Consider the following 57090-nt stretch of genomic DNA (forward strand, 5'->3'; position numbering starts at 1 on the left):
GCGAGGAATCGACGAAGACCAGCGGGATGTCCCAGCGTTCGAGCAGCCGCGCGTTGTCTGCCGTCAAGGTCAATGTCGAAATCACGCCGGCGGTCCGCGACTCGATGAGGCGGCGTATCATCCGATCCTCGAGGCGGGCGTCATAGGCGCCGTTGACCGCGACGTCGCCGACGACCACGGTCCAGGCGGACGGCTCGAGCGCTTGCTGTATGCCCGCCATCAGGTCGAGATAGTAGGAGTTGGAGGTGCTTGCGGTGATGACGGCAACTGAATCGCGGCTGGCGCGGCGCAATTCCTGAGCGGCGCGGTTGAGCACATAGCCGAGATCGCTGGCGGCTTTCAGCACCTGCTCGCGGCTGGCCTCGGACACGCCATCCGCTCCGCTGAGTGCGCGCGATACGGTGAACAAAGACAGGCCTGTGGCGCGGCTGATGTCGCGCATTGTCGATCTTGCCAAGGGTCGAAACCTCCCTCGTCGAGGTCAGCCGAAGCCTTTACCTAAACGTTTAGGGTTGTTTGTAGTCGGTGTTCCAGGCGTTGTCAATCCGGCCTCTCAATCCATCAAGGTGAGGATGCTTCTAGCGCGCGACCGGACCGCCGCGAATCGGCTATGCATCGCCCCATGCAGGAAACTTCCCTCTACGAGCCGGTGAAGCGGTTCCTTGAGAGCATGGATTTCGCCGTCAAGGGCGAGATCGGCGGCTGCGACGTGGTCGGCGTGCGCACCGGTGAGCCGGATGTCGTCGTCATCTGCGAGCTCAAGCTGCAATTCAACCTCGAGCTCGTCCTGCAGGCCGTCGACCGCGCGGCGGCCTGTGACGAGGTATGGCTGGCTGCTTTGATGTCGGCGCGCGGCAAGGGCCGGGAGCACGACCGCCGCTTCCGCGCGCTCTGCCGTCGTCTAGGCTTCGGCCTGTTGGGCGTCGGCAAGAAGGGCGAGGTGGAATTGCTGCTCAGTCCCGCCGCCTTGCCGCCGCGCCGCGACCCCGGGCGGCGCTCGCGCCTGGTCGAGGAGCATCACCGCCGCAAGGGCGATCCGTCCATCGGCGGCAGCACGCGCAAGAAGCCGATCATGACCGCTTACCGCCAGGAGGCGCTGGCCTGCGCCGCCGCCATGGCCGACGGTCCGAAGCGGCCGCGCGACCTCAAGACCCTTTCGCCGCGCGCCGCCAGCATTCTTTTGCATAACTACTACGGCTGGTTCGCCAGGGCCGAGCGCGGTGTCTACGCGCTGACCGAAGCCGGTCTCGCCGCCATCGGACCTTTGCCGGCGACGTTATAGGCAATCGAGTGCGAAATAATTTGCCGGCTTACCACTCGGCGAACGAGCCGTCCTTGTGGCGCCAGACCGGGTTGCGCCAGCGATGCCCTTCCTTGGCACGCTCCTTCACATAGTCTTCGTCAATCTCGACTCCCAGGCCCGGACCGTCGGGAATGGCAACATAGCCGTCCTCATAGCGGAACACGTCCTTGTTGGCGGCGTAGTCGAGCAGGTCGTTGCCGGCATTGTAATGGATGCCCAGGCTCTGCTCCTGGATGAAGCAGTTGTAGCTCACGGCGTCGAGCTGCAGGCATGCGGCAAGCGCGATGGGTCCCAGCGGACAATGCGGCGCCACCGCCACGTCATAGGCTTCCGCCATCGCCGCGATCTTGCGGCATTCGGTGATGCCGCCGGCATGCGACAGATCGGGCTGGATGATGTCGACGACCGCCTCCTCGAACACAGATTTGAAGTCCCAGCGGCTATAGAGCCGTTCGCCGAGCGCGATCGGCGTCGAGCCGAGCGCGGCGATCTCCTTCAGCGCCTCGCGGTTCTCGCTCAGCACCGGCTCCTCGATGAACATCAGCCGGTATGGCTCCAGTTCCTTGACCAGCATACGCGCCATCGGCCGGTGCACGCGGCCGTGGAAATCGACGGCGATGCCGATATTGGGGCCCACCGCCTCGCGCACCATGGCAACCCGCTCGACCGCGGCATCGATCCTGTCATGGCTGTCGACGATCTGCAGTTCCTCGGTGCCGTTCATCTTGAGCGCCTGGAAGCCGCGCGCCACCACATCTCTGGCGCCGGCCGCCACTTCCGCCGGCCGGTCGCCGCCGATCCAGGAATAGACCTTGATCGTCTCGCGCAGCTTGCCGCCAAGCAGTTCATGCACCGGCACGCCGAGCGCCTTGCCCTTGATGTCCCACAGCGCCTGGTCGATGCCGGCGATCGCGCTCATAAGGATCGGCCCGCCGCGATAGAAGCCGCCGCGATGCATCACCGTCCAGTGATCCTCGATCAGGCGCGGATCCTTGCCGATCAGATAGTCGGCCAGTTCCTTGACCGCCGCCTCGACCGTCAGCGCCTTGCCTTCGACCACCGGCTCGCCCCAGCCGCTGATGCCGGCATCGGTCTCGATCTTGAGGAACAGCCAGCGCGGCGGAACGATGTAGGTGGTCAAGGCGGTGATTTTCATGCGGGCAAGCTTGTCTCAGTTGTTCTTGAGTTTCTTGGCGCTGACGAGGTCGCGCGCCGCCAGGTGGAGAATTCTGTTTGCCGCGTCGCGCGCCGCTTCGGCGTCGCGCATGCGCAGCGCCTCCACCACTTCGCGGTGCGCCGCCACCGCTTCCATGCGCCGGTCGAGCGAAATGGTCGCCGTCGCTTCCAGCGAGAATTTCAGCCCGGTGTCGATCAGGTTGCCGATCTGCCGGAAGATCGGGTTGTGGCTGGCGGCATAGAGGATCTGGTGGAAGGCGATGTCGCTGCGCGAGAAGGCGACGGGGTCCTCGCCGGCGCCGGCCATGCCGCGCCAGGCCGCCTCCAGGTCGGCGATCTCCTGCAGCGTCGCGCGCGCGGCGGCGAGCTCGGCGACCAGCGGCTCGATGGCGCGGCGGGTTTCGAGGATCGCGTCGAACAGCTTGTCGTCCAGGGCGTGCGGCGCATGCCAGGCAAGCACTTGCGGATCGATGATGTTCCAGTTGTCCTGGTCGCAGACCACCGTGCCGATGCGCGGCCTGGAAAGCACGAGGCCCTTGGCCGCCAGCACTTTCAGCGCTTCGCGGATCACGGTGCGGCTGACGCCATATTCGACGCCGAGGTCGTTCTCGGTCGGCAGTGACGAACCGGCCGGATAGCGGCCCGAGAAGATGTCGGAGGCGAGCGCCCTTGTCACATCCGGCATGACGCGCGGGCGACGTGCCGTCTCGCGCGCATTGGTCGCCTCGTCAGCCTTCTTCGGTGTCTCGTTCACCTCAGCCCCTCCTCCAAGGCAGCGAACCCTGGTTGCGCGCGCCCGGCCCGGCCTTAGCGGATACCGGTGATTTGCGCCAGCGCTACTGATCTGACTATTTAAATCATTTATCATACCAGATCAATTGACGTGTATGATGAAATTGATTAGAGACGGGAAACCCGGGCTCGACGTCCGGCCGTTCACTGGGAGGTAAACATGCGACTTTTGAAAACCGCGCTCGTCGCGGGCGCTCTCGCCGTCTTGTCGGTCACGACAATCGCGTCTGCCTATGCGCAGGACACCAAGATCGGCTTCATCGTCAAACAGCCCGAGGAACCCTGGTTCCAGGACGAATGGAAATTCGCGGACCAGGCTGCCAAGGAAAAGGGCTTCACCCTCGTCAAGATCGGCGCCGAGGACGGCGAGAAGCTGATGTCGGCGATCGACAATCTCGGCGCCCAGGGCGCGCAAGGTTTCGTCGTCTGCACCCCGGATGTGAAGCTCGGCCCGGGCATCGTCGCCAAGGCGGCCGCCAACAATCTGAAGCTGATGACGGTGGACGACCGCCTCGTCGGCGCCGACGGCAAGCCGCTGGAAGACGTGCCGCATATGGGCATCTCCGCCACCAAGATCGGCGAGGCCGTTGGTCAGGCCATCATCGACCAGATGAAGGCTCGCGGCTGGAAGATGGACGAGGTCGGCGCGATCCGCGTCTCCTACGACCAGCTGCCGACCGCCGTCGACCGCGTCGAAGGCGCGATTTCGGTGCTGAAGGCCGCCGGCTTCAAGGCCGAGAACATCTTCGACGCGCCGCAGGCCAAGACCGACACCGAAGCCGCGCTCAACGCTGCGACCGTGGTGCTCAATGCCCATGCCGACATCAAGAAGTGGATCGCCTTCGGCCTCAATGACGAGGCGGTGCTCGGCGCCGTCCGCGCGTCCGAAAGCGTCGGCATTCCGGCCGACGGCATGATCGGCGTCGGCATCGGCGGCGCGGAATCGGCGATCAACGAGTTCAAGAAGCCCACCGCCACCGGTTTCGTCGGCACGGTGATCATCTCGCCCAAGCGCCACGGCTACGAGACGGCGCTGAACATGTATGACTGGATCGCCAACAACAAGGAGCCGGCGAAGCTGACGCTGACCGCCGGTGCGCTCGCCAAGCGCGACGACTACCAGAAGGTGCGCAAGGACCTCGGCATCGAATAGTCCTCCCTGTACAAACAGGCGGCGGCCCGCGTCGCCGCCTGTTTGGTCTGACCCGGCAAGGGTAGCGCACAAGGATCTGAGCGGTGTCCTTTCTCGAATTCTCCGACATCACCAAGACCTATCCTGGCGTCAGGGCTCTGTCCGACGTGTCGTTCGGCGTCGAAAAGGGCGCCGTGCATGGATTGATGGGCGAGAACGGCGCCGGCAAGTCCACCCTCATCAAGATCCTGTCCGGCGACCAGCATGCCGATGCCGGCGCAATAAGCATCGACGGCAAGGTTCAGGCCTATGCCTCGACCAGGAACGCCTTCGACAACGGCGTCATCGTCATCCATCAGGAATTGCAGTTGGTGCCCGAGCTGACCGTCGCCGAAAATCTCAGCCTTGGCCGGTTTCCGGCGAGCGTAGGCGTCATCGCCCGCCGCCGCATGCTCGACGATGTCGGCGCCAAGCTGAAATCGGCCGGCATCGACATCGACATGCGCCGCAAGGTCAAGACGCTCTCGATCGGCGAACGCCAGATGGTCGAGATCGCCAAGGCGGTGATGCTGGACGCCCGCGTCATCGCGCTCGACGAGCCGACCTCGTCGCTGTCCTCGCGCGAAAGCGAGATCCTGTTCGCCCTGATCGACCGGCTGCGCGGCGAGGGCAAGGTCATCATCTATGTCTCGCACCGGCTCGACGAGGTGTTCCGGCTCTGCGACAGCCTGACGGTGCTGCGCGACGGCAAGCTCGCCGCGCACCACGCATCGCTCGAAGGTGTGACGCGCGATCAGGTCGTTGCCGAAATGGTCGGCCGCGAGATTTCCGACATCTGGGGTTTCCGCCCGCGCAAGGCTGGAGAGGTCCGCCTTAAGGTCGACAATCTGAGCGGCGCCAGGTTACAGGCGCCGGCGAGCTTCGAAGCCCGCGCCGGAGAGATCGTCGGCTTCTTCGGCCTGATCGGCGCCGGGCGCTCGGAGCTGATGCGGCTGGTCTTCGGCGCCGATCCGCGCTCGGGCGGCGCGATCGCCGTCGACGGCAAGGCGATTGCGGCAGCCAGCCCGCACGACGCGATCAGGGCGGGCATCGTGCTCTGCTCCGAGGACCGCAAGCATGACGGCATCATCCAGGGCCGCTCGATCGAGGAGAACATCAACATCTCGTCCAGGCGCCATCACACGCGCTTTGGCGTGCTGAGCCGCGCCAGCGAGATCGCGACGGCCGAGACCTTCATCAAGAAGCTCAAGGTGCGCACGCCGTCCCGCAGGCAGGACATCGTCAACCTGTCAGGCGGCAACCAGCAGAAAGTGATCCTCGGCCGCTGGCTGTCCGAGCAGGGCATAGGTGTTTTGATCGTCGACGAGCCGACGCGCGGCATCGATGTCGGCGCCAAGTCGGAGATCTACGAGCTGCTTTACCAGCTCGCCGAGGACGGCATGGCGATCGTCGTCGTCTCCTCGGAGCTGCCGGAAGTGATGGGCATTTGCGACCGCATCCTGGTGATGTGCGGCGGACGCATCGCCGCCGAACTTACGCGCGACCAGTTCGCCGAAAAGGCAATCCTGGCCGCGGCCCTTCCCGACAAGAAAACCCCCGACGCGATCGCATCCTGAGGACACCCGCCATGACCGACCGGTTGAAGAAGATACTGCTCGGCGAGCAGGGCCTCGTCGTCATCTTCATCGTCGCCTTCGCGCTGGTGTCGCTGCTTGTGCCGAACTTCCTCACCGACCGCAACATGCTGGGCCTGCTGCAATCGGTGGTCACCGTCGGCATCGTTGCCTGCACGATGATGTTCTGCCTCGCCGCGCGCGACTTCGACCTGTCGGTCGGCTCCATCGTCGCCTTTGCCGGCATGGTCGCGGTGATGGCCTCGAACTACACCGGCTCGATCCTGCTCGGCCTCATCGCGGCCATCGCCTGCGGCGCCGTCGTCGGCTGGGTCAATGGCGTCGTCATCGCCAAATTCCGTATCAACGCCCTCATCACCACCCTGGCCACCATGCAGATCGTGCGCGGCTTCGCGCTGATCTCGTCGGACGGCCGCGCCGTCGGCATCAACAGCCCTGACTTCTATCAGTTGGCCCTGTCGAAGCTACTCGGCATACCGACGCCGATCTGGGTGCTTGCGGTGCTCTTCGCCATTTTCGGCTTCGTGCTCAACAGCACCGTCTTCGGCAAGAACACGCTGGCCATCGGCGGCAATCCGGAAGCCTCGCGCCTCGCCGGCGTCAATGTCGACAGGACGCGCATCTGGATCTTCACGCTGCAGGGCGTGGTCTGTGGCATCGCCGGCATCCTGCTCGCTTCGCGCATCACCTCTGGCCAGCCCAACGCCGCGGTCGGCCTCGAGCTGTCGGTGATCTCGGCCTGCGTGCTCGGCGGCGTCTCGCTGGCTGGCGGCCGCGCCACGATGTCGGGCGTCATCGTCGGCGTTTTGATCATGGGCATCGCCGAGAACGCGATGAACCTGCTCAACATCCCGGCCTTCTACCAATATATCGTCAGGGGTGTGATCCTGCTTCTGGCGGTCCTGCTCGACAATCTGCGGTCGTCGGCATTGGGCCGGCGCTGAGCCGGCATGTCGATGTCGGGCCGATGCGGCTGAAGGATCGCAATGGCCGTCTTCGACTGGAGTGACGACGATGACTGAGCGCCTTGCAGGCAAACGCATCTTTCTGACCGGCGCCGCCCAGGGCATCGGGCTCGCCATCGCCGAAGCCTGCCTGGCCGAGGGGGCGAGCCTGTTCATGATCGATCGCGACGGCGAGCTCCTGGACAGGGCCGCCTCCGGCCTGTCGGCGCCGCGCGGTCGTCTCGGGCACTGCCGGGCCGATATAACCGATGCCGCGGCGATCGCGTCGGCCGTCGGCCGCGCGGGCGAGGAAATCGGGCCGGTCAACGCGCTGATCAACAACGCGGGGATGAATGTCTTCTCGACGCCGCTCGAGGCGAGCGAAGAGGAGTGGAACCGCAATTTCGACGTCAACGTCAAAGGCGCCTGGAATTGCAGCAAGGCGGTGCTACCGGGCATGCTGGCAAGCGGCCGCGGGGCGATCCTGAACATCGCCTCGACGCACAGCTTCACCATCATTCCGCATACCTTCCCCTATCCCGTCGCCAAGCACGCGCTGCTCGGCCTGACCAGATCGCTGGCGCTCGAATATGCAGGCCAGGGCGTGCGCGTGAACGCGCTGGCGCCGGGTTATGTCGAGACGCAGAAGGCCCTCGACTACTGGAACAGCTTTCCGGACCCTGTCGCCGCGCGCGCCAACACCATGGCGCTGCACCCCGGCGGCCGCATCGCCACTGCGCGCGAGATCGCGCTCGCCGCGGTGTTCATGATTTCCGACGAGTGCCCGTTCATGAACGCGGCCTGCCTCGTCGTCGATGGCGGGCTGAGCCAGCTCCAGCATCCGGCCTGAACATCGCCGAGGACCGACCATGACCAAGAGACGATCGCAGCACTGGTTCGGCGGGCTCGGCAAGGACGCCTTCATCCATCGCAGCTGGATGAAGAACAACGGCCTGCCGGACGATGCTTTCGACGGCCGGCCGGTGATCGGCATCTGCAACACCTTCTCCGAATTCACGCCCTGCCACGTGCATTTCCGCGGCCTGGTCGAGCACATCAAGGCCGGCGTGCTGGAAGCCGGCGGCCTGCCGCTGGAGTTTCCGGTGTTCTCCTGCGGCGAATCCAATCTGCGGCCGACGGCCATGCTGTTCCGCAATCTTGCCTCGATGGATGTCGAGGAGGCGATTCGCGGCAATCCGATGGACGGCGTCGTGCTGATGGCGGGCTGCGACAAGACCACACCGTCTCTGGTGATGGGCGCGGCCTCCTGCGACCTGCCCGCCATCGTGATTTCCGGCGGGCCGATGCTCAACGGACGGTTCCAGGGCCGTGAGATCGGCTCCGGCACCGACGTGTGGAAATTTTCAGAGGATGTGCGGGCCGGGGTGATGAGCGCGCAGGATTTCGCCAGCGCCGAGAGCGCCATGTCGCGCTCGCCCGGCCATTGCATGACCATGGGCACGGCCTCGACCATGGCCTCGATGGTCGAGGCGCTTGGCCTGGCACTGCCCGGCAACGCTGCCTATCCGGCGGTCGACGCGCGCCGCAGCCGCATCGCCCGCATGACCGGGCGGCGCATTGTCGAGATGGTCAACGAGGATTTGCGGCCGTCGGCGATCCTCAACAAGCAGGCCTTCGCCAATGCCATACGCGTCAATGGCGCGATTGGCGGCTCGACCAACGCCGTCGTGCATCTGCTCGCCATCGCCGGCCGGGTTGGCGCCGAGCTCAGCCTCGACGATTGGGACAGATACGGCCGCGATGTGCCGACCATCCTCGACCTGATGCCGTCGGGCCGCTTCCTCATGGAGGATTTCTGCTATGCCGGCGGCATCCCGGCTGTGATGAAGGAGATCGCCGACCTGCTCGACCTCGACGCGCTGACGGTCACCGGCAAAAGCGTGCGGAACAACATCGCCGATGCCCGGAATTACAATCCGGAAGTGATCCGCCCGCGCGACAAGGCGCTCACGCCGCATGGCGGCATCGCGGTGCTGCGCGGCAATTTGGCGCCGGCGGGCGCCATCATCAAACCGTCGGCCGCATCGCCCGCCTTGATGAGGCATCGCGGCCGCGCCGTCGTTTTCGAAGACATCGACGACTACCGGGCGCGCATCGACGACCCAGGGCTCGATATCGACGAGACGTCGGTCATGGTGCTGAAGAATTGCGGCCCCAAGGGCTATCCCGGCATGGCCGAGGTCGGCAACATGGCGCTGCCGCGGAAGCTCTTGCAAAAGGGCGTGCGCGACATGGTCCGCATTTCCGACGCCCGCATGTCCGGCACCGCTTTCGGCACGGTGGTGCTGCATGCGGCCCCCGAGGCCGCCGTCGGTGGCCCGCTGGCACTGGTCAGAAGCGGTGACATCGTCGAGCTCGATGTCGAGGCAAGAAGGCTGCATCTCGAGGTTTCGGAAGAAGAATTGGCTCGACGTCGGCAATCCTGGCGGCCGCCCGAACCGGCGATGCGCGGCGGCTATCAGGGCCTCTATGTCGATCATGTCCTGCAGGCGGACCGTGGCGCCGACCTCGATTTCCTCGTCGGCAGCCGCGGTCACGCCGTTCCGCGCGAAAGCCATTGAGGGCGAGCGCGATGGCCCAATTCGCGCCGGATCAGATCCATGGCATTCTCTACGCGCTGTTCGACAGCCAGGTCTTCGTCATGCAGGGCATCGAGAACCTGATCTGCTACGGCAAGCGCCTTGTTCGGCGCCCGTGCCGGCGTCCCGATATTTGACCGCGCGCCGGCGATGCGGCCGTGCGCGGCCGGCCTGGCGATGGTGGAGCGCTTCGCGTCCCGTCTGGGCAGTTATCCGCCCTGACGCCAATACCCTGGCGCATGAATCCAAACGATCACATGCCGGGCGGCACAGGATCGCCCGATCCGCGACCTGTCGGTGGATCAGAAACGCTCCCGATAGTCGCGCGGGTTGGTGCCGAGGACGCGTAGAAAGCCGCGCCGCATCGTTTCCTCGGAGCCGAAACCGCAGCGCCGCGCCGTTTGGCTGACCGTTTGCCCCCGCTCCAGCATCCGCCGCGCCGCCTCAATCCGGATTTCTTCGATCGCGCGGGCGGGTGTGCGCCCCGTTGCCTCCTGATAGTGCCGCGAGAAACTGCGCCGGCTCATATTCGCGCGTTCGGCCAGCTGCTCCAGCGACAGGTCGCCGCTCAGATTGTCGAGGATCCAGCCATGCAGCCGGTCGAAGGGCCCGTCCCCCTCTTGCAGCTTGAGGGTCTGGCTGAACTGCGCCTGACCGCCGGGTCGTTTTAGGAAAACGACCAGCTCGCGTGCCACGGCGAGTGCCATGCGCCGGCCGAGGTCGGCCTCGACGAAGGACAGCGCGAGATCGATGCCGGCCGTCACCCCGGCCGAGGTCCAGACATTGCCGTCGCGAATGAAGATCGGGTCGGGTTCGAGCCGGACCGCCGGAAAGCGCTTGGCGAACTCCGCGCAGCGGCCCCAATGGGTAACCGCGCGGCGGCCGTCGAGCAGGCCTGCCTGAGCCAAAAGCATCGCGCCGCTGCAGACCGAAGCCGTCCGCACAGCATCGCGCGAGCGGCCGACGATCCACTCCACCAGCTGAGGATCCTCGCAGGCCGCGTTGACGCCCCAGCCGCCAGGCACGATCAGCGTGTCGACCGCGAGCCCCTGCGCCGGCAGCGCCGCCGCCTCAAGCGCCAGACCGGACGATGTCCTGATCCGCGGCGAGGCGGCGACGACGACGGGCTCATAGGCGGCCGGCTCGCCGGCCTGCGTCCTGAAGTCGTTGGCGCTGGCAAAAACCTGAAGCGGTCCGCTGACATCGAGGAGCTGGATGTCGGGATAGGCGAGGATTTCGATGCGGCGCATGGGAATGGCCTGAAACGAGGGGTAAATGGCAATCGTGCCAAAGCATGATGCCGTAGGTTGCCCGAAGTCAATCCACGGAGATTCCCATGTCCCTTCGTTTCGGCATCCTCGTATTTCCCAATGTCCAGCAGCTCGACCTCACCGGGCCTTATGAGGTTATGGCAACGGTCAAGGGCGCTGAGGTGGAACTGATCTGGAAGGATCGCAATCCGGTGATGTCGTCGACGCGTCTGTCGCTCACGCCGACGGCGACCTTCGACGACTGCCCGCCTCTTGACGTGCTGTGCATTCCGGGCGGCGGCGGCGTCAACGCGCTGCTCGAGGACAAGGCGGTTCTCGACTTCGTCTGGGAGCGCGCGGCGCAGGCGCGCTACATCACCTCGGTGTGCAGCGGCGCGCTGGTGCTCGGAGCGGCCGGATTGCTCAAGGGCAAACGGGCCACAACGCACTGGTATGCGCATGATTTCCTTGAAGAGTTCGGCGCGATCCCCGTCGATGCGCGGATCGTCGAGGACGGCAAGCTGATCACCGCCGGCGGTGTCACGTCCGGTATCGATTTCGGCCTGGCGCTGGTCGCAAGGCTGCTTGGACAGGCGGAAGCGGAAATCGTGCAGCTCTCGCTCGAATACGCGCCGGCGCCTCCCTTCCGCTCCGGCACGCCCGCCGAGGCTTCGCCCTCTGTCCTGGCGGAAGCAAAGGAGCGGCTCTCGGGTTCGCGGCGGGTCCGCGAGGAAATGTTCGCGCGCTGGCGCGAAGAGCGCGCGGAGGCCACGCCGGCGCGCATCCGCGCCTGAAACAACAAGGCCGAATGGCGCACGATCCGCGCCTTTCGGCCAGCCTCATTTCGGCTGTTGACTCCCCTTTCTGTCTGTGCAGAAATTGGTTGGACCATTGAACCACTTTAGGCTCAGCCGGCGTGACCGATTTCCTGCCCCCCATCCAGACCACGGCCCGCGATGACGCGGTGCTGAAGGCGTTGGCGGGGTTCGTGCGCCAGGAGGCTCTTGGCCCGGGCGAGAAACTGCCGACGGAGCGCATCCTGGCGGAACGGCTCAAGGTCAGTCGCAACACGGTGCGCGAGGCCCTGACCCGCTGGGAGGGGCTAGGCCTCGTCGAACGGCGGCAGGGCTCGGGCACCTATCTCAAGGCCGCCGTCTCGCCTGACATGCTGCACATGCCGCTGACATTGGCCGGCGGCAATGATTTCGCCGGCCTGATGGCGACGCTGGAAATCCGTCGCGCGCTGGAGGCGGAGGCGGCGGCACTTTGCGCCGTTCGCGCGGGCAAGGCCGAGCTTGCCGAGATCGAGCGCAAGCTCGACCTCATGGAGGAGGCCTTCCGCACCCGCGCCGGCATGTCCTCGGACGAGGACTGGGAATTCCACCAGGCGGTCTTCCGCGCCTCCGGCAACCCGCTGTTCGAGCAGATCATCGCCGCCATGTACGAGATGTTCCACCGCTTCTGGGAACATCCGCTCGGTGTGCGCGACTTCGGCCATGCCAGCTTCCCCTATCACCGCACCATCTTCGTCCGCATCGCCGCGCATGATCCCGACGGCGCCCGCGCCGAGGCGCTGAAGCTCATCGCCACCGTCGAGGACGATCTGAAACGCGGTGCCGCCAACCTCAAACTTTCGGACCGCAGATGAACGAGCAGCCCAACACCTTCGATCCGGCCTTGATGGCCAGCGATTATCTCGGCGAGGCGGCGACGCTTCTGGCGCATGACGATCCGTTTCCCGGCGGCGCGGTGGTGCCGCCGATCTACCAGACGTCGCTGTTTACCTTCGCCAATTACGCCGACATGGCCGACACCTTTGCTGGTCGAAGAAAGCAGCCGATCTACTCGCGCGGCGACAACCCGACCGTGATGGAGTTCGAGGCGCGGGTCGCGGCGCTCGAAGGCGCCGAGGCCGCGCGCGGCTTCTCGAGCGGCATGGCGGCCATCAGCGCCACGGTGCTCGCCTTCGTCGGCGCCGGCGAGCGCATGGTCGCCGTACGCAACTGCTATGGCGACGCCTACCGGCTGTTCGAGCGGCTGTTCCCGCGCTTGCATATCAAGGTCGACTATGTCGACGGCGCCGATCCCGATGCGGTCGCCGCAGCCCTTCCCGGCGCCAAGCTGCTCTATCTCGAAAGCCCGACCTCGATGATGTTCGAGCTGCAGGACCTGGAGCACCTGACGCGGCTGGCGAAGGAGCAGGGCATCGTCACCACCATCGACAATTCCTGGGCGACGCCCGTCTTCCAGAAGCCGATCTCGCATGGCGTCGACCTGGTGCTGCACTCGGCCTCCAAATATCTGAGCGGCCACAGCGATACCGTCGCCGGCGTGGTGGCGGGTTCTGCCGCCCACATCAAGCACATCAACGAGCAGACCTATTCCCAGCTTGGCGGCAAGCTGTCGCCCTTCGAAGGCTGGCTCTTGTTGCGCGGGCTGCGCACCTTGCCGCTGCGCCTGCCACATCACATGAAGAGCGGGCTCACCATTGCCGAGCGGCTCAAGGCGCATGGCAAGGTCGAGCGGGTCAATCACCCCGCTTATTCCAACCAGCCCGGCAAGAAGACGCTTGCCGGCTATGCCGGCCTGTTCTCCTTCGAGGTCACCGAGGATGTCGATATCCCGGCCTTCGTCGATGCGCTGAAATTCTTCCGCATCGGCGTCAGCTGGGGTGGCCATGAAAGCCTGGTCGTGCCGGCAAAGGCCTCGCTCGAGCAGACGCCGGGCATCAATTCGATGGCGCGCTTCGGCGTCAGCCCCCGAACCATCCGCTTCAATGTCGGATTGGAAAATGTCGAGGATCTCTGGGCGGACATCGTCCAGGCCTTCGACAAGTCAAAAAAATAAACGGATCGAAAATGGGAGTCCTGAAGATGAAAAGACTGACCTTCATGCTTGCCGCAGCGGCCGGCCTGGCGATTTCCGCCAGCGGCGCGATGGCCGACACCACCATCAAGCTGGTCGAGGTCATCACCAGCCCGCCGCGCACCGAATTCCTGAAGAAGCAGATCGCCGAATTCGAAAGCGCCAATCCAGGCATCAAGGTGGAGGTGGTCTCGCTGCCTTGGGGCCAGGCTTTCGAAAAGTTCCTCACCATGGTGCAGGCCGGCGACACGCCTGATGTCGTCGAGATGCCGGAACGCTGGATGGGCCTCTACGCCAACAACGCTCAGCTCGAGGATCTCGGCCCCTATATGGCCAAATGGGACGACGCCAAGACGCTCGGCGACCGCGCCAAGCAGTTCGGCTCGACCGTCAACAACACCCAGTTCATGATCCCCTACGGCTATTATGTGAATGCGCTGTTCTGGAACAAGAAGCTGTTCAAGGAAGCCGGCCTCGACGGCCCGCCGGCGACGCTCGACGATTTCGTCGCGGATTCCAAGAAGATCTCGGCCATCCCCGGCAAATACGGCTACTGCCTGCGCGGCGGACCGGGCGCCTTCAACGGCATGCACATGTTCATGAACATCGCCGACGGCAAGGGCGGCTACTTCAACGAGGACGGCACCTCGACCATCAACGATGAAGGTTCGGTCAAGGGCCTGCAGATGCTGGCCGACATGTACAAGAACGGCCTGGCGCCGAAGGACGCCGTGAGCTGGGGCTTCAACGAAACGGTGACGGGCTTCTATTCCGGCACCTGCGCCATGCTGAACCAGGATCCGGACGCCTTGCTCGGCATCGCCGACAAGATGAGCGCCGACGACTTCGCCGTGGCTCCGCTTCCCGTCGGCCCGAGCGGCAAGTCCTATCCGACGCTGGGCTATGCCGGTTGGGCGATGTTCGCCAATTCCCAGCACAAGGATGAGGCCTGGAAGCTGATGGCCACACTTCTGTCGCCCAAGGACAATCTGGAATGGGCCAAGGAGGTGGGCGTCGTGCCGATCCACAACGGCGCCGACCAGGACGCTCATTTCAAGACCGAGCAGTTCAAGGGCTGGTTCACCGAGCTCAGCGACAGCTCCAAGTACGAAATGGTGACGCCGCCGACCCATCTGGAGAACCTTGGCAACTTCGTCGACCAGGTGGCGATCAAGAATTTTCAGGAAGTGCTGCTCGGCCAGAAGCCGGCCAAGCAGGTGGCCGACGAATGGGCCGCGTTCCTGACCAAGGAGCAGCAGGCCTGGCTGGCCAAGAACAAGAAGTGACGCCCTTCTTCCTTCTCCCCGTTTTACGGGGAGAAGGTGTCACCCGATGCATGTCGCCCAAAAGTGCTTAGCGGTTTTGGGACAACGACATGCACAGATAAGTGACGGATGAGGGGCCGCGCTGACTTCTGAAAGGTTCGCGCCGCCCCTCATCTGCCTGCCGGCATCTTCTCCCCGTTGAACGGGGAGAAGGACGCTGTCGCCATCGCCAGAATTCAACCTCCACCGTAGAGCCACGTAATGACCTACGCAGTGTCCGAAATCCGATCCGCTGCCCCGCCGCGAAAGCAACGGCTGAGCAAGGCCGCGATCGAGCCATGGCTCTATCTTTCGCCGGCTATTGTCCTCTTGGTCGTGGTGCTGCTGGTCCCGCTGATCATCGGCATCAGCTATTCCTTCCGCAAATTCTCGGCCTTCAAGTCCGAATATGTCGGCCTCGGCCAGTACCAGGCGATGCTCTCCGACCAGGTGCTCGGCCAGGCGCTGATCAACACACTGTGGTGGACGGTCGCCAGCCTGTTCTTCCAGTTTTTTCTTGGCCTCGGCCTGGCGTTGCTTCTCGACAAGCCCTTCTACGGCCGCAAGGTCGTGCAGGCGGTGGTGTTCCTGCCCTGGGCCGTACCCTCCTTCCTCTCGGGCCTCACCTGGGCGTGGCTGTTCAACCCGATCATCGGGCCGCTGCCGCACTGGCTCTTCGCGCTTGGCCTGAAGGCCGAGCCGACCAACGTGTTGTCCGATCCCGCCACCGCCATGTGGGGGCCGATCGTCGCCAACATCTGGTTCGGCATTCCCTTCTTCGCCATCACGCTGCTGGCCGCGCTGAAGTCGATCCCGTCCGAATTGCATGAGGCGGCGGCCATCGACGGCGCCTCGCCCTGGCAGCGCTTCACCAAGGTGACGCTGCCCTTCCTGGCGCCGACCATCGTCATCACCGTCATGCTGCGCACCATCTGGATCGCCACCTTCGCCGACCTGATCTTTGTCATGACCGAGGGCGGCCCGGCCGGCTCGACCAGCACGGTGCCGGTCTACATCTATGTCAGCGCCTTCAAGTCGCTCGACAAGGGCTACGCTTCGGCGGTCGCGGTGCTGCTTCTGGTGCTGCTCATTGCCTATGCGATCGGGCTGATCGCCATCCGCCGCACGCTGGTGAGGCACGTCTGATGATCGCCGGTCGCTCCACATCATCGCGCATCGTCGGCGGCATCGGGCTTTACCTGGCCATTGCGGCATTTGTGATCTTCGCGCTGTTCCCGATCTTCTGGACGCTGAAGATCTCGGTGACGCCCGAGCGCCTGCTCTATTCGGAAGGCATCACCTTCTGGCCGTCGCAGACGACTTTTCAGAATTTCGTCACCGTGCTCGAGGCCTCCGACTTTCCGCGCTATTTTCTGAACAGCGTCATCGTCTCGGTGTCGACGGCGGCATTTGTCACCGTCATCGCCACGCTTGCCGGCTACGCCATGTCGCGCTTCACCTTCCGCGGCAAGGCGACGCTGGCGATCCTGTTGCTTCTCACCCAGACCTTCCCTCTGGTCATGGTCATCCCGCCGATCTACCGCATCATGGGCGATATCGGCCTGACCAACAGCCTGATCGGACTGATCATCATCTACACCGCCTTCAACACCGCCTTCGCCACCTTCCTGATGCAGTCCTTCTTCGATGGCATCCCGAGGGATCTCGAGGAGGCGGCGATGATCGATGGCTGCACCCGCGCCCAGGCGATGCGCCGGGTGATCGTGCCGCTGACCTTGCCCGGCATGGGCGCCACGCTCGGCTTCGTCTTCACCGCCGCCTGGAGCGAATTGCTGTTCGCGCTGATGTTGATCTCCAGCGACGAGCAGAAGACTTTTGCGGTTGGGCTGCTCACCTTCATCGGCAAGTTCGCCGTCGACTGGGGGCAGATGATGGCGGCCTCGATCCTGGCGCTGATCCCGGTCTGCGTCTTCTTCGCCTTCCTGCAACGCTATCTCGTCACCGGCCTCACCGCCGGCGCGGTCAAAGGATAAAAGATGGCCTCCGTCACGCTGCAAAACGTCGAGAAGGATTATGGCTCGCTGCGCATCCTGCACGGCGTCGATCTCGAGATCGCCGATGGCGAGTTCGTCGTCCTGGTAGGTCCGTCCGGCTGCGGCAAGTCCACGCTGTTGCGCATGATCGCCGGCCTCGAAGAGGTCACCGGCGGCGAGATCCATATCGGCGAGCGCCTCGTCAACGACGTCGCGCCCAAGGACCGCGACATCGCCATGGTGTTCCAGTCCTACGCGCTCTACCCTCATATGGACGTCTCTTCCAACATGGGCTTCAGCCTGATGCTGAAGAAGGCCGAGAAGACGACGATCGACGGCCGCGTGGGTGCCGCCGCCAAGCGGCTTGGCCTCGACAGCTATCTCGGCCGTTTGCCGCGCCAGCTTTCCGGTGGCCAGCGCCAGCGCGTCGCCATGGGGCGCGCCATCGTGCGCGACCCGAAAGTCTTCCTGTTCGACGAACCGCTGTCGAACCTCGATGCCAAGCTGCGCGTCCACATGCGCGCCGAGATCAAGGCGCTGCACCAGCAGCTCAAGACGACGTCGGTCTATGTCACCCACGACCAGGTTGAGGCGATGACCATGGCCGACCGCATCGTCGTCATGCATGACGGCTACGTGCAACAGGTCGGCCATCCGCTCGAGCTTTACGACCGGCCGGCCAACACCTTCGTCGCCGGGTTCATCGGCTCGCCGGGCATGAACTTTTTGCCGGCGAAATTCGCCAAGGGCGGCAAGGCCGATGCCGTGCTCGCCGATGGCCAGAAGCTGCGGCTGCCCGATGGCCTGCCGCTGAAAGATGGCGACGCTCTCACAATTGGACTGCGGCCCGAGCACATCAGGCTGGTCGACGACGGCGCGCTGAAGGCCGAGGTCGAGGTGGTCGAGCCGCTCGGCCTGTCGACGCAGTTCTATGTCCGGCTGGCCAACCAGCAAATCTGCGTCTTCGTCATGGGCCGCAGCGACGTGAAGCCGGGCGATATCGTTCGGCTGTCAGCCGATCCGGCGGCGCTGCATCTGTTCGATCCGGCGAGCGGCAACCGGATAGGTTAGGGCGTCTCACTTAGAAGATGGTTTGTTCGCCAGCAGGCGATCAGGTGGCCGTCGCCGACATCGGCGGAGGCCGGTTCGGCTTCACGGCAGTCCGGCGAGGCGAGCGGGCAGCGGTCGGCAAAGCAGCATCCCTTGGCCGACTGAAGCTCCGCCACGGTCCCGCCCTGGATGGAGGCGGTCTGGGCAGCATCGGCGGACGCCGCCAGCAGCAGCTTCGTGTAGGGATGGTTGGGGCCGCGAAAGACCTGTTCCGATGAGCCGGTCTCGACCAGCCGGCCGCGATAGAGCACGCCGATCCTGTCGGCCATGTAGCGCACGACCTTGAGGTCGTGGCTGATGAACAGGTAGGTCGTATCCTTGTCGCGCTGCAGGTCGTTGAGCAGGTTGAGCACCGTCGCCTGGACCGAGACGTCGAGCGCCGAGGTCGGCTCGTCCAGCACCACCACTTTCGGCGCGCCGGCAAAGGCGCGCGCGATTGCCGCCCTCTGCCGCTGGCCGCCGGACAATGAGCGTGGCTTCTGTTCCGCGGTCGTATCGGCCAGCCTGACGGAGCGCAGCAGATCGGCGACGCGGTTCTTCGCATCGCTCCGGCCAAGGCCGGCAAGCCGCCGTAGCGGCCGGCTGATGATCCGCCCGATCCGGTGGCGCGGATTGAGCGTGCGGTCGGGCGACTGGAAAACCATCTGCATGTCGCGCCGTTCGCCCGGCGCCCGTTTCTCGGCGCGCGGCGCGACTTTCCTGCCGAACAGCTCGACCGACCCCTGGCTGGGTGTCTGCAGCCCGGTGACGATCCGTGCCAGCGTCGACTTGCCAGAGCCGGATTCGCCGATCAGGCCGAAGGTTTCGCCTTGCCCGACGCGAAGCTCGACATCGTGCAATACGGCCTGCGAACCGAACGAATGGCTGATGCCCTTGCAGGCAATGGCGGTCTGGCGTTCCGCGTCAGGGCCGGTTCGGCGAGCGGCCGACCGGATCCGGCCTGCCGTGCCGGTCTCGGCGAGCCGCCCGTCATGCTTGGTGAAATTCAGCGCCGGGATCGAGGCGATCAGCGCCCTGGTATAGGCATGGGCGGGGTTTTCGAAGACATCCTCGGCGCCGCCGCTCTCGACCACGGCGCCCGACTGCATGACCGCGACGCGGTCGCAGGAGCGGCGGATCAGGTTAATGTCGTGGCTGATCAGGAGGATGCTGGTTTTGTGGTCGCGGCGCAGATCGTCGAGGATCGCGATCATCTCCGACTGCACGCTGGCGTCGAGCGCCGTCGTCGGTTCGTCCAGCACCAGCAGCGCCGGGTCGAGCGCGATGGCGATGGCGATGTTGGCGCGCTGCTGCATGCCGCCGGACAGCTCATGCGGATAAAGATCGAGCACCCGCTCCGGATTGGCGACCCGCACGCGCCTGAGCAATTCGGCCGATCGCCAGCGGGCTTCCTCGTGACGGACCCGGCGATGGCGCATGATCGTCTCGCCGATCTGCCGGCCGATCGTCATGGCCGGGCTGAGCGCGGCGCCCGGATGCTGGTAGACGGCCGCGATACGGTTCCCTCTCAGGCCGCGCAGATCTTCGCCGGACAGCCCGCGGATTTCCCTGCCCTGGAACTCCAGCGCCGAGGCCGCCACACGCGCATTGCCCGGCAGGTAGCGCAATATGGCCAAAGCCACCGAGCTCTTGCCCGAACCTGACTCGCCGACCAGCCCCAGTGCTTCGCCCTGGCCCACGCTTAGCGAAACGCCATTGACGGCGGATTGCCATCCTCTTTTCCCGCCATAGGCGATGGAAAGTTTCTCCACGTTCAGCACCGAAGGGGACATTGAGACCTCGAAATCGCTTTCTGTTGGTGCCCTAATCAAGGGCAATCGCTTCCACTCATTTAGTACATTATCTCTATAAAATTACTCGAATTAACGGCAAGCGCAATCTAGCCTTTCACCTGATCGAGAGATTTCGACAGCGCCGACGGATGCGGCGCCCCGGTCTCTCGCGGATCTGCAAGGAGGCCGGCATGGCGCGAAACCAGTTGATCTTAAGCGCATTCTTCTTCAACCCGCAGGGCGACCATCGCATGTCGTGGCGGCACCCGCGCGCGCCCGGCCACGAAGTGCTTGGCTTCGATTACTATCGCGAGCTGGTCCAGGCTGCCGAGCGCGCCAGGATCGACACGATCTTCGTCGCCGACCACGTGTCGATCTGGGATTCGGTGAAGAGCGGCGTCGCGCATTACGCCAATGCCCGCCTCGAGCCGCTGACGCTTTTGTCGGCGTTGGCTGCCGTGACGAAGCATATCGGCCTCATCACCACCGCGTCGAGCTCCTACAGCGAGCCCTACAATGTGGCGCGCCTGTTCGCCTCGCTCGACCATATCAGTGGGGGCAGGGCGTCCTGGAATGTCGTCACCTCGGCCATGGACGAGGAGGCGCGCAATTTCGGCCGCGACGGCAATATCGAGCACGCCTTCCGCTATCAGCGCGCGGCCGAATTCCTCGATATCGTCAAGGGATTGTGGGACAGCTGGGAAGACGAAGCCCTGCTGTTCGACAAGCAAACCGGTTATTTCGCCGACCCGGACAAGGTCCATGTGCTCGACCATCGCGGCGCGCATTTCAAGGTGCGCGGGCCGCTCAACGTGTCGCGGCCGCCGCAGGGCCATCCGCTGATCGTGCAGGCAGGCTCGTCCGAGGACGGCAAGAATTTCGCCACCGCCCATGCCGATGCGCATTTCGCCATCTACAGCACCAGGGAAGACGGCATCAGATATCGTGAGGACATCAACGAGCGGTTGGCGCGTCACGGCCGGCGGCCGGAGAGTTTCAAGATCCTGCCGGGCATCCTGCCGATCGTCGCCGCCTCCGAGGCCGAGGCGCGCGACAGGCAGGACTACCTGCAGACGCTGCTCCCCGACCGCGTCGGCATCGATCTCCTGTCGAGCTGGAGCGGTATCGACCTCTCGGCCTATCCGCCGGACGGCCCGCTGCCGCAGCTTCCCGACGAAAGCACCTTCAATGGCGGGCGAACCTCGCTCAACCGGGTCAGGCAGTGGGCGACGCAGAACCTGACCCTGCGCGAAATCGCCCGCAAACTCGCCAACAGCGGCTCGGTGCCGACCGTCGCCGGCACGCCAAAGCAGATCGCCGACCAGCTGCAGGACTGGTTCGAGGCGGGCGCCGCCGACGGCTTCAACCTGATGTTCCCGCTGCTGCCGGAGGACTGGGTCAACTTCGCCGAGCAGGTCGTGCCGGAGCTGCAGCGCCGCGGCGTCTTCCCGACCGAATACGCGCCCGGAACGCTGCGCGACCGCTTCGGCCTTGCCCGTCCCGCCAACCGCTTCGCCGAACAGCGCGCCAACGCGCGCGCCGTATCCTGAAGGAGAGCCGTCATGACCGCCGCGCCAAGACTCCAGCCGCGCGAAGCGACCGCGCCGCAACTGATCAACGTCCTGCACAGTCCCAAGCGCATCCGCGTCAAATTCGGCGGGCGCGTCATCGCCGACAGCCGCAACGTGCTGGTGCTGCGCTCCAATCATTTCCTGCCGATCTATTTCTTCCCGCTGGCGGCGGTCGACCAGTCGGTGCTGAAACCGTCGAAGCAGGGCCAGCAGCACCCGGTCGGCGGCGAGACAAAATACTGGGATATCGAAGCCGGCGACAGGCGCGCCGCCGATGCCGCCTGGTCGTTCACGGCGCCGCCCGACGAGAACCTCGCGCCGCTCGCCGGCCGCATCGCCTTCACCTGGAACCTCGTCGACCAGTGGTTCGAGGAGGACGAAGAGGTCTTCGTCCATGCCCGCGACCCCTATGCGCGCATCGACGTGCTGCAGAGCTCCAGCCATGTCGCGATCTGGTTCGACGGCGAATTGATCGCCGACAGCCGCCGCCCCGTGCTGCTGTTCGAAACGCACCTGCCGACACGTTTCTATCTGCCGGCGGAGGATGTCCGGCTCGACCGGCTGAGAGCTTCGCTGACGAGGACCCGATGTCCCTACAAGGGCATCGCCTCCTATTGGTCCGTCGTGCTCAAGGACGGCTCTCTGCGCGAGGACATCGCCTGGAGCTACCGCGATCCGATCGCCGAGATGCCGAAGATCAAGGGGCTGATCGCCTTCTATCCGCAAGCAGTCGACCGCATCCATCTCGACGGCCAGCCGGTCTGACCGGCCCGTCGTCTCCACCTCATTTCAAACCACAATTTTCACAGAGGCAAAAATGACCAAGCGCAACGAAATCGACGCCCTTCGCAATCTCTCCGGCGACATCTGGAACGTCGCCGTCGACGAATACGCCGCCGGCTACCTGAAACGCCGCGATCTCCTGAAATACGCCGCACTGATCGGCCTGACCGGCTTCGCCGCCTCGCAAGGCTTGGGCTTTTCCGGCACGGCGCGCGCCGCTGCCGCCGGCGGCACCGTCCGCGTCGGCCTCGGCCAGCCGACCAAGGCGATCGATCCGGTCACGGTCACCGATCCGGCCAGCATCGGCGTGCTCAGCCAGGTCGGGGAATACCTGATCCTCGACGATCCCAAGGACGGGCTGCAGCCAAAGCTCGCTTTGTCCTGGGAAGCCGACGAGACGGCCAAGCGCTGGACGTTCAAGCTGCGGCCCGGCGTGAAATTCCATGACGGCCGCACCGTGACCGCCAAGGACGTCGTGGCGAGCTTCGAGCGTCTGGTCGATCCGAACAGCGGCTCGTCGGCCCTGTCGGCCTATAGGGGCGTCCTGTCCAAGGGCGGCGCCAAGATCGTCGACGACGAGACGGTAGCCTTCGATCTCGACCAGTCGAACTCGAATTTCCCGTTCTATGTCTCCTCCGACGTCTACAACGCCGTGATCCTGCCGTCCGACTATGCCGGCGATTTCGAGAAGAACTTCAACGGCACCGGCCCGTTCAAGCTCGAATCCTTCCGCCCCAAGCAGGGCGCCAGCTTCGTGCGCAATCCCGATTACTGGGGCGACAAGGCGCTGCCCGACCGGGTCGAAATAAAGTTCTTCGACGACGAGCAGGCGCAGGTCGTGGCGCTGCAGGCCGGCCAGCTCGATGTCATCCCGAGCACCACGCGCCTCGAGCTGGCGATCGAGGGCAATGCCAACTTCAAGCTGCTGAGCGTCCAGGCAAGCTCGCATGATGCCGTGCATCTCAGGACCGACCAGGCGCCGTTCACCGACAAGCGCGTCCGCCGCGCATTGGCGCTCACCCTCGACCGCGAGGCCATCGTGAAGGGCCTGCTCAAGGGGCGCGCCATCGCCGGCAACGACACGCCGTTCGCGCCGATCTTCCCTTCGGCCGATCTGTCGGTGCCGCAGCGAAAGCAGGACATTGCCGAGGCGAAGCGTCTACTCGCCGAAGCCGGCGTGCCCAACGGCTTCGAGGTGACGCTGACCACCGAACGCGCCTATGACATCCCCGACTACGCCGTCATCATCCAGAACTTCGCCAGGAAGGCCGGCATCGACATCAAGCTCAACGTCCTCCCGCAGGATGCCTATTACGGCTCGGCGACCTTCGGCAGCTCGCCCTGGCTGGATTCCAATCTCGGCATCACCGATTTCGGGCATCGCGGCACGCCCGACATCTTCCTCAACGCGACGCTGAAGAGCGACGGCGCGTGGAACGCCGCGCATTTCAAGAATGCGGACTATGACGCCTTGCTGGTCGACTACGGCAAGGCCCGCGACCTTCAGGCGCAGCGCGTCGTAGCCGGCAAGATCCAGACCCTGCTGCTCGACGAGACCCCGGAGATCATCAGCTACTTCTCGCAATACAGCCGCATAACCAGCAACAAGGTCGAGGGGGTGCGCTTCACGGCGATCTCGCATCTTCTGCTCGACCGCGTTTCCTTCGTCCAGGCATGATGCGCAAACGCCAAGCCGCGTGGGACGCCGGATGCTGACCGGCCGCGCCTTGTCGGCGCGCGGGGTCTCGCTGCTGCTCACCCTGTGGCTGGTCAGCGCGCTGGTCTTCCTCGCCGGGCAGGTCCTGCCCGGCGATGTCGCACGCGTCATGCTGGGTCCCTTCGCCGACGCGCAGGCCGTCGCGGCGCTGAACAGAGAGCTCGGCGCCGACCAGCCCGTGCTCGTTCAATACTGGCGATGGTTCAGCGCGGCGCTCACCGGCGACTTCGGCACGTCGCTGTCGATGCGCGCGCCGGTCGCGCCCTTCGTGCTGGCAAGTCTCGGCCGTTCGGCGGCGCTTGCCGGCATCATCCTTTTGTTTCTTGTGCCGCTCGGCGTCGGCGCGGGCATCGTCGCCGGCCTCAACCGGGGTCGGCTTGTCGACCGGCTGATCGTGCTCGCCGGCGTCTCCTTCGGCATCGTCCCGGATTTCGTATCGGGGCTGCTCCTGCTGCTGGTCTTCGGCCTGTGGCTGAACTGGCTGCCGATCACCGGTGCTGCCCCCGATGGCGCCGGCTTCTGGACGAGCAGCTACTACCTGATCCTGCCGGCGCTGCCGCTGGTGCTCAACCTTGCCGGCTATCTGGCGCGCATGACGCGGGCCGGCGTCATCGAGGCGCTGGCCGCCGACTATACGCGCACCGCCACCCTCAAAGGGCTCGATCGCCGGCAGGTCATTCTCCGCCACGTGCTGCCCAACGCGCTGACGCCGACGATCGCGGTGCTGGCGACGCAGAGCGGCTACATGCTCGGCGGGCTGGTGGTGATCGAGGCGCTGTTCGGCATCCAGGGCCTCGGCAATCTCGTTTTGAACGCCGCCAAGTCGCGCGATTTCCCGATGCTGGAAGCAGGCGTGCTTGTCATGGCGACGATCTTCGTCCTGTCAGCCGCGGCGGGCGATCTCGTTCAAGCGCTGCTCGACCCGCGGCAGCGGCGGCGGGCGTCGCTATGATGGACCTTTTGGAATTCCCGGCACCTTCGCGCGCACCCGGTTTCCTGCGGAGCGCCGGCAGGCTGGGCCGCGCCGTTCGCGGCCTTCCTCCATCCGTCATTATCGGATCGCTCATCCTCGCCTTCTGGGTCGCCTGCGCTTTGTTCGGCGACCGGCTGGTTCCCTATGATCCCTATGCCGAGGATTTCCTCGCCACGCTGACGCCGCCGGACGCCGCGCACTGGTTCGGCACCGATCATCTCGGTCGCGATGTGCTGTCCCGCATCATCGTCGGGTCGCGCGACATCCTGCTGGTCGCGCCGCTCGCGACATTGGGCGGCGTTGCCGCCGGCACCATCATCGGCCTGGCGCTCGGCTATTTCGATGGCCTGGTCGACGCGATCGGCGCGCGGCTGCTCGACACGCTGATGGCCTTTCCCTTCATCGTCCTCGTCACCATGACGCTGGTGGCGCTGGGGCCCTCGAACCTCACCGTCATCCTGGTGATCGCCATTGCCTATGCGCCGCTGGTGGCCAGGACCGTGCGCGCCGCGGTGCGCGAGCAGAAGGAACGCGAATATGTCAGCGCCGCCCGCCTCGGCGGCGAGAACTCACTTGCCATCATGGTTCTGGAGATACTGCCCAACATCAGGGAAACGATCCTGATCGAGCTCGTCACGCGGCTGGGCTATGCCTTCTTCTCCATCGCCACGCTGAGCTTTCTCGGCCTCGGCATCCAGCCGCCTTCGGCCGACTGGGGCCTGGCCGTTGCAGACGGCTATGGTTTCCTCACCGGCGGCAAATGGTGGGTCGTTGTCTTCAACTCAGGCGCAATCGTCTCGCTGGTCATGGCGACGAATCTGATTGCGCAAGGGGTAGGTGCCTTCGAGAATATCGAGAGGTGATTGCGGCTTTTGATTGCTAGACTCCTGTTGATTCGTCTCGACAGGAAACGACATGAGCAAGGCCCTCGGCACATTCGCACTGGTCACTCTTTTCAGCGCCTTGCTGATGGCGCTTTCCCTGGCGGTGGCGAGGCATGGCTATCCCTACGGCGCCTTCGGCGTGAAGCGCCTCGACGGCATTGCCGATGCCGGCTCGTTCCTGGCGATCGCCGCCATCTATTTCTTCGGCGCCATGCTGATGATGATCCTGCCGATCCGCGCCGCCGGCGTGGTCCTGACCCATGCCGCCGACGCGATCTTCTGGGCGACGATCGTGCTCTTCGCGACGATCGTCGGCTCGCTGCTCGCCAGATGGGCCTTCGGCCAGCATGAGGTGCTTTGGGCGCTTTTCAACTGGCGCTTCCTGTTCGTCGCGGCGATCGTGGCGGCGCATCTTTTCATGAACGAGCTTCGACGCAACGTCCTGCTCAGAAGCCTGTTCTTCGTCGTCTTCGGCGCGGTCACGCTCGCCTGCCTGTTCTGGTCGTTCTCGACCTGACGCGAGCCGGCTCTAGGTTTAAGATGGCGGGTAGACCTCCTCCCGGGCAATGACTATATCATTTGTCTGACAATTGACCCGGCCGATGGCTGTCGCTCCCAAAACCCAAGGAAAAGCAAGATGACCGTGCTGCGTAAGAACCTGATCGACGGCGAGTGGCTCGGCGAGCCCGGCTCGCGCAACATCAACCCCTCGAACACCGACGACGTCGTCGGCGAATATGCGTCGGCCGGGCCCGAGCAAGCCAAGCAGGCCATCGCCGCCGCCAACGCGGCCTTTCCGGCCTGGTCGCGCTCCGGCCCGCTGGCCCGCCACGCCGTGCTGAAGAAGACGTCGGACGAGATCATGGCGCGCAAGGACGAGATCGGCCGCTCGCTTGCCCGCGAGGAAGGCAAGACGCTGGCCGAGGGCATCGGCGAGACCATCCGGGCGGCGCAGATCTTCGATTTCTTCGCCGGCGAGACGCTGCGCCTGTCGGGCGAGACGGTGCCGAGCGTGCGCCCGGGAGTCGGCGTCGAGATGACCCGCGAGGGTGTCGGCGTCGTCGGCATCATCACGCCGTGGAACTTCCCGATCGCCATTCCCGCCTGGAAGATCGCGCCGGCGCTCACCTATGGCAACACGATCGTCTTCAAGCCGGCCGAACTGGTGCCTGAAAGCGCCTGGACCATCGTCGATATCCTGCACCGCGCCGGCCTGCCCAAGGGCGTGCTCAACCTCGTCATGGGCAAGGGTTCCGTGGTTGGCCAGGCGATGCTCGACAGCCCCGACGTCAACGCCATCTCCTTCACCGGCTCGGTCGGCACGGGCAAGCGCGTCGCCGCCGCAAGCGTCGAGCACATGCGCAAGTTCCAGCTTGAAATGGGCGGCAAGAACCCGCTCGTCGTGCTCGACGACGCCGATCTGGCCGTCGCCGTCGATTGCGCCGTCAACGGCGCCTATTTCTCGACCGGTCAGCGCTGCACGGCGTCCTCGCGCCTGATCGTCACCGACGGCATCCACGACCGTTTCGTCGACGCCATGAAGGAGCGGCTGGACAAGCTCGTCATCGGCGACGCGCTCGATGCGCAGACCCAGATCGGTCCCGTCGTCGACGCAACCCAGCTGAAGCAGGATGAAGACTACATCGCCATCGGTGTCAGGGAAGGCGCAACGATTGCCTTTGGTGGGGAGCGGCTCGATCGCAAGACGCCGGGTTTCTATCTGCAGCCGACGCTGTTTACCGGTTCGACCAATGCCATGCGCATTTCGCGCGAGGAGATTTTCGGCCCGGTCGCCAACGTCATCCGCGTCAAGGACTATGACGAGGCGCTCAGCGTCGCCAACGACACGCCGTTCGGCCTCACCTCCGGCATCTGCACGACCGGCCTGAAGCACGCGACGCATTTCAAGCGCAATTCCGAAGCCGGCATGGTCATGGTCAACCTGCCGACGGCGGGCGTCGACTTCCATGTACCGTTCGGCGGCCGCAAGGGCTCGAGCTACGGCCCGCGCGAGCAGGGCCGCTACGCCATGGAGTTCTACACCACGGTGAAGACGGCCTATACATTCGCCGGCTAATCCAGCCTGGGAGGAAATCGATGAGCGTGGCCGGCATGACATGGCTCAACCCGCCGCCGCACCATACGGTCGGCGACGGCACGCTTACCGTTCGAACAGGAAAAGATACCGACTTCTGGCGCGAGACCTTCTATGGTTTCTGGCGCGACAACGGCCATTTCCTCCACCGCCCCGTCGAGGGCGACTTCAGCGCCGAAGTCACCGTCAAGGGCGACTACAAGGTGCTCTACGATCAGGCCGGGCTGATGCTGCGGCTCAGCGAAACGCACTGGATCAAGGCCGGCATCGAATACACCGACGGGCTCGCCTACTTCTCCGTCGTCGTCACCAACGACACCTCCGACTGGTCGCTGGTCGCCATCGCCGCCGGCAAGGATGGCGTCAGGATCCGCCTGACCCGCCACGCCGAGGCAATCCGCATCCAATATCTGGACGCCTCGGATGGCCATTGGAAGCCGGTGCGGCTGGCTTACTTCCCGACCTCGAAATCGGTCGATGTCGGCATGATGTGCTGCTCGCCGCAGCGCGAAGGGTTTGAAGCGACATTTTCCGGCTTCACCATGGGGCCGGCGATTTCAAGGGACCTCCATGACTGACCGTCGCAACGGCGGCCATCCTTTCGCGGCTGCAGGCAAGGGCGTAAAGACAGCGCATCGCTTGATCCACGGGGCCTGATGCCGCCGAATCGTCCGCTCATCCTCTTCTGGACGCGCTGGTTCAAAAAGGCCGTCGACCTCGACGCCATTCCTCGATGCGATTTTCCCGTCGAGTGGACGAACGACCGCAGCCGGCTGGCCGAAGCTGCAGCCGTCATCTTTCACGTGCCGAATTTCAAAGAGATCGCCGATGCTCGCAAATACCCCGGCCAGCTATGGGTCGCCTGGTCGATGGAGAGCATCGTCAATTATCCCGCCTTGGCCGATCCGGTCTTCATGCGCCACTTCGACCTGACCATGACTTACGAGTCCGGATCGGATGTCTGGACACCGTATCTGCCAGAGGCTGGCTGGTGGGAGGCCGCGCGAAAACCGGTCGCGCCGCCGAAGATGGAGGCCGCGCCGGCGGTGCATTTCCAGTCGTCGAGCTTCAACAAAAGCGGCCGCGACACCCTCCTCGCGGAGTTGTCCCAGCATATTGGCGTCGATCGCTACGGGAAGTTCAATTCCAATCGGCATGTCGAGGGTCCGGATCTTGGCCCGCAGACGAAGCTCGAAACCATCGGCCGCTACCGGTTCTGCCTGGCGCTCGAAAACTCGATCGCGCCGGACTACGTCACCGAAAAGATGTTCGACCCGCTGGCGGCCGGCACGGTGCCGGTCTATCTCGGCGCGCCCAACGGCGCCGATTTCGTTCCCGAGAATTGCTACATCGACGCGGCGTCTTTCGACACGCCCCGGGAACTGGCCGACTATCTTCGCCATTTGATCGAGACGCCGCTCGAATATGAGGCTTACTTCGCCTGGCGATCGAAACCGCTGCCGGAGCGCCTGCTGGTACAGTTGGAACGTGCCGCCAGGCCACCGAAAGTCCGTCTGGCCGCACTCGTCCACGAACGCCTTGCGGCACGGGCCGCTCAGCCGTCGGGCCGGCCTTACAGCCCATTCGGCTATGCCGCGTTCCTATCGACGCGCCTGTCGCGTTGGCGCGGAAGATTTCGCGCCGGCTGATCGCGCCGTCGGTTGACGCGGCGACCGCGCAGCCACCCGTGGCGCAACTCACCACGGCACGTGCTCTATCTCCAGCCTGGGCAGCCCGATTGGTCTGATTCCCAGATCGTTGGCCAAAACGCCGAACCCCTCCGTCTCGATCAAATCGCGATAGGGTATCTCTGGAAAGCGAAGCCCGCCGCGATGCAGGGCCGCGTCGACGAGAAGCATGGTCCCGCCGACGCCGTCGAGCCCGATGCTGTCGAGATGCCTGACGTCGCTGAGATGCAAGCGGTTGTAGGAGTGTACCGGCGGTTGATGAATGCCGCCGCGCATCTGGCGATAGTAGCGATAATCCTTCTCCCGGCGCACGCTGACGAAGCTGTTGAGGTCGAAACTGTCGCCGCCGGCGATCTTGACGCAGTTGGGAACCACGATGCGATGGCCGCTTTCGATAAGCCGGCTCAAGATATCGCCGGGAAACCGCCACACGTCGATATCTATCCACAACGCCCAATCGTCGACCGGGCCAAGGCCGTGGTCGATCAGGTGGTTGCGCACCTTCGCGATGGCGCCGCGCCTCACGCGCTGCAAGTGTCGCCTGGCGCGTTTCGTTCGGTCGAGCTGGACGCCGGTCTGTCTCTGCAGCAGGACCACGTCGCGATAGACGCCGGCCAGCGGTGCCACGGCCTGCTGCAATCGCTCCCAGCTTGCGTCCAGGCTGTCACCCTCGCAGAAGACCAGCTTGATCTTGTCCTTCGGGTAGTCGAGCGCGCCGACGGCATCGAGGAAAGGCTGGATATGATCCGCCGCGTCGCGCAGCGGCACCAGAATGGCGACGTTGCGGCCTGACGGGATCGGCGCCGCGATGGCCGCCGGGCTCACGCCCTGCCTGGCGGCTGCTTCGCTCAGATAGGCGCCGCGCGTCAGATGATGCCAGGACCGGTAGACCTGCGTGCGGATCTTGTCTCGCCACCCCGGGGCCGAGGCGCGTGTCCACCATGTGCCGGCCCAATGGTGGATGGAAAGGGTCGGCGTCCCGTTGTCGCCATTGCGTCCGGCCGAGTCCACCGGTGCGAACAACGCCGAAGGGTGGATGGCGAAGGCGGATTGATCGTCATAGCTGAGCTGGGCCGAAGTCAACACGCAGGGGCCGGTCGCGTCGATGGCTTCCTTGGCGTGGGCCAGCCCTGGCAGGAAGGACAGGAGGTGAAGCCAGAAGGGATGGCCAGGCGGGCTGGCAATCGTGCCGTTGAACAGAAGATAGGGCAGCCGGCGGAAATCGGCTTGCACCCGTGCATGCGTGTCCGGTTCCTTGCAGACCACGATCCGGTCCTCGCCGGCCAGCGGATCGAACGATGCCACGCATTCGCAGTCGATATCGGCGTAGACGCCGCCGAAATGATGCAGAAGCAGATACCGTCCGGCGTCCGCTCTCAGCACGCCGCGTTCGTAACTGCAAAAGGTCGGCAGGAAGTCGGGATAATGCTGGGCGACGAACGCGAGCAGTCGCCGATCGTTCCAGAACATCATCGTCCAGTCCGGATGGTGCCGCTTCCAGCTCTCGACATAAGCCCGGAACCGGGCGGGGATTTCGTCGGTCTTCCAGGTCTGGTGCAGGATCTTGGGGATCATCGAAGGCTCGTTGTGCAGCGGTTCATCGGCTGGCGCCGTCCAGTCCCAGGCCATGGCGAACGGCGTCGCGGATTGCCCGGGGCCCGAAACGAGACCATGCGATATCATGGGCCCGGGCGCGCAGCCGAGCCATGCGGGCAGGGTCAAAACAGAGCGCGACCGTCAGGCTGGCAAGTCCTTCGTCGTTATCGGACAGGAGCAAGTCTTCGCCGCCGGTGAGGTCGAGTCCTTCCGCCGCGAGCGGCGTCGCGATCACCGGAACACCCGCGGCCATCGCTTCCAGGATCTTGATGCGCGTGCCGCCCCCGGTCCGGAGTGGAACGATGCAAAGATGCGCTGCCGACAGCAGGGGGCCGATATCGTCGGGATTTTCGATCAGGACGACGCTGTCGAGTTTTGACAGGGTCCGGACGGCTGGATCGGGCGAACGGCCGGCAAGGACGAGCCGCGCGCCTGGCAACGCCTGCCGGACCCGCGGCAGGATGATGCTGGCCAGGCGCTCAGCGGCATCGATGTTGGGACTGTAGCCGAGATGGCCGACAAAGAGGATCACCGGAAATCCGTCGGATGTGCCGGGCGGCGGCGGCAGCGTCGCAAACGACCCTTGGGCGCGCGGGATGCCGTTCGGCACGATTTCGATCGGTGTTCTGTGCGCCACAATAGCGTTGAGCCGCTCGCGGTCCCGCTTCGAACACACCCAGATACGGTCGACGATGGCCGCCGCTCTCCGCTCCAACCGCCTTATGTCGGGCGACACGGACGGCGGGGCATTGCCGGGCGCTTGGGCGGCGAGATCAGACTCGACATTGTGCATGTCGAGAACGAGCTGCCTGGTCAGCGGCCGCAAAGGCTGCAGCAGCTTGAACAGCGGAATGCTCTCGACGACGATCGTGTCCGGACGGAACTCGCGCACCAGGGCCTTGAGGCGAGCGAGCGCCGCACGTGGAATGCGGTTTTCTCCTTTGAGGCGTCGCCAGCCGAGCGAATGCGATCGCTTGTCGGCTTCCGTGGCCAGCGACACCACGCGGATGTCGCGGTCGGGTGGCTGCATCGAGCCGGCCGGCTTTACCGAGGCAAGGCGGACGGGCCCGAACTCGGCCGCCGCGCCGGCATTGCCGAAGGTCCTGAGATCGGCGCCGGAGACAGGCGGATAGGCAGGGTCGAAGCTGACGATCAGCGTGCGTCGGGGCGCCGCCGGATCGACAGATATATCCGGCCTGTTGCCTGCCAGCCGCCCGAACCGGATCCTGGCCAGGTATTGTGCCGCCTTCCAGCTCCGGCCAAGTTCCCGATGCGCCTTGACCGCGCGCATCATGCCGGCCGCGTCGGCGAACATCCTGTGCTTGATGAGCTGGCGCGCGATGCGCTGCGCTATCCAGGCCTTTCGCCATTGCAGAGGCCCCTGCTCGACGCCGGCGGCCGCAAGGCCGTTGAGCTCGCGCGCTATGGCCAGAAAGGTCTTGCGCGGCGCCGTGATGAAGCGCCGCGCCATCCGGGCCTCGTCATGGTGGTAGAGGAGCACCGGCGTCTCGATCGCGACAATATCGGCGCGCGCCAGCAACGACGCCCAGTAGCAGGTGTCCTCGTCGAGGCCGATCGTCTCGGGAAAGCGAATGCCGGCTGTAGCCCAGCCGGCAACCAGCGCGCTTCCCATGGCGATCGGCCATAATTCGTTGCGCAGGTATCGGCGCGTGTTCTGCCGCCTGTCGGGGCCATAGCCATGCGGCGTCTTGAGCTTGTCCGGCCGGCCCTTCGCGCGCCGTATGCTGGCCCCGACGGCAAGGCCGGCGAGCGGTTGGCCTGCGAGCGCCGAGCCCAGCAGCGACAGGCTGCCGGGCAGCACCTCGTCGTCGGCATCGAGAAAGAAGATGGATGTGCCGCTTGCCCGCTCGATTCCGACATTGCGCGCGGCGCCCGCGCTGCCCAGGCGCACGCTCACCACATCAAGCGGCAAGCCGCGGCTTTGCGCGCTCTCCTTAGCCACGGCAGCCGTCCGGTCGTCCGAGCCGTCGTCGATCACCAGGATCTCGCGGATGACCGGCCTGTCGGCAACCAGGCTGCCGAGCACGGTGTCCAGCGTGGCAGCCGCATTCCTTGCCGGGATGACGACGGTTATGTCGGCCGCCATGTGGCTCATTGCCGTTCGAAGAAGCCACGCTTCAGCACGCGGTTATAGTGATGTTTGAGCATCGACACCGGGCGCAGCGAAAGACTGCCAAGATCATCGACCACTTGCGGCTCGATGTCGAAGGGTGACTGGCTTTTGATCCAGCTGTAGGAGGAGCCGTCCCCGAGCACGGAGGGAGAACCCACCACATAGCCGCCGAGCGCCTTGACATGGCCGACGCGGCGCAAGCCGAAGTGGAGGCTGGAGGAGACCATCGGCTCGCGTGTCCTCAGATAGACGTGAAACCCGCTTGGCGACTTTGCTGTCGGCGTAGCGTTCGCGATCGTCTTGTGATCGGCCAGCCAGGCACGGTAGCCGGCGGCGTCATCGAAATCGAGGATCATCAGGTTGGAAAATCCTCCCAATATGCCGATATTGCCGGCAAAGTCGCGGAACCAGCGCGCGATGTCGCCGCTGCCTGGCGGCTTCTGCGCCAGTTGGAAGGCGACAGAGGTGAAGGCCAGTTCCTTCAGATCCTTGCGCAACGTCCTCAGGTGCAGCGGGTCGTACTCCATCGCTGCAAGGTCAAGATGCTTGCTGCCCGCACGAAGCGGCAGGCATATATAGCCGCGCTCGAGCAGGCTTATGGCGTATTCGGTCAGCTCTCCGGGCTGCATTCGCCAGTACCCCCACGGAATTCCTTGCTCGATCTTTTTTGCCGGCGCCGTCCTCGTCAAGCACCGGATGGGCAACCCCTTGGTTCTTAATCACGTTACTGCGACCTCTGCCGGCGGAATACGGGCCCTGATCGCATGTCGAAACACCGCTGCCGGTCACGTGTCCAACCGGTGCTGGAAAAACTGCAGGAACAATTCGCGCTCGGTGGTGATGTCGAGTTTCTCATAGATGCGGCGACGGTGGTTCTTCACCGTGCCGACGGTAATGCCGAGTCGCTCGGCGATGTTAGCGGTCGGGTGTCCGGCGAGGATCAGTTGTACCAGTTCACGCTCGCGCAGCGATAGCTCCGGCCACAGGCTTTCCGGAATGCTCGGTTTCTGCTGCGGCGACGCGCCGGGACCGCTCGGCGCCGAGGTGCGCGAAAAATCTGAGCCGCGCGCCTTGATGTCCAGCGCATGCAGCGCCTCGAACACCGGCAGCCGCTCGCTGAGCAGCGCGATCTCGCTGTCCTTGAACGACACGGTCGAGCGGTCGAGGAAGATGCCGAGGCACCAGTCGCCGCCGTCGGCGAGCAGGATGCCGACCTCGTCGCATATCTCCGACTGCGCCAGGAAACCGGCTATGTACTGGCCGCGCTTGGCCTCCTCGTCGGCCAACCCTTTCAGCGGCACGATGCCGAGCCGGCGCTGGCGCCGCCATGACGCATAGAAGGGATCGAAGACGTAGTAATTGTCGAGGTAGCGCCGCACCATCTCGTCCGAAAAGCGCCGGTGCTTGACGAATTCGGGCGTCCTGGTCGCTGAGTAGCGCGTCACCGTTACCAGGTCGTGCGCGATGTCGGCGCCGATCAGGTCGATCAGGCAGTCGACATGCCGGTCGGTGCCGGTGGCGGCGATCGCCTTGGCCAGCGGCGCCCAGATATTGCCCATGCGCATGCCCTTTTCTCGGCGAACCGCGTCGCGCGGTCATTGTGTCTTTAGGCATATGGCGCGATCCGGCTCCGGGAATCTAGCCTATGGTCGTTCTCGATAAGGGAAGGCGACACGTGGACCAGATCACCACCAACCCCATCGTCATCGGCATCGACGCCGGTGGCACCATGACCGACACGATCCTTGTCGATCAGGACGGCCACTTCAAGATCGGCAAGTCGGCGACCACGCCGAAGAACGAGGCGGAAGGCTTCCTCGCCTCGGCCGAGGACGCGGCCGAGGCCTGGGGCATCTCGCTGCAGGACCTGTTCTCGGGCGTCAACGTGGTGCTCTATTCCGGCACCGGCATGCTCAACACGCTTCTGTCGCGCACCGGCCGCAAGCTCGGGCTGATCACCACCAAGGGCCTCGAGGACATGATCCTGATGGGCCGCGGCCTGCAGGCCTGGGCGGACTATTCCTATGCCGACCGCCTGCATGCGGTCACCCACCACCATCCCGATCCGCTGGTGCCGCGCCGCCGCACGCATGGCGTCACGGAGCGCATCGATCAATTCGGCGACATCATCCTGCCGCTCTACGAGCACGAGGTGCATGCCGCGGCAAAGAAGCTGATCGCCGACAAGGTCGAGGCGATCTGCATCATGACCGTCTTCTCGCACGTCAATCCGGCGCATGAGAAGCGCATCGCCGAGATCTGCCGCGAGGAGATCGCCGCTGCCGGCGCCGACATCCTCGTCTACACCAGCCACGAGGTGCGCCCGGTCATCCGCGAGCAGTCGCGGCTGAATTCGGTGCTGATCGAGGCCTACGCCACCTCGCGCGGCCGCAAGCAGTTGAAGGGCATCGAGGACGTCTCGAAGAAATACGGCTTCAAATATGGCGTGCAGACGCTGCTCTCCTTCGGCGGCCTGACCTCCATCAACCATCCGCGCCTGCACGAGACGATGATCTCCGGCCCGATCGGCGGCATCCTCGGCGCGGCCTATGTCGGCAAGCTGATCGGCAACGACTCGCTGATCTGCTCGGATATGGGCGGCACGTCCTTCGACATGGGCGTCATCACGCGCGGCCAGACGCGGATCGAGAACGAGCCGCTGATGGACCGCTTCAAGCTCAACGTGCCGACGCTGCATCTGGACACGATCGGCGCCGGCGCCGGCATGATCCTGAAGGTCGACCCGCTGACCAGGAAGGTCTCGCTCGGGCCGGAAAGCGCCGGTTCCGACCCCGGCCCGATTTGCTTCGCCAAGGGCGGCACCGAGCCGACCATCGCCGATTGCGACGCCATCCTCGGCAGGTTGAACCCGCACTACTTCCTCGGCGGCAAGGTCGTGCTGCAAGTCGAGAAGGCGCGCAAGGCCTTCGAGGAGAAATGCGCCCGCGTGCTCGGCGTCGGTGTCGAGGAAGCCGCTGAAGGCATGATCGACATGCTGGAGGCCGACGCCAACAACGCGCTGCGCCGCGTCATCTCCGGACAAGGCATCCACCCGTCCGAGTTCACGCTGCTCTCCTATGGCGGCTCCGGCCCGCTGCATCTCGCAGGCTGCTCGAGGGGCATCGGCTTCAAGGACATCATCACCTTCCAGTTCGCCGCCGCCTTCTCGGCGTTCGGCTGCACCACCGCCGACTTCATGCGCCGACATTCGGTCTCGACGCAGATCGATATCGGCGCACGCGCCGGCGATGACGAGCTGGTCGCGTTCGGCAAGAAGGTCACCAATGTCTGGGACGATCTCACCAGGGCCGCGGTCGACGAGATGGTCGCCGACGGCCATGCGCTGGATAAGATCAAGACCGTGCCGTTCCTGATGATGCGCTACACCGGCCAGCTCGAGGACGTCGAGGTGGTGGCGCCGCTGTCGGCTATCAAATCAGCCGACGATATGCGCAAGGTCATCGCCGAATTCGAGGCGGTCTACGCCAAGGTCAACCACCGCGTGTCGCGCTACGGCGAGGCCGGCTTCTCGATCACCGAGCTGGGGCTGATCGCCACCGCCGACAAGGTCAAGCCGATGCTGGTCAAGCGGCCGCTCGGCAAGTCCGACCCCGCGTCGGCCCACAAGGGCGTCCGCGAGGCCTATATCGGCGGCCGCTGGCACAAGGCCAATCTCTACGAGATGGATTTGCTGCAGCCCGGCCACGAGGTGATCGGTCCGGCCATCATCGAACATCCGGCGACGACGCTCGTCGTCCACCCGCAGGACCGCGTCCATGTCGATGAATGGACGCTGCTGCACTACACCCACGCTTGAGAAGGGCGAACGCCATGCTGGACAAACCCGCCTCTGCGCTGCGCATCCGCGAACGGCTGCTCGAATCCGAACGGCTGATGGAAGCGACCGGCTGCTATGACGGCATCACCGAGCTCCATCTGCGCAACCAGGATCCGCTGAAGTTCGAGACGCTGCACACCAAGCTGCGCGCCTATTGCGTCTCGGCCCGCGAGATGGCCCGGCGCATTTCCGCCTCGCCCGGCGTGCGCGAGGTCGGCGAGATGGTCGTCGCCATCTACACGCCGGAGGGCGACGCGATCGCGCTCTCCAACGGCATCATGGTGCATGTGCACACGATGAGCCGCTTCATCAAATGGATGATCCGCAACGGCTACGAAGAGAACCCGAAGATCAATGACGGCGACATCTTCGCCAACAACGACGCCTTCATCGGCACCGTGCAGGTGCCGGACGTGATGGACGTCGTGCCGATCTTCCATTCCGGCAAGCTTGTCGGCTGGGCTGGTGCCGTCTGCCACGAGCTCGAAGCCGGTGGTATCACGCCCGGCGGCGACGTGGCGCTCGCCCAGGAGCGCTTCACCGAAGGCCTGTTCGTCTGCGCCGAAAAGGTCGGCCAGAATGACGAGTTGCGGCGCGACTACGTTATCCGCTGCGAGCGCAATCTGCGCATGCCGATCTACTGGGTGTTGGATGAAAAGGCCAAGGTGGCGTCCTGCATCGACATGCGCGAAAGCGTCAAGGCGCTGATCGACGAGATCGGCCTCGACTACTGGATGCAGGTGTCGAAGGAATTCATCGAGGAGGGCCGCCGCGCCCAGCTCGCCCGCACTCGCCAGCTCACCGTACCCGGCATCTATCGCGGTCACACCTTCTATGGCCACGTCACCGCCGGCAAGCCGGGCTACCAGCCGCTGGGCGATCCCGACTGGCTCTACAACATCCCGATCGAGATGGAGATCACCAGCGACGGCAAGATCAAGATGGACTTCGAGGGCACGCAGCCCTGGGGCTACCATTCGATGAACTGCACGCCGGCCGGCATGGACGGCGGCATGTTCGTGACGCTGACCCAGCACATGAACTTCGAAGGCCTGGTCAATGACGGCGCCTGGATGGCGACCGAGCTGAAACTGCCGCACGGCACCTGGACCAACCCGGACAACGAAATGGTGGCGACCGCCACCTCCTGGGCGCTGCTGCTGCCGGCCTATGGCGTGTTCCAGCGGCTCCTGTCGCGCTCCTTCATCGCCCGCGGCTTCGTCGAGGAGGCTTTTGTCGGCCAGGTCAACAGCCCGATGATCGAGATGGGCGGCACCAGCCAGTACGGCACACCGTTCGGCATGGCGCATTTCGAATGCGCCGCCGCCGGCTCCGGCGCGCTGGCCATCAAGGACGGGCTGGACACCGCCTATGTCGGCTGGAACCCGGAATCCGACATGGGCAATATCGAGATCTGGGAACAGAACATGCCGATGCTCTATATAGGCCGGTCCATCGTTCCCAATTCCGGCGGCGCCGGCAAATATCGCGGCGGCTGCTCCTTCCTGTCGACCTGGCTCGTGAGCAAGACCGATCATCTGCGGCTGGTTACGTCCGAGCACTCGTCGCGCGTCTTCGACAATGGCGGCCTGTGCGGCGGCTATCCGGCGCCTACCTGCCAGAAGCATCGCGCGGTGCGCAACTCGAACATCTTCGAGCTGGCCGAGAACGGCGCGCCGCTGGCGCACCACACCGGCACCAATCCGTACCGCTCGGAGCTGGAAGTGCGCCTCGAAGGCGAGCACGTGACAATGGAAGGGCCCTATATCACCGCGCCGCACAAGACGGGCGACGTCTTCAGCCATTCCTATAATGGCGGCGGCGGTTACGGCGACGTGCTGGAGCGCGACCCGGTGAAAACCGCCTGGGACGTCGAGAACGGCTTCCTCACCAGGCAAGCGGCTGAAGGCATCTTCGGCATCGTGCTCGACGAAGACGAGGAAGGCTTTCCGGTCGCCAATCTCGAAGCCACCAAACGCCATCGCGCCGAGATGCGGGCAAAGCGCCTGGCCCGCGCAAGGCCGGTTTCGGAATGGATCGCCAAGGAGCGCGAACGGGTGAAGGCGGCCGGTTTCGCGCCCGAGGTGAAGAAGATGTACGCCAGCGCGATCAAGCTCTCGCCGCGCTTCACCAAGGACTTTTCGACCTTTTGGGATGTCGATGCCAAATCGACCTTCGGCGTGGAGTAAGGGACCATGACCTCATACAGCAAGGAAGTCATCGCCGATCTGGTTGCCGGCACGCTGCCCTGGCCGCAGACGCGCCGCATCATGAGCGCCTACAAGGACGACGACCGTTTCTTCAAATATGTCGCGGTGCTGCAGGACCGCGTCGGCTGGAAGGACCCGATCCTGCTCCCCGTCGGCGACCATCTCTTCATCTGCCAGAGCGGCGACGAGCGGGTGACGAAATGCGAATGCGGCCATTCCTTCGGCGACTACCGCAAGAACTGGAAGCTGAAGGCCTCGATCATCGTGCGCGACAGCGAGGAATCGCTGCGCGAGATTTATCCCAACAGCGATCTGCCGGATCCGGACTGGATGGAAATCCGCGAATTCATCTGCCCTGAATGCGGCACGCTTCACGAGGTCGAGGCGGCCGCGCCAGGCTACCCGATCGTGCATGACTTCGAGCCCGATCTCGAAGGGTTTTATCGCGATTGGCTGGGCAAGCCGCTGGAGCAGAACAGAGCAATTCCAGGAAAAGTGTGAAACGGTTTTCCGTCCGGAATTGCGTCAACAGAGGAGGTTGATGCCGCTGATGGGTCGCGTCGCAGGCAAGGTGGCGCTCGTTACCGGGGCCGGTCTCGGCCTCGGACGGGCGTCTTCGCTTCTGCTGGCGGCGGAAGGCGCCAGGCTGGTCGTCAGCGACATCGATGAAGGCCTCGCGGGCAATACGGCGGCGGAGATCGTCAAGGCCGGCGGCGAGGCATTGGCGCTGCGCCATGACGTATCGAAGCCCGAGGACTGGCCGTCGGTCATGGCGGCGGTCGAGCAGCGCTTCGGGCGGCTCGACGTGCTGGTCAACAATGCCGGCATCGCGATTGCCAAGACGATAGAAGACACCTCCTTGGCCGAATGGCGGCGCACCATGGCGGTCAATCTCGACGGCGTCTTCCTTGGCTGCCAGGAAGGCATCAAGCTGATGAAGAAATCCGGCGGCGGATCGATCATCAACCTCTCCTCCATCGACGGCATCATCGGCGAGGCGGAGCTTGCCGCCTACTGCGCCTCCAAGGGTGGCGTCCGCACCTTGACCAAGGCGGTCGCCGTCCATTGCGCCGAACGGCGCTACGGCATCCGCTGCAACTCCATCCACCCGGGCTATATCTGGACGCCGCAGACCGAGAACTATTTGCGCGATCTGGGAAAGCTCGAGCAGGAGAAAGCCAAGGCGCTGTCGCGCCATCCGATCGGCTTCCTCGGTGAGCCGAACGACATCGCCTACATGGTCCTCTACCTCGCCTCGGACGAATCCAAATTCGTCACCGGCTCCGAAATGGTCGTCGACGGAGGCTATCTTGCAGTGTGAATATGGAGACCGCTTGCGATGACCAACCTCACCGGCCGCAGCGCCATCGTCACCGGCGGATTCTCGGGCATGGGTTTTGCCATCGCCACGGCGCTCGCCAAGGCAGGCGCCAACGTTGCCGTCGGCTCCTATGTGGCGCCGCCGCAGCCGGGCAGGGCGGATGCCGCCTATTATCCCGGCGCCGACGAGATCGAGCGCGTGAGGTCGGCGCTGGCCGCCCACGGCACCAAGGTGCATGCCGCCCATCTCGACGTCCGCGACAGCGCGCTCACCAACCTGTTCTTCGCGGAAGCCCAGGCGGCCGTCGGCCAGGCAGACATCCTGGTCAACGCCGCCGGCACCACGGCTGAACAGCCGGTCTGCGGCCATTCCGACGAGTTGTGGGACAAGATCGTCGACACCAACCTCACCGGCGCGTTCCGCACCACGCGCGCCGTGCTGCCCGGCATGATCGGGCGCGGCTGGGGCCGCATCGTCAACATCGGCTCGACGGCGGCCTCGGTCGGCTGGAAGGACAACCCAGCCTATTGCGCCTCCAAGGCCGGCCTGCTCGGCCTCACCCGCTGCGTGGCGCTGGAAGGTGCGCCGCATGGCGTCACCTGCGTCATGATCAGCCCGACCTGGGTCGAGACCGAGCTGATGCGGCGCAATGTGGCGCAGGTCGTCGAGCGCGAAGGCAAGGGCCGCGGCGCCGAGGAACTGATGGACGAATTCAGGAAAGGCAATCCCCAGGGTCGCATGATGCGGCCGGAGGAGATCGCGGCGCTCGCCGTCTTCCTCTGCTCGGACCTCGCCAAGGGGATCACCATGGAGAATATCCAGATCACCGGCGGCGCCTTGTGGTAGCGTCGGTTGGGGGTGACCGGTCTCGTGGGAAGAGACCGGCTTGGAAGAAAGGCCATCAACAACAGGGGAACTGACATGAAAACGAAAAGTGCCTTGCAAGGGGCCGGAATTGGCCTCGCGCTGATGCTTGCCGCAACGACGGCTGGGCAAAGCGCCGATCTCGGCGCCAAGGACGAGCCGATCAAGCTCGCCATGCTGGAATGGACCGGCGCGCATGTCTCCACCCACATCGCCGGGCAACTGCTGCAAAAGCTCGGCTACAAGGTCGAATACGTCACCGCCGGCAATTTTCCGCAATTCTCAGGATTGGCCGACGGCTCGCTCAGCGCCTCGGTCGAGATCTGGCTCAACAATGTCGGCGACATCTATCCGAAGGTGCTGGCGGCCAAGCAGATCGAGGACATCGGCAAGCTCGATCTGAAGACACAGGAAGGCTGGATCTATCCAAAATTCATGGAGAAGGTCTGCCCCGGCCTGCCGGATTGGACTGCGCTGAACAAGCCTGAATGCGTCCAAGCGCTGGCGACGCCCGAGACCGCGCCGAACGGCCGCTTCCTCGATTACCCGTCCGACTGGGGCTCGCGTGCAGCGACCATCCTTGCCGACAACAACATGCCCTATACCGCCGTGCCGTCCGGCTCCGAAGGCGCGCTGGTCGCCGAGCTGGAAGCAGCGGAAGCCGCCAAGACACCGCTGATCATGATGTTCTGGGGTCCGCATTACGCGCTGGCCGAGAATGATGTCGGCTGGGTAACGATGCCGCCCTGCAAGCAGCAGACCAACGACCACTGCATCACGCCGCCTGACGTCGACAAGATCGTCTGGTCGGGCTTCGGCGCCAAATGGCCGGCGGCCTATGCCTTCCTCAAGGCCTTCAAGATGGATGCGACCGAGCAGCAGAAGCTGATGCTGGCGGTCGACAAGCAGGGCAAGGATCTCGACGCCGTCGTCAAGGAATGGATCGACAAGAACGAGGCGGTGTGGAAACCTTGGGTCGACGGCGCCAAGGGATAATTCCGCCGATGTGCCTGACAAGGGCTGAAGGCCACCAGGGTCCGGCTCCCGCGACGCGCAGGGCCGGGCAGGGCACGGGCGGTTGCCGATGAACGCCGCCGCGCGCCCGATAAAACTTGCCTGCCGCAATGTCTGGAAAGTCTATGGCCGGCGTCCCGGCTATTACTTCGACTCGCGCGGCTATGTGATCGATCCCGACGCGCTGGCCGAACGCCTGCGCGCGGAAGCGCATCTGCCGGCCGTGGTCGATGCCAGCTTCGAGGTGGCGACTGGCGAGATCTTCGTCATCATGGGCCTGTCCGGATCCGGCAAGTCGACCCTGGTGCGCTGCCTGTCGCGCCTGGTCGAGCCGAGTGCCGGCGAGATCCTGCTCGACGGCAGGAACCTGCTCGCCGCCAGCGGCAAGGAGCTCATTGAACTGCGCCGCCACGCCATGGGCATGGTGTTCCAGAATTTCGGCCTGCTGCCGCATCTGAGCGTGTTGGGCAACGTCGCCTTCCCGCTGAAGATCCAGGGCAAGCCGGCGAAGGAGCGCGAAGCCCGCGCCCGCGAGATGATCGCGCTGGTCGGGCTCGAAGGCCGCGAGGCGTCCTTCCCGCACCAGCTTTCCGGCGGCCAGCAGCAGCGCGTCGGCATCGCCCGCTCGCTCGCGGTGGGGCCGGAGCTCTGGTTCCTCGACGAGCCGTTCTCGGCGCTCGATCCGCTGATCCGCAAGCAGATGCAGGATGAGTTCCTGCGCCTGCAGCGCATGCTGAAGAAGACCATCATCTTCATCACCCACGATATCGCCGAGGCCTTCCGCCTGGCCGATCGGCTGGCGATCATGCGGGACGGCAAGATCGTGCAGATCGGCCGCCCGGCCGACATTGTGCTCAACCCGGCCGACGACTATGTCGCGCAGTTCACCGAGGACATGCCGCTGCTGCACGTCATCACGGCCGGTGACATCGCCACGCCCGCCAATGGCGCGGCGCTGCCCGAACGGAGCGTCGCCGCCGACACCAGTCTCGAGGCGCTTATCCCGCAGCTCGCCTCCGGCGTGGCGGCGTTCGCTGTGCCGGGCGCCGGCGGCAGCCCGCCGACGGTGCTCAGCGCCGGCGCGGTGCTCGCCGTGCTGGAGCGCGAGCAGGCGAGGCGCACGCGCTCATGACGGCGCCGGCCGCGATCGCGCCATCCCCGCAAAGGTTCGCCATCGCGCCGACCCTTGTTCCCTGGTGCGGCCTGGCGGTGCTGACGGTGCTTTGCCTGCTGCTGAAAACCGAGCTTCCCTGGCTGGTCAATTTCCCCAAGGAATGGACGCTGCCGCTGGCCACGTACATCAACGCCGTGACCGACGTGGTGGTCGCCGTCATCCAGCCCGGGTTCCGCGCGCTGTCCGCCCTGCTCGATGCGCCGATGCGCGGCGCGCGGCTGGTGTTCGCCTGGCTGCCCTGGCCGGCGGTGATGCTGGCAGTCGCCGCCCTGGCGTTGAAGTCGAGCGGCGAGCGGCTGGCGATCTTCGCGCTCGCCACGCTCGCCTATATCCTGCTGGCCGGCTATTGGCCGCAAAGCATGAACACGCTGGCGCTGGTGCTGCTGGCCGTGCCGATCTCGACCGTGCTCGGCTTCCTGCTTGGCGTTCTCGGCTACGCTCGCCCGCGCTGGCGTCCGGTGCTGCTCGGAGCGCTCGACCTGATGCAGACGGTGCCGGCCTTCGCCTATCTTATCCCGCTCTTGCTTCTGTTCGGCTTCGGTCCGGTGGTCGGGCTGATCGCCTCGGCGATCTACGCGACGCCGCCGATGGTGCGCAACACCATGCTCGGGCTCGACCGCGTGCCGGCGGCGATCAGCGAGGCCGGCCTGATGAGCGGCTGCACGCGCCGCCAGCAATTCTGGCAGGTCGAGGTGCCGACGGCGCTGCCGCAGCTTCTCGTCGGCTTCAACCAGACGACGATGGCGGCGCTGTCGATGGTGATCGTCGCCGCCATCATCGGCGGCTTCGAGGATATCGGCTGGGAGGTCCTGTCCTCCATGCGCAAGGCCGAGTTCGGCCAGAGCATCCTCTCCGGCCTCGTCATCGCCCTGCTCGCCATCCTCATCGACCGCCTGACCATCGGTTTCGCCAAGGCGCCGGAGACCGGGCCGACGCGCGCCATGCGATGGATGACGCCACGCCGGCTGGCCCTGTCTCTGGTAATCGCGCTGGCCCTCGCCGTCGTCATCCGGCTGGCCGCGCCCGATGCGACGCTACTGCCGGAAACCGGGCTGCGCATGCAGATGGGCGCCGTCAACCAGTGGCTGCTGGGGCTTGTGCGCGACTATGCCTGGTTCTTCAACGGTGTGCGCAATTCCGTGCTCTATTGCCTGCTTTTGCCGATGCGCGTCGGCATTTCGGGCTCGGCGACGCCGGCCATGTGGGGCTTTTCGCTGCCGCCATCTGCGCTGGCAATCTATGTTGTTGTGGTGCTGGCCTTGGCCGGGCTGGCTGCGCGCCGCTTCGGTTGGCGGGCGGCGGTCGCCGTGCTCGCGGCCGGCCTCGTTCTCTACACCGGCTTTCTCGATCTGCCCTGGCCTGTCTTCATCCTTGCGGTCGCCTTGCTCGCAGCCCAGGTGGGCGGGCGGCGGCTTGGGCTCTTCGCGGTGGCAGGCTTCGGGCTGATCCTGGTCAACGGCCTATGGCCGCAACTGGTGCAGTCGCTCTATCTCTGCACGCTGGCGGTCCTGCTTTGCCTCCTGGTCGGCGGCGCGCTCGGCACATGGGCGGCGCACAGCGACCGCGTCTCGCGCATCCTGAAGCCGATCTGCGACGCGCTGCAGACCATGCCGCAATTCGTCTTCCTCATCCCGGCGCTGATGTTCTTCAAGGTCGGCGAGTTCACTGCGCTGATCGCCATCATGCTCTACGCAATCGTGCCGCCGATCCGCTATGTCGAGCATGGATTGCGGCATGTGCGCGCCGACGTCGTCGAGGCGGTCGAGCAGATGGGCGCGACGCCGATGCAGACCTTGCTGCAGGCAAAGCTGCCGCTCGCTCTGCCGGTCGTCATGCTCGGCCTCAACCAGACCATCATGGCCGCGCTGTCGATGCTGGCCATCGCCGCGCTTGTCGGCACGCGCGATCTCGGCCAGGCGGTCTATGTCGCGCTCGGCAAGGCCGATGCCGGCATGGGCTTGATCGCCGGCCTGTCGATCGCCTTCCTGGCGATCCTGGCCGACCGGCTGATCCAGGCAGCGGTCGCGCGTTCGGCCGTTGCTTCCCACTGATCAGATAGGGGCCGGCATGTGGCCACCGCCATGCCGCTCGTCCTCGGCGGGAATGGCTACCCGGCGGCGTCGGAAAGCCGGCAACGGGGTCAGCCTGAACAGGCCGTAATAGACGATGAAGGACGCCATGAAGTAGGGGCCGAGCATCTCGACCTCGAAGAACGAGCGGATCAGCATCAGCCCGATCGCGCCGGCAAGCACCACCGAATCGGCGTTCCACTCCCCGAACACCACTTTCGAGACGTGGCCGTAGAAAGCGCGCAGGATGACCAGTGCCAGCAGGGTGACGCCGATGAAGCCGATCTCGACCAGCGTCTCGACATAGGTGTTGTGGAAATGGAAGCCGGAGCGGGTCGAGATGTAGAACTCCGCCCACAGCCGCTCCGGATCGGCAAAGCCCTGCACCCAGTAGGCGGCGTAGCCGTAACCGAGCAGCGGATGCTGCTGCGCCGCCTCCCAGCCCTGCTCCCAGAGATAGGTGCGGCCGGTGAGCGTCGAATCCTTGCCGAAGAGGCCGAGCACGAGATCCAGCAGGCCCAGGTTGAGCGCCGCCACGACAGCCATCACCAGCGCGCCGGCGCCGATGATGAACAGCACGCGGCGATAGCGCAGCGATAGCACCTTGGTCATGGTGAGCAGCGACACGATGCCGATCACGGCCGGCAGCGAGGCCACCGACGTCGCCGAATGGGCGATTGCCAGCATATAGACCGACAAAAGCATGATCGGCGCGGTCCAGACGAAGCCCAGCCAGTTGCGCCGGTAGAAGACCAGGAACGCAAGGCAGAAGAAGATGCCGAGCGAGGAGAAGAAGCCGACCTGGTTCTTGGAACCAAAGGCGCCGACGAAATTGACCGTGCCGTCCATGATGTCGAGCGCGTAAGCGCCGACTCTCAGCGAATAGAGCAGAACGACGAAGATACCGATCAGCGAGCCCACCATCAGCGTGCGCACGCTGATGGTGCGCGCCGCGACATAGGCGCAGACGATATGCGAGGAATATTGCACCGCCGCGCGCGCGCTGATGCCCGCCGCCTGGGACCAGAACACCGAGAAGCAGACATAGGCCGCAAGCAGTATGGGCAGCCAGGCGGTGGAAAGTCTCCAGGTGAAGCGCCGGTAGTCGACGAAGAGCAGCGGCAGCCAGACGGCGTAGTAGGCGAGGATCAGGATCTGGCCGAAATTCGGCGAATAGGCGAAAGCGACCATGGAAACCGCGACGGCGAAGGCGCCGTAGCTCTCGTTGCGGTCGGGATCGATCAGAATGGATTTAGGAATCTTCATAACGGATTTTGCCCGTTGACCCTTCTTAAGCCACGGCCCGGGCGCGCTGCATCTGCCGCTGCAGGAAGCGCCGGACAGGCTCGTCATAGACGCGCGTGGCGATGTCGGCGATGACGATGACCGAGGCCGCCATCACGAGGCCGAACCAGGGATGATGCGCGAACGGATCGACCGAGAAAGCCTTGCCCGCCCCGGCGATGATCATCAGCATCGGCGTGTGGATGATGTAGATCGGGTAGGAAATCCGCCCGAGCCAGCCATAGAAGCCCGACAATCGCGGCGCGGTCGGCGCCACCGCGCCGGTCATCACCATCATCGGGAAGACGATGACGATGGCGGCGAGGTCGTAGGCAACGCGCGCGCCGCCGGCCGGTGCGATGGCGAAGACGGCAAGCGTGAGCAGGATCGCGCCTTCGACCCACAGGCCGCGCCGCAGGAAGCCGAGGCCGCCTTGCCAGCGCGCCATCGATCGGCAGAGCAGCACGCCGAGGAAGAACGAGAAGGTGACGCGCGGCAGCCCGCTGAGAATGGTGTTGCCGGTCATGCCGAAGTCCAGCGTGCCGGCGAGGATCGAGGCGACGACGAGCAAGACGAGGCTGGCGGCGACGATCCCCGTCAGCACGCGCCGTGACAGGAGCACGAAGACCGCGACATAGGCGATGTTGACGATGAGCTCGAAGAACAGCGACCACGAAGCGGGGTTGAGCGGAAAGATCGTATGGTAGGTATCGCTGACCAGCGGGATGAAGAGCATGCCCGTGGTCAGTTGCATGCCGATCTCGGACAGCGGCATGTACTCGGCCGGCATCAACCTGTTCTTGACCAGCAGATAGAAGAAACCGAGCAGCGTTCCGGCAAGGTAGAGCGGATAGAGGCGTATCAGGCGGATCGCAACGAAAGTGCCGAAGCCCATGCCGTTCTCGATCTTGCGGTCATAGGCATGCGCGATGACGAAACCGCTGAGCAGGAAGAACAGATCGACCGCCAGATAGCTCGACGGCAGCACCTTGCCGTCTGCCAGGAACGGCGAGAAGTGGTAGAGCATGACGCTGATCGCCGCCACGCCGCGGATGGCGTCGAGGTTCAGATACACGTGACGCGGGGCTGCGGGCTGCATGTTATGCCTTCAAGCGGTCCAAACAGATCGCCCGCCCGCGCCGTGACGCGAACGAGCCTGACTTGTCCCTCCCGTCTCCGTCCCTCGGCTCGAGTCGAGCAAGCCGGGCCGGCGACGCTACTGGCTGGCCGTCGGCGCCAGCTTCACCTTGATCACGTCGCCCGGCAGGACAGGCGTGTCTTCCTTGGCTTCGATCTCGCTCGTCTTGCCGTCGGCAACCCGCACCAGTGAATAGAGCAGGGCCGGTTCTTGACTGCCGGTGAGGGCGGCAGTCGTTGCCGGATCCGATGCCTGTGCGATCAGACCCTTCTGCATACCGACCCTCAAGGCTGCCTCATTCAGGTTCGCCTCCGTTTGCTGCCGATCGGCGGTGAGGCTCGAACCCAATGTGTTGCGGGCATCGATGGCATCTTGCTCTGCCTTGCTGATCGACTGCTTGGCTGTGAGGATAGCCGTCTCATAGTCCAGGATCTTGCCTTGCAGGTCGGTGACCGTCTGCTGCGAGGAAAGCAGACGCGCATTGGCAACCAGGCCCTTCTGTGCCAGCGGACCTATGCTGTCGGCCTGCTGCGTCGCCAGATCGACCTGCTTCTGCTGGTTGGCGATCTTCTTCTGCAGCGATTCGATTTCCGACTGCAGAACACCCTTCAAATCATCGAGCGCATCGAGCTTCAGCTTGAGCGACTTCTGGTCGGAGACCAGGATCGCAGTTTCGTCGGCGACGATGGTCGGCAATCTGGAATCGCCCTGAATTTCCTGAGGCACCTCGAAAGTCGTTTTCCCGGCGAGGTCGGCGTCGATGCGGGCTCGCTTGACCATCAGCCGCAAGCGCTGGTCGTCATAGATTTCATAGCTGCCCTTGGCGGTGATCAGATCCTTTTCGATCTGCGGACCATAGTCGGCATTGCGCCGGATACCGCCGGCGATGCTGATTGCCTTGAGCACGGTCAGATCGGGCACGAAGGGAAACTGGCCGGGGTTCTGGACTTCGCCCGAAATGTAGAACGGCCGGAACTGCGCCATCTCGACCGACGCTTCCGGCTTGTCCGGCAGCGCCAGCTTACGCTGCAGGGCGAGCCCGATCGCCGAGGCGACTTCCGCCGTCGTCTTGCCGGCAGCCTGCATGTCGCCGACGAACGGCACCGACAGCGTCCCTGCCGGGCCGACCGAATACTCGCCATTGATGGCCGCCCAGTCGCGGAACGTGCCGTCGACGGTCTGCCATTCGGCAACACGGATATTGAGCTTGTCCAGTGGGCCGAGCTGATAATCGCCGGCGGCTGCAAGCTGCGGCATGGCCAGCGATCCCGCAACAAGCAACGCGCCCGCGAGGCGGGCGGTCGTCCTGGGTATGAGACTGACGGCGTAAGACAGTCCGAAGGGGTCTTTTTTCAAATGAACGTTTCCGATTCGCTTTGGCCCCATCCGCCCGATGAGATCACTGCCGGATACCTGCCCCGCGTTGGGCGAGGCAGGTCCGTCGGTCAATAGCTGCCGCGCGACATCCACACGGCAGGAACGGTCTTGAAGATGATTCGGATGTCCTGGAACATCGACCAGTTCTCGACATAGTGGCGATCGAAGGCGACGCGCGTGTCGTAGGACACGTCGTTGCGGCCGCTCACCTGCCACAGCCCGGTGAGACCCGGGCGCGACTTCAGGTAATAGACCGCGGCACTGCCATAGATCTCCAACTCATCGCGCACGACCGGGCGCGGACCGACAAGGCTCATGTCGCCCTGCAGGATGTTGAGGATCTGCGGCAACTCGTCGAGGCTGAGCTTGCGAAGCACCTGGCCGACGCGAGTGACGCGCGGATCGTTCTTCAACTTGCGCGTCGCGATCCACTCGGCGTTGGCTTCCGGATTGGCCGCCAGATAGGCGTTGAGCACGCGCTCGCCATCAGGCACCATGGTGCGGAATTTGAGGCAGGAGAAGATCCTGCCTCCACGGCCGATACGCTTGTGGCCATAGAAGATCGGACCATTGTCCGAAAGCTTGACCAGCAGCGCGACCATAAGGAAAAGCGGGCTGAGCAGGACCAGCCCAGCCAGGGAACCGACGATATCGAAACTGCGTTTGAGCAGACCGCCGATGGGGGGTGGAAAATCAACGCCGACCTGCGCAAAACCCGCATTAGCCGACTTGGCGACGTCCCTCATGCAGAAGCTCCATACGTTGAACGGATGGTTTACGGCAAGATATCAAAAAAATGCTGCAGCGCAACACACAATTTCCCATCGCGCTGAAATGTTCATGTCATGAATTGATTAAATAATAAACCTGCCTTGCCCAAATTTTCACCTTTGTGGCATGTTTATGACAAGGTGAGAGCAAACCAGGAAAATGTAGTCCGCCTTTTGGGCGATTTTTGGACAGTGCATTCTTTGCTGCAGAAGAAACGCGGTTGCAGGCCCATGGAAGCACTCGCCAGGGTAAGTTATTCAGGTAAAATACTAATTAAAGTGGCAGGTTTTACTGAAGCGGCAGATCGCTCATCGAATCGCTGCCGGAGCCAGAGTGTGCGACGCAGCATGGCAGAGTCGATCTCGTAAAATCGTTGGAAACCATATCTGCACGGCCTTGCTCCGGCCGATCTGCCTTAATAGAGTCGCAAATTGTTCCTGTCATAGTCTGCATGGGTAAGGAAGGCCGGAAGCAACCGGCCGTATAGGGCAGCCAGAAAAAGCTCTTTGGCGCAACGGGGAGTTACGCGGGTGGGTAAGTCGCAGCTTCTGCATGCTCGTCTCGGTTGAGAGGCCGGCGAACATGTCTCTGCCAAAATTCATTATAGGCATGATCTTCGCGCTCGCGATCGTCATCGGTTGGTCCTATTTCGATGGCGCTTCGCTGGGAACCATCCTCCTTCGCGCCGTCGTTTGCGCCGTGATTATCCAGGCCGGCTATTTCCTTCTGGTCTTTGCCATGGTTGGCGGGACCACGCCGACATCGGCCGACAAGGCCCGCGAGGCCGACCGCGGCACGATCCTGAACAAGGTCGCCGACGGCGAAGAGCTAAGCGCCAGACGCAGCCTCCACTGAACGTTCGGCCGGCGCCGGGACCGGCCCCGTCTCGACCGATGGCGCGCCTTCGCGCTCGGCCTGCTCGCCGGACAGCATCCTGGCAAGGCGGCTGCCGGCTTTTGCCTTCAGCCGCCGGTATTGTCCGACCTCCACGATGCGTCCATTCTCGATGGCCACGACCCAGTCGGCGAAGGCGATCATCGATGGCCGGTGCGCGATGGTCAAAATCGTCATTCGGCCGCGCAGCGCCTCGATCGATTGGGCGATCAGCGACTGGTTCTGCCAGTCGAGCGCGCTCGTCGCCTCGTCGAGGATGAGCAGCGAGGGCGTGCGCAGCAGCGCCCGCGCCAAGGCGATGCGCTGCCGCTCGCCGCCGGAAAGCCGGACGCCGCGGTCGCCCACCACCGTATCGAGCCGCAATGCCAGGCGCTCCACGAAATCGGCCGCATGGGCGTTGCGCAACGCCTCCCATAGCTCGTCGTCGCTGGCTTGAGGTGCGGCAAGGCGCAGATTGGCGGCGATCGTGTCGTGCAGCAGGAACACGTCCTGCGGCACATAGGCGACCTGATCGCGCCAGGCCCGGCGATTCTGCGCCGTGATCTCCACGCCGTCGGCCAGGATGCGTCCTTCGGTTGGTTCGAGCAGGCCAAGCAGCATGTCGGCGATCGTGCTCTTGCCGGAACCGGAAGGGCCGATCAGCGCCGTCACCTTGCCGCCGGGCAGGCCGAAGGTGATATCGCTGACCACCGGCTTGCCGTCGCCCTCGCCATAGGCGAACGCCACATCGCGGATGTTGAGGCCGGTCTCGAGCGACAGTTTTACCCCTTGCTCGGCCACGCTCCCGTCCGGCTCGCGCTCGGCATCGAAGCGGGCCTGGAGGCTTTTCATCGAAGCGTAGGCCGGCAGGTTGATCAGCACCTGCTGGGTCTGAAGCTGCATGTCCATGAAGCGCGGCGCGACCCGCATGAAGACGAGAAGCAGCACGACGATCTCGGCCAGCGACAGGTGGAAGCGGACCAAAGCGATGTAGATGAAGAGGCTGAGCCCGATCACGCTCGTCACCTGGAACAGGGCGGTGCCGAGCGAGCTGTTGCGGACAAAGGCGATGTTGTCGGTCTTCATCCTGTCCAACGTCGCGCCGAGCTCGGCAAAGTAGCTTGCCTCGACATTCAGGCTCTTGGCGACCTTGATGCCGCCGAGGAACTCGGAGACGGTCCGGTACTGGTCTTGGCGATTGCCGGTCAGCGTGCGGCCATAGGCGCTGGCGCGCGCCCGGAACGGCTGCAGCGCAACCAGCAGCACCAGGCCGACAAGGATGGCGAAGGACGTCATCACCGGCGAAATGAACAGCGAAACCACGAGATAGCCGGCCAGCAGCAGCGTCGCCTGGGTCAGCATCAGCAGCGAGAAGGCCGCCACCTGCACCCGGTCGACATCGCCGTTGAGCGCATGGTCGAGATCGGAGCTGCGGATGCGCGTGAAAACGCCCCAGCGGGCCTTGCCGACGCTCTCGAACAGGTTCATGCGCAAGCGGTTGACGAAGTCGTAGAGCAGCCGCGCCATGTAAACCGACTTGAAGCGGTTGAACGTCGCTTGCAGCGCGACCAGCGCGACGAGCAGGCAGAGCACGGTCGCGAGCGACAGCGTTCCGCCGGGCACTAGCCAGTGCAAGGCCTCCGGCACTCGCACCGCGTAGTCCTGGTCAGGCTTGCCGATCAGGCGCAGCAACGGCACGAGCAGCAGGATCGAGATGCCTTCGGTGAGGCTGCCCAGGATCAGGAAGGCAAGCGCCGTCGCCGTGCGCCGTCCGCCGACATGCGCCATCATGGCGCCGAAACCGGCGATGTCCCGGAAAAGCGACAGGCGAAACTTCGAGGACCAGCCCATGCCCTGGCTTACCTTGTCCCGGACGCCAGGTCGGTTTCAATCGCGGCGACTGCTTCGTCGATCCGGGCGAGCCCGGCCGGCATTTCGAGGCGGCTGACGCCGACCCGTCCGGCGACCTGTGCGCATTGGCTGAGATGCGCGGCGGCAAGATTGCCGGGCAGCGCCTGCCGGCCGAACCGCGTGACATAGGAGAATTTGATGATCGCCGGCAGCGCGGCGGCGCCGGTCAACGGCGAGATCGCCGCCCGCACGCCGCGCTCGAGCACATAGACGCGCGATACCGGCACCGCATCGGCGGCAAATCCGTCATGCAGCCGATGCTGCGCCTTGTCGATCTGCGGATGGACCTGCGGGCGTACTTGCGCCTGCTTGAGGCGAATGGCACCGGCCGCGTCCGCGGCGAGCTTGAGCTGCGGAAATCCGGGAAGGATCATCGGCCGTTCCGGGTCGGACAAATCCAGCGCCACGACGTCGTCGGTGAGCAGGCGGTGGCCGGCGCGGATCATCGCGCCCGCCGTCGTCGACTTGCCGGCGCCCTTGTCGCCCATGAAGATCACGCTCTTGCCGCCGACGGCAATGGCGCTGGCATGCAGCACGAACAGCCCGCGCCGATGCAAGGCCAGTGCCATCACCGGCCCGAGCAGCGGAAAGGCGAGCAGCGGGTCGTCGACCCCCGGCGCCGGATCGACATCGATCCGGTTGGCGCCGCTGATCATGAAGGTGCCGACCGCCTGCCAGGAAAGATATTGGCGCGTCGTCTCGAACCAAAAGGCCGTGGCGCCCTGCGATGCACCGTCGGGAAAGTCGACCGGCCCGACCGCGATCTCCAGGTCCGGTATCGCCGGCGCTGCCGGCTCCAGCTCCGGCAATGCCACGTCCGAGCTGACGAGCAACCCGTAGGCTCTGTAGAATTGGCGGGCGCGTCCGCCCGGCGCCGTCGTCTCGGTGGCCGGCTCCGGCCGTGCAAGGGAAACGATCGGTAGATTCATGCCGGGCTTCCTTGAACTTGCCGCAGCCACAGCGACAGCGACACCGAGCGCCAGACATGCTGGACGTCGGGCAGCGTCGCCTGCTCGGGCTGGCGCAGCATGCGCTCATAGACCGCGTTCACTTCCGGCAGGTTGACATAGGGTGCGATCCGCTCGCTGTCCGATATCAGCAGCCTGTCCAGAAGCTCGCGGTGGTTGCCGAGCATGCCCTTGACCAGGTTGGCGGTGAAATCGATCTTGTCGCGCCGCCACTGTACCGTGGGCGGCAAGATGTCTTGCATGGCCCGGCGCAGCACATGGCGGCCAAAACCGTTTTGCAGCTTTTCTTTGCCGGGAAGCGAAAGGCAGAATTCGACGAGCGGCTTGTCCCAGAACGGATAGCGCGGCTCGACGCCGAAATTGGCAGCGGCCTTGTCGAGAACCTCGAAAGCGTGCGGCACCAGTCCGTTCGACAGCAGCCAGCGATGCGTCAGCGCCTCGCTGGCGCGGACACTTGGGGGCATGTGGCCGGCGCGACGGAAGCGCTCGGGAAGGTCGGTGCGCCTGGCAAGCTCCGGGTTGACCAGGCCTCCCCAGGCCGCGCGTGGCGCTTGGCGCGGCTTGCGCTGCAGCCGGGCGAGCACGTGGTTCATCTCACGCCTCAGCCTGACGATCCGCCAGGCCGGTCCATAGATGGCCAGGAATTTGAAATAAAGGCCCAGCATGCCATCGCCATAGGTATTGGCGGCGCCGTGCAGTTCGCGCCACAGATCGAGCCATTTGCCGGCATTGGCGAGCTCGTGCAGATACCCATGGCCTTGCGACACGACCTCGTCGCCGCCATGGCCGTCGAGAAGCACTCTTACGCCTTTGGCGCCTGCTGTGCGGTAGATGTTGCGGCTCAGCGACAGGCCGGGAGCCAGGAACGTGCCTTCCTGCTCTTCCAGGATGCGCTCGAATTCGGCGAACGGGGCGTAGTTGCCTACCGCAATCAGCGTGCCATCGACCGGGCGCTGATCGAGCACCGCGTCGATGAAGGGCTTTTCGTCCATCGACGAGCCTTTCTCGAAGACCAGCGAGAAGGTCTTGAGCCTGGGCTTTCGCTCCGCCGCATTGCGCAGGCCGGCGACGCAGGCGATCGAGGAGGAATCGAGGCCGCCGCTCAGCATCGCGCCGACAGCAGGCGTGCCGCGCATCCGGTTTTGCACCGATTGCGAAAAGAGATGCCGGAATTCCTCCGCCGCATCAGAGCGCAGCGGCCGTTGCGAGGGCTCGATCTGCCAGTAACGGCGTAGCACCACGTGGTCGCCCGTCACGGTCAGGCTGTGACGCGCCGGCAGGCGGAAGATTTCGCTGTAGGGCGTGGCCTGCGGATCGTCAGGCAATCCGGCGAGGAAGCCCGAAATCTGATGCTCGCTGATGCGCTTGCCGACGCCGTCGAGGGCGAGAATGGGGCTGATTTCCGAGGCGAACGCAAAGCGCTTGTCGCTCGAATGGTAGTAGAATGGTTTGACGCCAAAATGGTCGCGCGCGCAAAACAGCGCCCGCCGCTCGCCGTCCCATATCGCGAAGGCAAAATCGCCCTGCAGATAGGTCGGACAGGCTTCGCCCCATTTGAGATAGGCGCGCATCATCAGCATCGCGTCGGCGACCGAGCGGTCGCGCATGCCGAGCCGCGCCAGCAATTCATCGCGGTTGTCCAGCCGGCAATCGGCTGTGACGGCAAGCTTGCCGCCGGCCGTCGTTAACGGGCCGGGGCCGCCCTCGCCGGTCGTGTCGAGCCAGGCGTGGCCAAGCGCCACGCTGCCGTCCGCCCACCATGAACTGCCGTCGCGGGCGCGGTGGCGCATGCGCGAAAGCATCTCTTGGATATCGCCGGCCGCGGCGGGCCGGTCGTTGTCACTGAGCACGATTCCAGCGACGCCGCTCATCGCTCACGACCCATGGTCGACCAGATGGGCAAACCCTTTGATCGAGCCGCCGAGTACGATGTGGTTGCCGCTCATCAGCCAGGCATGCGCCTTGAGCTCGTTGCCCGTCCCTTTTTCGATGCCGATGCTGATTTTCGATGCGCTGCCCTGGCGGGCGAGCAGATATTGTCCAGCCAGCGCCTGGGTGAGGCAGCTGGCGCCCGGCACGAGCCGCGCCGCGGCGGCAACACCCCATGCGACACGCCGCAGGTCGGCGATGCTGGCGTCGCGTCTGGCATCCAGTCGCGTCACCAGGCTGCGGACACGGTTATAGGAGGACAGCGTCAGCGCAAGCCGCACCGCGCTCACGACGGTCAGGCAGTGTGCCAGAAACAGCATTTCCTGGCCGCTCAGCGAGCGGAGCCTAGACCAGTTCCTCACTGTGGAGCCTCGCAAGCCCTGCTTCGCTCAACCCCCTGAGCAAGCCCTCGACATCGGCCTTGCAGCGTTCGGCATCGACATTGTAGCGCGCAAGCACGGCGGCGCGGATATCGGCAATCGATCGCGGCTCCTGGATCTGTTCCCAGATGAAGGCGCCGACGCCGTTCAGGCTGTAATAGACATTGGATTTGAGGTGGAGCAGCGCCAGTCCGGCGCCGAATTCGCAAGCCACCGCCTCGTTGGTCGCGACCACGCGGTCATGGTCCGAAGGGTTCCAGTGCATCCTAAAACCTCGTTGCTGGCCCGCCGCGCCAGTGAGCTTCCGCCGGAGATCGGTTGCCTGCGATCCTCGGCAGGAAGCCGGGGGACAAAAAGCCCCCCGGCCCACCTGTTGGAGAGCATCCGGAGCCCCAACTTAGACGCCCGGAATGCCTGTAAGCTTTAAGAGAAAGTAAGCTCGCCGGTCGGCGTGTGTGCCGGGAAAGCGACGTCAGTAGCCGTCGTGCCCGCACCGCCCTGCGTGATGGTTTCAATCGAACCGTGAACCGTCAAGCTGGGGGTTTCATACTCATGCTTTTCAACATTCTGTTCCATTGTACTCTCCAATTAAGGACTGGAAGCGGCTGCAGAATACCGCCAGCATATTACTATGCTGCAGCGCAATTGCTGC

Annotated in this window: 51 protein-coding genes (1 of these 51 only partly in view); 32 read left to right on the forward strand and 19 right to left on the reverse strand. The window is 64.7% G+C overall.

The window, feature by feature from the left end; all coding sequences use genetic code 11:
* On the reverse strand, positions 1-457 hold the 5' portion of the coding sequence (locus WDX12_RS11625; RefSeq protein ID WP_434724965.1) for a LacI family DNA-binding transcriptional regulator. The gene continues 641 nt to the left of window position 1, outside the view; only the first 457 of its 1098 coding nucleotides appear in the window; the start codon lies at positions 455-457; its stop codon lies beyond the left edge, outside the window.
* Between the two features lie 165 nt (positions 458-622).
* On the opposite strand from WDX12_RS11625, the gene WDX12_RS11630 reads away from it, so the two are divergent.
* A complete protein-coding gene (locus WDX12_RS11630) occupies positions 623-1282 on the forward strand; it encodes a DUF2161 domain-containing phosphodiesterase (protein WP_434724966.1) in 660 nt (219 codons plus the stop codon).
* Between the two features lie 28 nt (positions 1283-1310).
* Here the strand turns inward: WDX12_RS11630 and dgoD are convergent, their stop codons facing one another.
* Both dgoD and WDX12_RS11640 read right to left on the reverse strand, forming a co-directional pair.
* Positions 1311-2459 carry a galactonate dehydratase gene (gene dgoD / locus WDX12_RS11635; protein ID WP_434724967.1) on the reverse strand — a complete coding sequence of 383 codons (1149 nt, stop codon included), beginning with the start codon at positions 2457-2459 and terminating at the stop codon, positions 1311-1313.
* A gap of 15 nt (positions 2460-2474) precedes the next feature.
* Entirely contained in the window at positions 2475-3164 is a 690-nt protein-coding gene (locus WDX12_RS11640) for a FadR/GntR family transcriptional regulator (RefSeq protein WP_434725614.1), read from the reverse strand.
* Positions 3165-3431: 267 nt separating this feature from the next.
* Here WDX12_RS11640 and WDX12_RS11645 point away from each other — a divergent pair, with 267 nt between their 5' ends.
* The 6 genes from WDX12_RS11645 to WDX12_RS11670 all read left to right on the forward strand — a co-directional run bounded on the left by WDX12_RS11645 (position 3432) and on the right by WDX12_RS11670 (position 9718).
* Complete coding sequence (locus WDX12_RS11645; protein ID WP_434724968.1) at positions 3432-4424, forward strand: arabinose ABC transporter substrate-binding protein; 993 nt, start codon at positions 3432-3434, stop codon at positions 4422-4424.
* Positions 4425-4507: 83 nt separating this feature from the next.
* On the forward strand, positions 4508-6019 hold the full coding sequence (gene araG / locus WDX12_RS11650) for an L-arabinose ABC transporter ATP-binding protein AraG (RefSeq protein ID WP_434724969.1): 1512 nt from the start codon (positions 4508-4510) through the stop codon (positions 6017-6019).
* An 11-nt stretch (positions 6020-6030) separates the two neighbouring features.
* A complete protein-coding gene (gene araH, locus WDX12_RS11655) occupies positions 6031-6981 on the forward strand; it encodes an L-arabinose ABC transporter permease AraH (protein WP_201412980.1) in 951 nt (316 codons plus the stop codon).
* A 70-nt stretch (positions 6982-7051) separates the two neighbouring features.
* Positions 7052-7831: an SDR family oxidoreductase gene (locus WDX12_RS11660; RefSeq protein WP_434724970.1), complete on the forward strand. Its 780-nt coding sequence runs from the start codon at positions 7052-7054 to the stop codon at positions 7829-7831.
* Between the two features lie 19 nt (positions 7832-7850).
* Positions 7851-9563, forward strand: a complete 1713-nt coding sequence (gene araD, locus WDX12_RS11665; protein WP_434724971.1) for an L-arabinonate dehydratase — start codon at positions 7851-7853, stop codon at positions 9561-9563.
* An 11-nt stretch (positions 9564-9574) separates the two neighbouring features.
* Entirely contained in the window at positions 9575-9718 is a 144-nt protein-coding gene (locus WDX12_RS11670; RefSeq protein ID WP_434724972.1) for a hypothetical protein, read from the forward strand.
* Between the two features lie 165 nt (positions 9719-9883).
* Here the strand turns inward: WDX12_RS11670 and WDX12_RS11675 are convergent, their stop codons facing one another.
* Positions 9884-10831: a GlxA family transcriptional regulator gene (locus tag WDX12_RS11675; RefSeq protein ID WP_434724973.1), complete on the reverse strand. Its 948-nt coding sequence runs from the start codon at positions 10829-10831 to the stop codon at positions 9884-9886.
* A gap of 86 nt (positions 10832-10917) precedes the next feature.
* On the opposite strand from WDX12_RS11675, the gene WDX12_RS11680 reads away from it, so the two are divergent.
* The 7 genes from WDX12_RS11680 to WDX12_RS11710 all read left to right on the forward strand — a co-directional run bounded on the left by WDX12_RS11680 (position 10918) and on the right by WDX12_RS11710 (position 18065).
* Entirely contained in the window at positions 10918-11625 is a 708-nt protein-coding gene (locus tag WDX12_RS11680) for a DJ-1/PfpI family protein (RefSeq protein WP_320294254.1), read from the forward strand.
* 122 nt (positions 11626-11747) lie between these two features.
* Positions 11748-12479 carry a FadR/GntR family transcriptional regulator gene (locus WDX12_RS11685; RefSeq protein ID WP_320294255.1) on the forward strand — a complete coding sequence of 244 codons (732 nt, stop codon included), beginning with the start codon at positions 11748-11750 and terminating at the stop codon, positions 12477-12479.
* Positions 12476-13678, forward strand: coding sequence for a PLP-dependent transferase (locus WDX12_RS11690; protein ID WP_320294256.1), 1203 nt, complete (start codon positions 12476-12478; stop codon positions 13676-13678). Before WDX12_RS11685 ends, WDX12_RS11690 begins: the two co-directional genes overlap by 4 nt.
* A gap of 26 nt (positions 13679-13704) precedes the next feature.
* Complete coding sequence (locus WDX12_RS11695; protein WP_320294257.1) at positions 13705-14982, forward strand: ABC transporter substrate-binding protein; 1278 nt, start codon at positions 13705-13707, stop codon at positions 14980-14982.
* Positions 14983-15222: 240 nt separating this feature from the next.
* Positions 15223-16146 (forward strand): carbohydrate ABC transporter permease, encoded by a 924-nt coding sequence (locus WDX12_RS11700; protein WP_434724974.1) that lies wholly within the window; start codon positions 15223-15225, stop codon positions 16144-16146.
* A complete protein-coding gene (locus tag WDX12_RS11705) occupies positions 16146-16994 on the forward strand; it encodes a carbohydrate ABC transporter permease (RefSeq protein ID WP_320294259.1) in 849 nt (282 codons plus the stop codon). Before WDX12_RS11700 ends, WDX12_RS11705 begins: the two co-directional genes overlap by 1 nt.
* A gap of 3 nt (positions 16995-16997) precedes the next feature.
* Positions 16998-18065 (forward strand): ABC transporter ATP-binding protein, encoded by a 1068-nt coding sequence (locus WDX12_RS11710; RefSeq protein WP_320294260.1) that lies wholly within the window; start codon positions 16998-17000, stop codon positions 18063-18065.
* On the opposite strand, the gene WDX12_RS11715 is transcribed toward WDX12_RS11710, so the two are convergent.
* Positions 18062-19876 carry an ABC transporter ATP-binding protein gene (locus WDX12_RS11715; RefSeq protein WP_320294261.1) on the reverse strand — a complete coding sequence of 605 codons (1815 nt, stop codon included), beginning with the start codon at positions 19874-19876 and terminating at the stop codon, positions 18062-18064. The genes WDX12_RS11710 and WDX12_RS11715 overlap by 4 nt on opposite strands.
* Before the next feature lie 191 nt (positions 19877-20067).
* Between WDX12_RS11715 and WDX12_RS11720 the strand changes: the two genes are divergently transcribed.
* The 9 genes from WDX12_RS11720 (at position 20068) to WDX12_RS11760 (ending at position 29548) form a co-directional block, all read left to right on the forward strand.
* Positions 20068-21426 carry an LLM class flavin-dependent oxidoreductase gene (locus WDX12_RS11720; protein ID WP_320294262.1) on the forward strand — a complete coding sequence of 453 codons (1359 nt, stop codon included), beginning with the start codon at positions 20068-20070 and terminating at the stop codon, positions 21424-21426.
* Between the two features lie 12 nt (positions 21427-21438).
* Positions 21439-22212: a DUF427 domain-containing protein gene (locus tag WDX12_RS11725; RefSeq protein WP_320294263.1), complete on the forward strand. Its 774-nt coding sequence runs from the start codon at positions 21439-21441 to the stop codon at positions 22210-22212.
* 52 nt (positions 22213-22264) lie between these two features.
* Positions 22265-23908, forward strand: a complete 1644-nt coding sequence (locus WDX12_RS11730; RefSeq protein WP_320294264.1) for an ABC transporter substrate-binding protein — start codon at positions 22265-22267, stop codon at positions 23906-23908.
* 31 nt (positions 23909-23939) lie between these two features.
* The gene (locus WDX12_RS11735) at positions 23940-24899 is read left to right on the forward strand and encodes an ABC transporter permease (protein WP_320294265.1); all 960 of its coding nucleotides are present in this window, start codon (positions 23940-23942) and stop codon (positions 24897-24899) included.
* A complete protein-coding gene (locus WDX12_RS11740; protein WP_320294266.1) occupies positions 24896-25783 on the forward strand; it encodes an ABC transporter permease in 888 nt (295 codons plus the stop codon). The genes WDX12_RS11735 and WDX12_RS11740 overlap by 4 nt, the downstream gene beginning before the upstream one ends.
* Before the next feature lie 52 nt (positions 25784-25835).
* The gene (locus WDX12_RS11745) at positions 25836-26321 is read left to right on the forward strand and encodes a hypothetical protein (protein ID WP_320294267.1); all 486 of its coding nucleotides are present in this window, start codon (positions 25836-25838) and stop codon (positions 26319-26321) included.
* Between the two features lie 120 nt (positions 26322-26441).
* A complete protein-coding gene (locus WDX12_RS11750) occupies positions 26442-27881 on the forward strand; it encodes an aldehyde dehydrogenase family protein (RefSeq protein ID WP_434724975.1) in 1440 nt (479 codons plus the stop codon).
* A 20-nt stretch (positions 27882-27901) separates the two neighbouring features.
* Positions 27902-28477, forward strand: coding sequence for a DUF1349 domain-containing protein (locus WDX12_RS11755; RefSeq protein ID WP_434724976.1), 576 nt, complete (start codon positions 27902-27904; stop codon positions 28475-28477).
* Between the two features lie 78 nt (positions 28478-28555).
* Complete coding sequence (locus WDX12_RS11760; protein ID WP_434724977.1) at positions 28556-29548, forward strand: glycosyltransferase family 10 domain-containing protein; 993 nt, start codon at positions 28556-28558, stop codon at positions 29546-29548.
* Between the two features lie 48 nt (positions 29549-29596).
* Here the strand turns inward: WDX12_RS11760 and WDX12_RS11765 are convergent, their stop codons facing one another.
* The 4 genes from WDX12_RS11765 to WDX12_RS11780 form a co-directional block, all read right to left on the reverse strand.
* The gene (locus WDX12_RS11765; RefSeq protein WP_434724978.1) at positions 29597-31162 is read right to left on the reverse strand and encodes a glycosyltransferase; all 1566 of its coding nucleotides are present in this window, start codon (positions 31160-31162) and stop codon (positions 29597-29599) included.
* A 22-nt stretch (positions 31163-31184) separates the two neighbouring features.
* A complete protein-coding gene (locus WDX12_RS11770; protein ID WP_434724979.1) occupies positions 31185-33299 on the reverse strand; it encodes a glycosyltransferase in 2115 nt (704 codons plus the stop codon).
* Complete coding sequence (locus WDX12_RS11775; RefSeq protein ID WP_434724980.1) at positions 33296-33946, reverse strand: bifunctional DNA primase/polymerase; 651 nt, start codon at positions 33944-33946, stop codon at positions 33296-33298. The genes WDX12_RS11770 and WDX12_RS11775 overlap by 4 nt, the downstream gene beginning before the upstream one ends.
* Before the next feature lie 156 nt (positions 33947-34102).
* Positions 34103-34882, reverse strand: a complete 780-nt coding sequence (locus tag WDX12_RS11780) for a helix-turn-helix domain-containing protein (protein ID WP_320294274.1) — start codon at positions 34880-34882, stop codon at positions 34103-34105.
* Between the two features lie 80 nt (positions 34883-34962).
* Here WDX12_RS11780 and WDX12_RS11785 point away from each other — a divergent pair, with 80 nt between their 5' ends.
* From WDX12_RS11785 to WDX12_RS11820, 8 genes are all read left to right on the forward strand, one after another.
* Positions 34963-37134, forward strand: coding sequence for a hydantoinase/oxoprolinase family protein (locus tag WDX12_RS11785; protein WP_434724981.1), 2172 nt, complete (start codon positions 34963-34965; stop codon positions 37132-37134).
* A gap of 14 nt (positions 37135-37148) precedes the next feature.
* A complete protein-coding gene (locus WDX12_RS11790; RefSeq protein WP_434724982.1) occupies positions 37149-39344 on the forward strand; it encodes a hydantoinase B/oxoprolinase family protein in 2196 nt (731 codons plus the stop codon).
* A gap of 6 nt (positions 39345-39350) precedes the next feature.
* The gene (locus tag WDX12_RS11795; RefSeq protein ID WP_320294277.1) at positions 39351-39866 is read left to right on the forward strand and encodes an acetone carboxylase subunit gamma; all 516 of its coding nucleotides are present in this window, start codon (positions 39351-39353) and stop codon (positions 39864-39866) included.
* Between the two features lie 49 nt (positions 39867-39915).
* On the forward strand, positions 39916-40686 hold the full coding sequence (locus WDX12_RS11800) for a glucose 1-dehydrogenase (protein WP_320294278.1): 771 nt from the start codon (positions 39916-39918) through the stop codon (positions 40684-40686).
* A gap of 18 nt (positions 40687-40704) precedes the next feature.
* Positions 40705-41532 carry an SDR family NAD(P)-dependent oxidoreductase gene (locus WDX12_RS11805; protein WP_434724983.1) on the forward strand — a complete coding sequence of 276 codons (828 nt, stop codon included), beginning with the start codon at positions 40705-40707 and terminating at the stop codon, positions 41530-41532.
* A gap of 75 nt (positions 41533-41607) precedes the next feature.
* A complete protein-coding gene (locus tag WDX12_RS11810; protein ID WP_320294280.1) occupies positions 41608-42546 on the forward strand; it encodes an ABC transporter substrate-binding protein in 939 nt (312 codons plus the stop codon).
* 88 nt (positions 42547-42634) lie between these two features.
* Positions 42635-43696, forward strand: a complete 1062-nt coding sequence (locus WDX12_RS11815) for a quaternary amine ABC transporter ATP-binding protein (RefSeq protein WP_434724984.1) — start codon at positions 42635-42637, stop codon at positions 43694-43696.
* Positions 43693-45789, forward strand: a complete 2097-nt coding sequence (locus tag WDX12_RS11820) for an ABC transporter permease (protein ID WP_434724985.1) — start codon at positions 43693-43695, stop codon at positions 45787-45789. The genes WDX12_RS11815 and WDX12_RS11820 overlap by 4 nt, the downstream gene beginning before the upstream one ends.
* Here WDX12_RS11820 and WDX12_RS11825 read toward each other — a convergent pair whose 3' ends face one another.
* From WDX12_RS11825 to WDX12_RS11840, 4 genes are all read right to left on the reverse strand, one after another.
* Positions 45790-47073, reverse strand: a complete 1284-nt coding sequence (locus WDX12_RS11825; protein WP_434724986.1) for an O-antigen ligase family protein — start codon at positions 47071-47073, stop codon at positions 45790-45792.
* Between the two features lie 25 nt (positions 47074-47098).
* Positions 47099-48190 carry an acyltransferase family protein gene (locus tag WDX12_RS11830; protein WP_434724987.1) on the reverse strand — a complete coding sequence of 364 codons (1092 nt, stop codon included), beginning with the start codon at positions 48188-48190 and terminating at the stop codon, positions 47099-47101.
* Positions 48191-48307: 117 nt separating this feature from the next.
* Complete coding sequence (locus WDX12_RS11835; protein WP_320294285.1) at positions 48308-49486, reverse strand: polysaccharide biosynthesis/export family protein; 1179 nt, start codon at positions 49484-49486, stop codon at positions 48308-48310.
* Between the two features lie 188 nt (positions 49487-49674).
* Positions 49675-50352 carry a sugar transferase gene (locus WDX12_RS11840; protein ID WP_320294286.1) on the reverse strand — a complete coding sequence of 226 codons (678 nt, stop codon included), beginning with the start codon at positions 50350-50352 and terminating at the stop codon, positions 49675-49677.
* Between the two features lie 607 nt (positions 50353-50959).
* Between WDX12_RS11840 and WDX12_RS11845 the strand changes: the two genes are divergently transcribed.
* Positions 50960-51232, forward strand: coding sequence for an exopolysaccharide production repressor exox (locus WDX12_RS11845; protein ID WP_320294287.1), 273 nt, complete (start codon positions 50960-50962; stop codon positions 51230-51232).
* Here the strand turns inward: WDX12_RS11845 and WDX12_RS11850 are convergent.
* From WDX12_RS11850 to WDX12_RS11875, 6 genes are all read right to left on the reverse strand, one after another.
* Positions 51206-53101, reverse strand: coding sequence for an ABC transporter ATP-binding protein (locus WDX12_RS11850; RefSeq protein WP_434724988.1), 1896 nt, complete (start codon positions 53099-53101; stop codon positions 51206-51208). The genes WDX12_RS11845 and WDX12_RS11850 overlap by 27 nt on opposite strands.
* 8 nt (positions 53102-53109) lie before the next feature.
* Positions 53110-54090 carry a serine kinase gene (locus tag WDX12_RS11855; RefSeq protein ID WP_434724989.1) on the reverse strand — a complete coding sequence of 327 codons (981 nt, stop codon included), beginning with the start codon at positions 54088-54090 and terminating at the stop codon, positions 53110-53112.
* Positions 54087-56000 (reverse strand): lasso peptide isopeptide bond-forming cyclase, encoded by a 1914-nt coding sequence (locus WDX12_RS11860; RefSeq protein ID WP_434724990.1) that lies wholly within the window; start codon positions 55998-56000, stop codon positions 54087-54089. Before WDX12_RS11860 ends, WDX12_RS11855 begins: the two co-directional genes overlap by 4 nt.
* A gap of 3 nt (positions 56001-56003) precedes the next feature.
* Positions 56004-56378 carry a lasso peptide biosynthesis B2 protein gene (locus WDX12_RS11865; RefSeq protein WP_320294291.1) on the reverse strand — a complete coding sequence of 125 codons (375 nt, stop codon included), beginning with the start codon at positions 56376-56378 and terminating at the stop codon, positions 56004-56006.
* A 25-nt stretch (positions 56379-56403) separates the two neighbouring features.
* Positions 56404-56703 carry a PqqD family protein gene (locus WDX12_RS11870; protein ID WP_320294292.1) on the reverse strand — a complete coding sequence of 100 codons (300 nt, stop codon included), beginning with the start codon at positions 56701-56703 and terminating at the stop codon, positions 56404-56406.
* A 158-nt stretch (positions 56704-56861) separates the two neighbouring features.
* Positions 56862-57014, reverse strand: a complete 153-nt coding sequence (locus WDX12_RS11875) for a lasso peptide (RefSeq protein ID WP_320294293.1) — start codon at positions 57012-57014, stop codon at positions 56862-56864.
* Positions 57015-57090: the final 76 nt, after the last annotated feature.

It is taken from the genome of Mesorhizobium sp. RIZ17 (assembly GCF_051127865.1).
Lineage (GTDB): Bacteria > Pseudomonadota > Alphaproteobacteria > Rhizobiales > Rhizobiaceae > Mesorhizobium > Mesorhizobium humile.

Bases quoted from the DNA above. Each gene is read 5' to 3' on its own strand.
- araH (WP_201412980.1), top strand. From the start codon at position 6,031: ATGACCGACCGGTTGAAGAAGATACTGCTCGGCGAGCAGGGCCTCGTC.
- WDX12_RS11775 (WP_434724980.1), bottom strand. From the start codon at position 33,946: ATGCAGCCCGGAGAGCTGACCGAATACGCCATAAGCCTGCTCGAGCGC.
- WDX12_RS11630 (WP_434724966.1), top strand. From the start codon at position 623: ATGCAGGAAACTTCCCTCTACGAGCCGGTGAAGCGGTTCCTTGAGAGC.
- WDX12_RS11700 (WP_434724974.1), top strand. From the start codon at position 15,223: ATGACCTACGCAGTGTCCGAAATCCGATCCGCTGCCCCGCCGCGAAAG.
- WDX12_RS11790 (WP_434724982.1), top strand. From the start codon at position 37,149: ATGCTGGACAAACCCGCCTCTGCGCTGCGCATCCGCGAACGGCTGCTC.
- WDX12_RS11815 (WP_434724984.1), top strand. From the start codon at position 42,635: ATGAACGCCGCCGCGCGCCCGATAAAACTTGCCTGCCGCAATGTCTGG.
- WDX12_RS11780 (WP_320294274.1), bottom strand. From the start codon at position 34,882: ATGCGCATGGGCAATATCTGGGCGCCGCTGGCCAAGGCGATCGCCGCC.
- WDX12_RS11755 (WP_434724976.1), top strand. From the start codon at position 27,902: ATGAGCGTGGCCGGCATGACATGGCTCAACCCGCCGCCGCACCATACG.
- WDX12_RS11800 (WP_320294278.1), top strand. From the start codon at position 39,916: ATGGGTCGCGTCGCAGGCAAGGTGGCGCTCGTTACCGGGGCCGGTCTC.
- WDX12_RS11840 (WP_320294286.1), bottom strand. From the start codon at position 50,352: ATGAGGGACGTCGCCAAGTCGGCTAATGCGGGTTTTGCGCAGGTCGGC.
- WDX12_RS11870 (WP_320294292.1), bottom strand. From the start codon at position 56,703: ATGCACTGGAACCCTTCGGACCATGACCGCGTGGTCGCGACCAACGAG.
- WDX12_RS11765 (WP_434724978.1), bottom strand. From the start codon at position 31,162: ATGATCCCCAAGATCCTGCACCAGACCTGGAAGACCGACGAAATCCCC.
- araD (WP_434724971.1), top strand. From the start codon at position 7,851: ATGACCAAGAGACGATCGCAGCACTGGTTCGGCGGGCTCGGCAAGGAC.
- WDX12_RS11690 (WP_320294256.1), top strand. From the start codon at position 12,476: ATGAACGAGCAGCCCAACACCTTCGATCCGGCCTTGATGGCCAGCGAT.
- WDX12_RS11680 (WP_320294254.1), top strand. From the start codon at position 10,918: ATGTCCCTTCGTTTCGGCATCCTCGTATTTCCCAATGTCCAGCAGCTC.
- WDX12_RS11720 (WP_320294262.1), top strand. From the start codon at position 20,068: ATGGCGCGAAACCAGTTGATCTTAAGCGCATTCTTCTTCAACCCGCAG.
- WDX12_RS11695 (WP_320294257.1), top strand. From the start codon at position 13,705: ATGAAAAGACTGACCTTCATGCTTGCCGCAGCGGCCGGCCTGGCGATT.
- WDX12_RS11855 (WP_434724989.1), bottom strand. From the start codon at position 54,090: ATGAATCTACCGATCGTTTCCCTTGCACGGCCGGAGCCGGCCACCGAG.
- dgoD (WP_434724967.1), bottom strand. From the start codon at position 2,459: ATGAAAATCACCGCCTTGACCACCTACATCGTTCCGCCGCGCTGGCTG.
- WDX12_RS11805 (WP_434724983.1), top strand. From the start codon at position 40,705: ATGACCAACCTCACCGGCCGCAGCGCCATCGTCACCGGCGGATTCTCG.
- WDX12_RS11830 (WP_434724987.1), bottom strand. From the start codon at position 48,190: ATGCAGCCCGCAGCCCCGCGTCACGTGTATCTGAACCTCGACGCCATC.
- WDX12_RS11760 (WP_434724977.1), top strand. From the start codon at position 28,556: ATGCCGCCGAATCGTCCGCTCATCCTCTTCTGGACGCGCTGGTTCAAA.
- WDX12_RS11725 (WP_320294263.1), top strand. From the start codon at position 21,439: ATGACCGCCGCGCCAAGACTCCAGCCGCGCGAAGCGACCGCGCCGCAA.
- WDX12_RS11850 (WP_434724988.1), bottom strand. From the start codon at position 53,101: ATGGGCTGGTCCTCGAAGTTTCGCCTGTCGCTTTTCCGGGACATCGCC.
- WDX12_RS11640 (WP_434725614.1), bottom strand. From the start codon at position 3,164: ATGCCGGATGTGACAAGGGCGCTCGCCTCCGACATCTTCTCGGGCCGC.
- WDX12_RS11735 (WP_320294265.1), top strand. From the start codon at position 23,940: ATGCTGACCGGCCGCGCCTTGTCGGCGCGCGGGGTCTCGCTGCTGCTC.
- WDX12_RS11795 (WP_320294277.1), top strand. From the start codon at position 39,351: ATGACCTCATACAGCAAGGAAGTCATCGCCGATCTGGTTGCCGGCACG.
- WDX12_RS11705 (WP_320294259.1), top strand. From the start codon at position 16,146: ATGATCGCCGGTCGCTCCACATCATCGCGCATCGTCGGCGGCATCGGG.
- WDX12_RS11835 (WP_320294285.1), bottom strand. From the start codon at position 49,486: ATGCCGCAGCTTGCAGCCGCCGGCGATTATCAGCTCGGCCCACTGGAC.
- WDX12_RS11820 (WP_434724985.1), top strand. From the start codon at position 43,693: ATGACGGCGCCGGCCGCGATCGCGCCATCCCCGCAAAGGTTCGCCATC.
- WDX12_RS11670 (WP_434724972.1), top strand. From the start codon at position 9,575: ATGGCCCAATTCGCGCCGGATCAGATCCATGGCATTCTCTACGCGCTG.
- WDX12_RS11645 (WP_434724968.1), top strand. From the start codon at position 3,432: ATGCGACTTTTGAAAACCGCGCTCGTCGCGGGCGCTCTCGCCGTCTTG.
- WDX12_RS11865 (WP_320294291.1), bottom strand. From the start codon at position 56,378: ATGCTGTTTCTGGCACACTGCCTGACCGTCGTGAGCGCGGTGCGGCTT.
- WDX12_RS11710 (WP_320294260.1), top strand. From the start codon at position 16,998: ATGGCCTCCGTCACGCTGCAAAACGTCGAGAAGGATTATGGCTCGCTG.
- WDX12_RS11825 (WP_434724986.1), bottom strand. From the start codon at position 47,073: ATGAAGATTCCTAAATCCATTCTGATCGATCCCGACCGCAACGAGAGC.
- WDX12_RS11810 (WP_320294280.1), top strand. From the start codon at position 41,608: ATGAAAACGAAAAGTGCCTTGCAAGGGGCCGGAATTGGCCTCGCGCTG.
- WDX12_RS11730 (WP_320294264.1), top strand. From the start codon at position 22,265: ATGACCAAGCGCAACGAAATCGACGCCCTTCGCAATCTCTCCGGCGAC.
- WDX12_RS11745 (WP_320294267.1), top strand. From the start codon at position 25,836: ATGAGCAAGGCCCTCGGCACATTCGCACTGGTCACTCTTTTCAGCGCC.
- WDX12_RS11715 (WP_320294261.1), bottom strand. From the start codon at position 19,876: ATGTCCCCTTCGGTGCTGAACGTGGAGAAACTTTCCATCGCCTATGGC.
- WDX12_RS11875 (WP_320294293.1), bottom strand. From the start codon at position 57,014: ATGGAACAGAATGTTGAAAAGCATGAGTATGAAACCCCCAGCTTGACG.
- WDX12_RS11675 (WP_434724973.1), bottom strand. From the start codon at position 10,831: ATGCGCCGCATCGAAATCCTCGCCTATCCCGACATCCAGCTCCTCGAT.
- WDX12_RS11740 (WP_320294266.1), top strand. From the start codon at position 24,896: ATGATGGACCTTTTGGAATTCCCGGCACCTTCGCGCGCACCCGGTTTC.
- WDX12_RS11770 (WP_434724979.1), bottom strand. From the start codon at position 33,299: ATGAGCCACATGGCGGCCGACATAACCGTCGTCATCCCGGCAAGGAAT.
- WDX12_RS11785 (WP_434724981.1), top strand. From the start codon at position 34,963: ATGGTCGTTCTCGATAAGGGAAGGCGACACGTGGACCAGATCACCACC.
- WDX12_RS11845 (WP_320294287.1), top strand. From the start codon at position 50,960: ATGTCTCTGCCAAAATTCATTATAGGCATGATCTTCGCGCTCGCGATC.
- WDX12_RS11750 (WP_434724975.1), top strand. From the start codon at position 26,442: ATGACCGTGCTGCGTAAGAACCTGATCGACGGCGAGTGGCTCGGCGAG.
- WDX12_RS11860 (WP_434724990.1), bottom strand. From the start codon at position 56,000: ATGAGCGGCGTCGCTGGAATCGTGCTCAGTGACAACGACCGGCCCGCC.
- WDX12_RS11660 (WP_434724970.1), top strand. From the start codon at position 7,052: ATGACTGAGCGCCTTGCAGGCAAACGCATCTTTCTGACCGGCGCCGCC.